This is a genomic window from Parabacteroides sp. PM6-13, assembly GCF_029892605.1.
Taxonomy (GTDB): domain Bacteria; phylum Bacteroidota; class Bacteroidia; order Bacteroidales; family Tannerellaceae; genus QVMG01.
The window spans coordinates 1-57671 of the sequence record NZ_JARXWF010000001.1 but is presented as its reverse complement, the minus strand read 5'-3'; the positions used below and the strand labels follow the sequence as shown (position 1 = coordinate 57671).

The following is a 57671-nucleotide window of genomic DNA, read 5'->3' as shown; positions in this document are numbered from 1 at the left end:
TGTTTCTCCGGGTCGACGGTGTAATCGTCTGAATAGATGCCCTCGGCATGTTGTGCCTGTACAGAGAAAACAGCAGACAAAAAGAGAAGGAAGCCCACCGTAAGTAGCCTTATTCCTATGCACCGTTCCCTTGTGATGAAATACATTTTTCTCTTATGATTTGTTTACAAACGTAGCGAAAAACCGTTTATAATAAAAATAGGGAGATAGATAAAATCCATCTCCCCATTATAAAAACCAATATCTTCTTAGCCGAGGCTATAGAGATTAGCCTCTTGGAGTTGCTTCTTTTACTACCATCTGACGACCTTCGTATTCAGCTCCGTCCAATTCTTTGATCATGTTTCTTGCTTCGTCATCATTAGGCATTTCAGCAAAAGCGAAACCTTTAGAACGACGTGTGTCACGATCAATGATTAACTTAACAGAATCAACTGTTCCATACTCTTCAAGAATCTGTTGCAAATCTTGTTCTCTAACGCGGTAATTTAAATTACCAATGTAAATGTTCATAAAAAATAAATAATAAATAATTAATAAGAAACAAAGATCGCTTTGTGGAAAGAACAATCGTTTGTTTTGTCGTAGCAAAGAAACGCAATAAAGTTGATATACAAACATTTTTCGGCTTTTATTTTCTCCAAATGCTCTTTTTTCTCCCGATATCCCATGAAGATCAAGCGATGGCCTTAAAATAAGAAAGACAGACCTTTAGGGCCTGTCTCTCCTTTTCTTATCGCGATTTGCTTAGTTCAATGTGCCGGCTTGTGCCTCTTCGATCATTTTTTCGTTGGCAACGATCAGGATTTCCACCCGGCGGTTCAGTGAACGGCCTTCTGCTGTCGCATTGCTGGCAACCGGTTCATGGATTCCTTTTCCTTCGTAGGCCATACGGCTGGGAGCTACTCCCTGCAGCTTCAGGTAGTCGTCTACGCTCTTGGCACGTTTCTCAGACAGGGTCTGATTATAGTCCACATTACCGGTATTGTCGGTATGTCCTATAATGCGAATATAGGTGTCCGGATTGTTTTTCAACGTAGTACCAAAATTAGCCAATGCGTCTCTGGAGGCATCGCTCAAGGTGCTTGAATTGGTAGCAAACAGGATACCGGAGTCAAAGGTCACCTTCAGGGCTTCGCCATCGTTTACCTTTTCTACCGTTGCATCGGGAACAGCCTCTTCGATCTGTTTCTTCTGCTTGTCCATGTTTTTACCGATCAGGGCACCGGCTGTTCCGCCTACGGCAGCACCAATGATGCTACCCAATGCCGTATTACCGGCTATCGCACCTACACCTGCCCCTACGGCAGCTCCTCCACCTACACCAATGGCTGTGCCTTTGGCTGTATTACTCCATGTTCCACAACTTGTAAAAACTAAGGCTGAACTCAACAGCACAACTGATAATAACTTTACGCTTTTCATTTTTTTATACATTTAAATTACTCGTTTAATTCTATAACAGAAAAACGCTTCAACTTGTTTACCCCCCGGTATTTTACGTTATTCAAACATATCGATCGAATCGCAATAAGCCAATTCGCCCTGAACAATAAAGGTGATTTCCTCCGATCCGAATTTGCCTACGCCGTCTTTCTTCGCGTTTTTTATCACATATTCGATCAGTTCGTCTTCATCGATCTCGATATCATCTTCCGCTTCGCTTTCATCATCAGTAAGGAAACCTTTTGAATCATAAAAGTCATAAACCAGATCCACGATATAGTTGATATCGTCGTCGCTGAACTTGCCTTTCATCTCTTGTGGAAGATAATTCTGGATAAAACGTACGGAATCGTCTTCGTCGTAAAGGAATTCGTCATTTTCGTTCATAACATACTGTTTTATTAGTTATACATGAGCAAAGATAGCGATTCTTCGCATCGAAGCGTCAGTTCAACTTAAATTTCCCTCTTTTTTCTTTTAGAATCCGAAGTCGTCGATTTCGAATTCTTTGATTTCTTCTTCTGCCGGTTTCTCTACCTGCTGGTGGATGGGGTTGGCTTTGACGATAATGGCTCTGTTGGGGCGTACCGGACAGATCGATTCGCAACCACCGCAGCCAATACAGAGATGTGGCTCCACCTTTGGCACGGTGAGGGTAGAACCCTCTTTATAAAGTTCCATATGCACGGCCTGTGTGGGGCAGTGTTCGGAACAAGCGCCACAGTCGGTGTTCTCTGTCTCCACAATACAACGGTTGAGGAAGAACTCTGCAATACCCACCTGCGTCGTCAGCTTCTCTTCTTTGGAGTCGAGATGGATCGCATGGTTGGGGCAAACATCGGCACAAATGGTACATTCGTAATTGCAATAGCTGTCGATATACGCCATATGGGGCTTCAACATATAACCTACTCCAAACTCCAGTCCGGCCGGCCGAAGCACATGGCTTGGGCATTGCACCACGCAAAGATGACATCCGGTACATTTATCTTTGAAGCGCTCCAGGCTGATCGATCCTGGTGGGGTGATCGGGGCGGGGTGATCGCTCTTTTGTTGCTTTTGCGCCCAGGCAGAGGCTATAGGCAGGGTGGCGGCCACCGTGGCACTGGTAGCCAGGAAATGGCGACGGGTGTTTGTGGTCGGGGTAGCCGTTTCGTTTACCGATTCTACGCTGGCTTCCGTTGTTTTCTCCTTTTTATTTGCCCAGGGCGGATTAAAGCTGTAGCTGATACTATCTTTTTTGCAGGAGGAGATACAGTTGAAGCAATCTACACAGCGGGAATTGTCGACTGTCATATTCTTCGTGTCGATGGCTTCTGCTTTGCAGCTCTTTTCACAAAGACCACAGCTGATGCATTTTTCTTTGTTGATATGCACATTGAACAAAGAAAAGCGTGAGAAGAGACTCAATAGCCCACCAACCGGGCAAAGGGTGTTGCAGAAGATGCGTCCCCGCCAGGAAACCAATACAACAAACAGGATTAGCGCCACCAAGGAGGCGATTACGCTGAATGTGGTTACCGTACTGATGGTAATGTGGTAAAGCGTATAATTGTCGAAACGGGATAACCCGGAAGCTAACGGATTATTGATCCAAATAAGCACCGGTCGGAACAGATTGGCTACGATACGCCCGAAATTACTATATGGGTCTAAAAGCAGCGCCAGACCGGCGAACCCGGAAAGCAGGAGGATGAAAGTGGCGCCGGTCAGTCCGTATCGCAGGATATTATTAGCCTTGTGATACTTGAACCGTTGCACTCCTTTCTTTTTCTTCTTTTTCTTTCCGATGCAATAGATGCGGTTGATAATATCCTGGAGGACTCCCGCCGGACATATCGTGGAGCAATAGATGCGTCCAAACAGCAGGACCAATGCGAGCTGCAACAGGATAATAAGCGCCGTCCCGGCCAGAATAGCCGGAATGATCTGTATGTGCGGGAATATCTTGAACCACGCCGGTAGCTCATAACGAATATCCAGAAAATAGAGAAGTATGGGTACGAAAAGAAGGATTGCCAGTGTCACCCGCAATCCTTTCAGGTAATTATTTTTTTTCATTATAAGCGAATACGTTGAATGTTTTTCTTTTTCAGATCGGTGGTCCCGAGCTTGAGCGCTTCACCGTTTGCCAGGTGACCCACAGCTTCCATATCCAACTTCTTTACCTGGTTGAACATACCGAGCGCGGCGGTGTCGATAGCCACAATGTCTGTCGAAGCGATCAGCGATTTCAGGGTGGCCACATCGGCTAATGTCTTACCCTGCGGTCCGTTCTGATGCATCATACGGTAGGCATCTACAATATGCAGTGCGGGTTTCTTCTCCCAGGTACATATATCGGCAATACATTGATGGAGGTCGTTCTGATGGAAGAAGCGGCGATCCCATACGATACCCATCATATTCTTCATGGCGCAACTGAACTTAGCTCCCCCGTGGTTCTTCAGGATGGGCACATTAAACCAAGCATCACATTCGATAAGCGATTCATGTATCTTGGCGCTTTTCAGTTTAACACCTTTCGGAAGTGCTACCTCTTTGAAGTAACGCTCTTCGTTCCCCGGCATAACAACGGCGCCGGCTTCGCGGGCAGCAGCCGCTATACCACTGTTGTCGTAGCATTTCTGCCAGTTATCGCAGGTATGGTCGAATACCGTCACTTTGGAAGCGCCGGCATCCAGGCATCTTTTTACCAAAGCTTTGATAAGATCCGGGTTGGTATTTCCCGCCATCTCGGGTGAACGGTCCCAGCCGATATTGGGCTTTATAACGATTTTGTCTCCTTTTTTTACGAAATTCTTTATGCCCCCTAAGGTTTCCAATGCTTTGTCTAACATGGCTTCCGGTTCGCCTCCCATGATAGCGACCATGTCGGGTGCAGCCTGTACAGCCATGGTGTTGGAAGATAATGCTGCCTGAAGGCCTTCAAAATTCAGGGAAAGGGCTGCGCCAGCCACTACACTGGACTTAATAAAATCACGTCTTTTCATCTTTGTTTTTACTTCTTTATGTATTCATGGATAATTCGAGAGGATATTTTCTTTAGCAAATATAGTGAATGTCTGCAAAATAGTGTAAGTTTGACATGAATTAAACATTTATTAGGGAAACAGCTGGCTTTTTATAAAATATTTCCTTGAATCGGTATGGCAAATATATTATTGGTTGAAGATGAAGCGAATATATCCTCTTTCATTGAGCGGGGATTGGGTGAGTTCGGGTATGCTGTTTGTGTGGCAAATAATGGCCTTTCCGGTTGGGAGTTGCTTCAGAAAGAGTCTTTCCAATTGCTTATTTTGGATATTGTTATGCCGGGCATGACCGGTATCGGACTGTGTCGGCGTTTCCGGCAGGCATATGGCTTTCAGACACCGGTGATTATGTTGACCGCCTTGGGCACCACGGAGGATATCGTGGCCGGATTGGAGGCGGGAGCCGATGATTACCTGGTGAAGCCCTTTAGCTTTCAGGAGTTGGTGGCTCGGGTGAATGCTATGTTGCGCCGGGCAGGCATGGATATCACCGCCCCATTGAATTATGCTGATCTTTCACTCAATCGAGAGACCCGTCGGGCTACCCGTGCCGGGCAAGTAATAGATCTGACTGTGCGGGAGTATCGTCTGTTGGAATATTTACTGCTTCATGCCGGAGAGGCGGTCAGCCGCGAAGCACTTATCCGGGAGGTGTGGGACAAAGAGCCGGATCGGAATATGAATGTGGTCGATGTGTATGTGAATTACCTGCGTGGCAAGGTGGATAAAGGCTTTCGCAACAAGCTGATCCATACGGTGTCGGGCGTAGGCTACAGGTTGGAAGCATGACGACGGAAAACAAAATAGCACTTACCTACACCGGGCTTATCGGGGGAAGTATGGCGTTGTTGGCTATTGTCTTTCTTTTATTTGCTTATTTCTTTATGCCGAAGGAAGCGGGGGCGGGGGCTTTCTCTTCCCTGTTTGGCTTTTTGGTGGCTGTGTTGACTGCCTTTGTTTTGGTTAGTTCGTTATTGGTCTACCTGATCAGTCGTCGTTATTCCGCACGCATGATCGAACGTATCGACACCGCATACCAGGGCGAGAAAGCCTTTGTGCGTAATGCGTCTCATGAGCTGAATAACCCGTTGACCGCTATTCAGGGGGAATGTGAGATTACGTTATTAAAGGAGCGCACCCCGGAAGAGTACCAGGCGGCTGTCAGGCGAATCCTGCATGAGACAAAACGCATTATTCACCTGACGAAGCAGCTCCTTTTTCTCTCCCGAGGTAATGAGGAGATACTGCGAAGCTTTACCGAATCTGTCCAGATCGCGGAGTTTATGATGACGTTTGTCAGCGGAAGAGTGCACTTCTCGCCCGATACTTTTGCCTATAGCGTGCAGGCAAATCCGCATCTTTTGAAGATCGCCATAGAGAATATCTTACATAATGCGTTGAAATATTCCGACCCTCGTCCGGTCGATGTGCGGCTTCGTGTGAACGAATTGGAGATTGAAGATTATGGCATTGGCATTCCTCCGGAGGAATTGAAAAACATTTTTCAACCTTTTTTTCGAGCCAGTAACACACAAGGCTTTGCCGGGTATGGTGTCGGCTTGTCTTTGTCAATCAGGGTCTTGCAGGCTTACGGGGCGAAGGTGACCGTCTCTTCCGACTTGGGAAAAGGCACCCGGGTGAAAATTTTTTTTCCTTGACACCGAACATTTTCCATGCCTTGATAGTTATATAGGTGTTTGAAAGGGATAGTAATGAGAAAAAGTAATTTTACGTATAACCGTGTATGGAGTTTCAAGGCTTTTTATTTTCAAGTTACATAGTAGATTTCAAAAGGTACAGGTTTAATAAAAAATAAGTTAGACCCGTGTCATTCTTTTGGGTGCTTTTGAAGTTCGGTTTTTGAAGATACAGGTTGTATGTAAAGACATTAAGATATAATTGACCCTTATTTATCGCTGATTTATTATATTTTTGTAGCCATTGTTCGATGTGAATCGAGCAATGGTTTTTTTGTGTACAAACGAAAACAGTGAAAAGGATATGCTTATAGACAATAAAACAGGATTGGTATTGGAGGGTGGAGGCATGCGGGCTACTTTTACGGCCGGCGTGTTGGACTGGCTGATGGATAAGGAGATATGGTTTCCCTATACGATCGGTGTTTCGGCAGGTGCCAGCAATGGCATTTCGTATGCTTCGCGTCAGCGGGGGCGTTCGCGCTTCAGTAATATCGATCTATTGGAGAAGCGAAACTATATCGGCTTGTCTTATTTCCTGAAAGGGAGGGGGTATATCGACATGAATTTTCTTTTTTATGAATACCCCGATGCCTATTATCCCTTGGATTATGATACCTGCTTTCGTTCGCCCGGCCGCTTTGTGATGGTCACGAGTAATTGTCTGACAGGGCGTGCCGAGTATTTTGAAGAGCGGCAGGATCGCGACCGTCTGGTGGATATCTGTTGTGCCTCCTGTAGCATTCCGGTGATGTGTCCTGTGAAATATGTCGATGGCATTCCGATGGTCGATGGCGGGGTGTGCGACGCTATCCCGATTCGTCAATCGATCCGGGAGGGATTCGTAAAAAATGTGGTGGTCATGACCCGCAATAAAGGCTATCGGAAGGAGGAGAAAGAGGTGCGTCTGCCCGGCTTTATTTACCGGAAATACCCGGCGCTGCGTGAACAGCTGCGTAGTCGTCACCGTCGTTACAATGAATTGTTGGATTTTGTGGATGCCGAAGAGGCGGCGGGGAGAGCTTTGGTGATACGCCCTGAGAAGCCGCTCGAAGTAGGGCGCACCGAACGGGATAGCCGTAAGCTGCAAGCCTTGTATGACGAAGGGTATGCCTCGGCCGAAAAGGCTTTTCGCTCGGCTACTCTTTCTCTTTGATCTTGTTTTTGTAGGCGAGAAGCGCTTTCTCGGGGTCGATGGCCAGGTGGCAAAAGTCCTTATAGCGTTGCTCAATACGCGCTTTGCTCAAGGCGTTGTCGCGCGCCTGTGCTCCCGGATGCCCTTTGGCGACATCTGCTGCGTGTGCTGCGATCTTATGTGTATGGATGGCTGTTCGGTATTCTTCTTTATTAATCGCGGGGAGGTCATGACAGGTGGGCATGACGCAGCCGATCAGCGAGGCACCCAGTGAAGCCATTTGAGCTGCACCTATGGCAGAGGCTATGTGGTCGTATCCGTAGCTGATGTCGGTAGTCAGTGGGCCATAAATGAAATAGGGCGCTTGGCGGCAGGTGTACTGCTGCTCTTTCATCTCTTCCTCCATTTTGTTCATCGGCAGGCAATCCGGTCCTTCGACAATTGTCTGTATCAGATTCTCCCGGGCTATATCAGTCAGCTTCCCTTTTGTTTTCAATTCCGCATAATAGGCACTGTCGCCGGCGTCATAGATGGAACCGGCTCCCAGGCTGTTGCCAATCACCAGGGTCACGTCGTATTGACGAAGGATATCGCATAGCTCTTCGAAGTGTGTGTACAGGAAATTCTCTTTTTGGTGATGGTGTATCCATTCAGCCATCAATAGGCCGGCCGGTGAGGCGATGCCGGTCAGCCGCGGCAGGGTTTTATCGATATGCGCTTGCAGAAGCGCCGCATGAACCACCACAAAATCAATCCCTCGCTCAGCCTGTTCGATTAAGGTGTTTCGGTAGACCTCCCAGTTTAATGCGGCCACCTCTTCACCCGCCTGTTGAAAGGCCTCGTAAAGCGGGATGCTTCCGATGGGTACCGGGCAGTTCTTCAGGTAGCTATTCTGTGCTGTTGCGATATCGCCGGATCTGGATAGGTCGATAAATGAATCGGCACCCCATTTGCAGTTGCGGATCATCTTCTCCAGCTCCCCTTCGATGGGAGAGGCCGATGAGGTGGTGTACATCGGTACGTTGACTTTTACCAGGAACTTACTACCAATAATCATTGGCTCGAGCTCCGGGTGGTTGATGTTTGCCGGGATCACAGCGCGTCCGGCGGCAATCTCCTTGCGAACAAAATCGGGGGTGATATAGGATTTCAGTCCCAGGGACTCGATGTGCTGGCTCTCACGAATGGCTACATATTCCATTTCGGGGGTGATGATGCGTCGTTTGGCATAGGAGAGTTGTGTGATGTTTTTCCCCTCTTTCGCCTTGTAAACGAGAGGTGTTATAGGGACGATGTCTTTGCGACGTTTGCACCATTCTTCGCGAATACGTGGGATGCCTGTTTGCAAAAGAGATGATATCTTGGGGTCGGAATAGGGGCCGGAAGTGTCATAGACGATAAGAGGCGTGTTGGGTTTATATGACACGGTGCCGGCATTGTCTACCGTCTGGGTGTCGTTCAGCGTAATTTGTCGCATGCCTACCCGCACCTTGTTGATGGCCCCGTTTATATAGATCTTTTCAGAGGCGGGAAAGGTTACACGGATACTCTTATTGATTGTCATTCTCTTTTAGCATTAGACTGTAAACATACATAAAACTCCCCATACATAAAAGCGTCGGAAGAATCTCTTCCAACGCTTTCTGAAGGTGTGACCGCGACAGGATTCAAACCTGTAACCGGCTGATCCGTAGTCAGCTACTCTATTCAGTTGAGCTACGCGGCCATTCCATGATGTGTTTTGCTATTCTTTCTCTGATAGTGACCGCGACAGGATTCAAACCTGTAACCGGCTGATCCGTAGTCAGCTACTCTATTCAGTTGAGCTACGCGGCCATTATTCTTTCAGAATGCGAGTGCAAAGGTAGCGGTTTTCTTTAAATAGGCAAATAATTTTTCTTTTTATTTGGTCTGCATACGCAAAAGAAATAAATCACCTTCCACTTTCCCTTTTATTCGAAGGCTTCGCTTCTCCTCGAAATCTCAAAATACAAAATGTAAGCAAAAATGGCATTTTGCTTTACAATATGATACGTTAAAAAGTGTTACTCGCGGGACTAATTTTAAATACCCCTACGTTTTTGGAAAAATAGTCGGGCGTTTTTGACAATTTGGTCAAATTGGGAATCTTTGAAGGAGAAGGGAGAAAGGAGAAAGGGGCGTCTTCAGATATAGTAAGATGTGAAGATGGGCAAGGTGCACTGAAATGAAGTCCGGAAGGACTTATAGTTGGATAACCCCGTGCAAGCCGCTAAGGCGCAGCTCGGGGTTGATAGTGTCGTAGGAACGAGCTCCGTAGGGGCTCAACAGTTGACCTCCTACGGAGCTCATTATATATGTATTACGTCGACCCCGAGCTGCACCTACGGTTTGCACGGGGTTATCCAGGTTGAAGCCCTTCCGGGCTTGCTGAATTCATAGTATCTATCGTTCTTTCAGAACTTGACTAATTGTATTGTCATGATCCCCAGGGTGGCGCAGACCTTCGGCCTGCTTACCCGTGGGCTAAGTCTTCGTCCCGCTGGGACTCAGCCCTTCAGGCCTCGTGACCTTCAGTCTTATAAATAAAGTCAAACACAGTGTTATCTGTGCTATCTGTGCCAATATCTCCTATTTGCTCTGCGCTTTCGGCTAAGCGATCTTCGATTCCTATCCCCCTTCCCCCTTCTCCCTTCTCCCTTCTCCTTTCTCCTTTCTCCTTTCTCCTTTATATCTCTTTCTCCTCAGCATGTAAATAAAAATATTCTCTCTTTTTATTTTTTTCGTACCTTTGCCATTTAAAAGGAAAAACAGATGGACAGAATATGTCTGAAAGATAAAGAATTTGAACTATTTATCCCGGAGCAGCAGATCCGGGAGGCCATCGAGGGGATGGCTGTGGAGATCAGAAAGGATATTGAAGGAGAGAATCCATTGTTTGTAAGCATTCTGAATGGGGCATTTATGTTTACGGCAGAGCTGATGCGTCAGCTGGATGGCCCTTATGAGATGACTTTTGCCCGTTACTCCTCTTACCGGGGTACCTCTACGACAGGGAGGGTGAATGAAATCTTACCGGTGACGGTCGATGTTCGTGGCCGCCTGGTGATCCTTCTGGAAGATATTGTTGATACCGGAACCACTATGCAATATGTGATGGAAAAACTAAAATCGCAGGGTGCCTCGGATGTTAAACTGGCTACGATGCTGTTTAAGCCGGATGCGATGCGATGTGATTTGACTCCTGATTATATTGGTTTACGCATTCCGACGGATTTTATTGTCGGATATGGCTTGGATTACGATGAGTTAGGCCGCACTTACAAAGACATTTATAAATTGGTAGGGGAATAGCGGCGAACGGTGATACCTAATTAAACTTATTATATCATGTTGAATGTAGTAATATTTGGTGCTCCCGGATCAGGAAAGGGAACACAAAGCGAAAAGATTATCAGCGAATTTGGGCTGGATCATATTTCGACCGGTGACGTGCTGAGGGCAGAAATTAAAAAGGGGACTGAACTGGGGAAGATAGCGGATAGCTATATTAGTAAGGGACAACTGGTGCCCGATGAGCTGATTGTAGACATCCTGGCGAAGGTGCTGGATGAAAAAAAGAATGAAAAAGGGGTGATCTTCGATGGTTTCCCCCGTACGATCCCACAGGCCGAAGCGTTGAAAAAGATGCTGAATGAACGCGGAACGGATGTGAGTGTCATGTTAAACCTGCAGGTGAAGGAATCGGAACTGATCGAACGCCTGTTGAAAAGAGGTCAATCGTCGGGCCGTTCGGACGACAACCTGGAGACGATCCAATCGCGCTTACAGGTGTATCACAACCAAACAGCTCCCCTGGCCGACTATTATATAAAGGAAGGGAAGCATGTCGCCATCGAAGGCGTCGGCACGATCGATGATATTTTTGAAAAGATAAAAAACGCGCTAAAACAATTATGAATGATGAATGATGAATTATGAGGCATACGTGTCCTCTTCAATTCATCATTCATCATTCATAATTCATAATTCAAAAGATATGGCTGAATCAAATTTTGTAGATTATGTAAAGATTTACTGCCGCTCCGGAAAGGGCGGGAGAGGATCGACTCATTTCCGTCGTGAGAAATACATCCCCAAAGGAGGGCCTGACGGAGGGAATGGTGGACAGGGTGGCCATATTTACCTGCGAGGTAACCGCAACTACTGGACGCTGCTTCACCTGAAGTTCGAACGCCATATCATGGCAACCAATGGCGAGGGTGGAAGTGCCAAGCGAAGCACCGGGAAAGATGGCGAAGACCGGATCATCGAGGTGCCTTGCGGTACGGTGGTGTATGACGCGGAGACCGGTGAGTTTATCTGCGACGTAACGGAAGATGGTCAGCAGGTGATGCTTCTCAAAGGAGGACGCGGAGGTCTGGGTAACTGGAACTTCAAGACATCAACCAACCAGGCGCCTCGCTATGCCCAACCGGGTGAGCCGGCTGAGGAGCGTACGGTTATTATGCAATTGAAACTGTTGGCCGATGTTGGGTTGGTCGGTTTTCCGAATGCCGGGAAGTCGACGCTTTTGTCGGTGATTACCGCCGCCAAACCGAAGATCGCCAATTATCCGTTTACCACGCTGGAGCCTAACCTGGGAATCGTCAGCTATCGCGACAACCGCTCTTTTGTGATGGCGGATATACCGGGTATTATCGAAGGAGCCAGCGAAGGGAAAGGGCTTGGATTGCGCTTCTTGCGTCATATCGAGCGTAACTCGTTGCTTCTTTTTATGATTCCGGCCGATTCGGATGATATCCGGAAGGAGTATGAGATATTACACAACGAGTTGGTGAAGTATAACCCGGATCTCTTGGATAAGCGGCGGGTGTTGGCTATTACCAAAAGCGATATGCTCGACGAGGAACTGATCGAGGCGTTGACCGAAGAGCTGCCCGAAGATATTCCGTACGTGTTTATCTCCTCTGTAGCGCAGATGGGGTTGACCGAACTCAAAGATATCCTCTGGAGAGAGCTCAATAAAGAGACATTCCATGAGGTGGAACAGATTATTCGTAAGAGCATCGATGTGAGCTCCCTGGTATTCGATGAGGATTTAATTATCCCGGAGATGGAAGAGGACGATGATGATGACTGGGACGAAGATATCGAAGAGTATGACTGGGATGACGAAGAATAACCGCTTGGACTTCCCGATAGAGATGTTGCAATTCGACCTGTTGAAGGGGAATTGCAACATTTCTCATTTTGTGACCACCCGTCAGGGTGGAGTAGGGCGGGGGACGTACGCGTCGCTTAATCTGGGCTATTATTGTGGCGACAAGCAGGAGGCGGTCGACGAAAACCGAATCCGATTGTGCGATCAGTTGGGTATTTCGCCCGCTTCGTTAATTGTTCCACATCAGACACATGGTCTGGAGGCGTTGGTTGTCGACAAGGCATTTCTCTCTCTCCCGCCGGAGGAGCAGCAAAAGCGGCTATATGGCATCGATGCGTTGATCACCGAGGAGCAGCAAGTCTGCATTGCTGTGACGACAGCCGATTGCGTGCCGGTGGTGTTGTATGCGCCCGATCGCGGGATGGTGGCGGCTATACATGCCGGTTGGAAAGGAACGGCGGGGCGGATCGTGGAGCGCACGGTTGCTCTGTTGAGGGATCGGTTTGATTGTGATCCGGCTCTTTTGTTTGCGGGCATCGGACCCTCTATCAGCCCGGAGGCTTTTGAGGTGGGCGAAGAGGTGGTCGATGTGTTTCGGGCTGAGGGCGATGAAGAGCTGGTCTATTATTTCGATGGTGACCGAAAGCCACATATCGATCTGTGGCAGGCGAACCGAAAGCAGCTGTTGCGACAGGGTTTGCAGGAAGCACGGATCGAGGTAAGCGGCGAATGTACCTACCGGCAGCCGGAATTGTTCTTTTCCGCTCGTCGGGACGGGGTGAAGAGCGGCCGGATGCTGACGGGCATTATGATAAAAGAATAAAAATAGAAAGCGATGATACGAATAACGATTTCAGAAACGATATGGGATGCCTGTCCGGAGTTGGAAGTGATAGCCCTCGTAGCTAAGGTAGAAAACCGGGAGCCGGACGCACGGTTGTGGGAAGAGATCGACCGGGTGACGGCTGAGATGCGTGCTTCGATGCGTTTGGAAGAGATCAATGCCTTTCTTCCGATCCGGGCAACCCGGCAGGCTTATAAACGGCTGGGGAAAGATCCGAACCGCTACCGCCCTTCTGCGGAGGCGTTGCGGCGTAGGGTGCTCCGGGACTTACCTTTGTATCGCATCGACACCTTGGTGGATGTTATCAACCTGGTGTCGCTGGAGAGCGGCTTTTCGATCGGTGGCTTTGATGCGGATAAGATAGATGGCGACCTGGAGCTGGGCGTAGGCCGGGCGGGTGAACCCTACGAAGCCATTGGACGTGGGCTGTTGAATATCGAAGGATTGCCGGTTTATAGAGACCGCCAGGGAGGCATTGGCACCCCGACCAGTGATGAGGAGCGTACCAAGATCGACCTGAATACCTCCCGTTTGTTAATGATCATTAATGGCTATTCCGGTCGGGAAGGGATGGAGGAGGCAGTGCGCTCGGCGGCCAAACTCTTGAGAGCATACGCATTAGCAGCTGATTTTGAGGCGGAGAAAATAACCGCTTCCGATCGCGTTAATATAATTATTTGATTTGTTAAAATACGGCAACAAATAAAAAATAATCTGTATTTCATGCTAAAAAACATGATTTTCTTTGCCTGTCTATATGTAAATCTTTAATTTTGCTGCCGTTAAACATAATTTACAACCAAAAATGATTGAATTGATTGGAACAAATGCCGGCCTCGTATGGAATGTATTGAACGAAGGTGGCAAACAGAATGTAAAAGCAGTAAAGAAAGCAACCAAAATCAAAGCTGACAAAGATTTGTATGCTGCTTTAGGCTGGTTAGCCAAAGAAGGTAAATTGTCTTTCGAAGAGGTTGAAGGTGAAGTATTCGTAGCGTTGGTGTAACCGACCCCTGCGAAGGAAGAGATTGAAAAGGCTGTTCAATATGGATTGGACGGCCTTTATTGTTCTCTGCCGGATCATTGCTTTTCTATTTTTCTTTACTTCTTCATTATTAACTCCTCCTTTGTTGTTTATTTCATTTCTTAGTGCTACTTTTGTGTAAGATTTGGCGTGAAATGACCGAAGATCATAAAAGATTGTTAGCAGTAATAGAGGTTAGAGTTCGTGATTTGATGGCATTATGTGACAAACAAAAGCAACGGATCGACGAGCTCTCTGGTATTATAAGCCAGAAAGAGACGGAAATACAGCTGGCGAAAGAGAAGATCAATGAGTTGAATGCCAAGTGCGACAATATGTTGACGGCGCGTGTCGTATCGGTGAACGATGGCGATCTGAAGAGTGCCCGAACACGGTTGTCGAAGTTAGTGCGGGAAGTGGATAAGTGCATTGCCCTATTAAACGAATAGTGATGTGATGGACGAAAAATTTCTTATACACGTAGAAATAGCCGATAAGACGTATGGTCTTTGGATTCGTAGAGACGATGAGCAGCTTGTGCGCGAAGCCGCGAAGCAACTGCGCAAGAAGATCAATGAATACAGGCAAAATTATACGAAATCCGAATTGGATATGAAAGATTTGTTAGCCATGGTTGCTTTGCAGCTGTCTGTTTACAGCTCGCAATTGGAAGAGAAGAACGATACCGCTCCGTTTACGGAGAAGATAGAGCAACTGACCAGCGAATTAGAAATGTATTTAGAGGGTAAGTAATTTATTTCTCTTGTTAAGATAAGACACAGTTTTTCCGCACTGCTTTACATGGAATAGCCATGCAAAGGAGTGCTTTTTTTATAACTATATATGAACTTAATTAATTGTTAAAATGGAAATGTATATAATCATATCAATCATCACCTTTATTGTAGGCGGTGTACTGACATGGATAGCGATGCGTTACCTCCTGAAGTCCAAGTATGCCGGTATCCTGGCCGAGGCGGAGAAAGAGGCGGAAGTAATCAAGAAGAATAAACTCTTGGAAGTAAAAGAGAAGTTTCTTAACCTGAAGACAGACCTGGAAAAACAGGTGTCCCAACGGAATGCTAAGATCCAGTCGACTGAAGCGAAACTGAAACAACGTGAGATGACGCTCAACCAGCGTCAGGAAGATTTACAACGCAAGAACAGCGAGGTAGAGGCTGTCAAAGACAACCTGCAGGCGCAGCTCGAGGTTATTGAGAAAAAGAAGGTGGAACTGGATAAGATCCACCAACGCGAAATAGAACATCTGGAAGCGATCTCCGGCCTTTCTGCCGAAGACGCGAAGAATCGCCTGATCGAATCACTGAAAGACGTAGCGAAAACCGATGCGGCTTCGTATGTGAACGAGATCATCGAAGAGGCCAAGATGACGGCCAATAAGGAGGCGAAGAAGATTGTTATTCAGTCGATCCAGCGGGTAGCCACCGAGACGGCTATCGAGAACTCCATCACGGTGTTCCATATCGATTCGGATGAAATAAAAGGACGTATCATCGGACGCGAAGGACGTAATATCCGGGCACTCGAAGCAGCTACCGGTATCGAGATCGTGGTTGACGATACGCCGGAAGCGATTGTGCTCTCAGGCTTCGACCCGGTTCGCCGTGAAATAGCGCGTCTGGCATTGCATCAACTGGTGCAGGACGGACGTATTCACCCGGCACGTATCGAAGAGGTGGTAAGCAAAGTGCGCAAGCAGGTGGAAGAAGAGGTGATCGAAACCGGGAAACGTACGGCTATCGACTTGGGTATCCACGGCCTGCATCCGGAACTGATCCGCTTGATTGGTAAAATGAAATATCGTTCGTCTTACGGACAGAACCTGTTGCAACATGCGCGCGAAACAGCCAATCTCTGTGCTGTGATGGCGTCTGAACTGGGCTTGAACCCAAAGAAAGCAAAACGTGCCGGTCTGTTGCATGACATCGGTAAGGTGCCTGACGATGAACCGGAATTGCCACATGCCGTATTGGGTATGAAGCTGTGTGAGCGATACAAAGAGAAACCCGATATCTGCAATGCCGTAGGTGCTCACCACGATGAGACCGAGATGCAGACCCTGTTGGCACCTATCGTACAGGTGTGTGATGCTATCTCCGGAGCCCGTCCGGGTGCACGCCGCGAGATTGTGGAGGCCTATATCAAACGTCTGAACGACCTTGAGCAATTGGCACTCTCTTATCCGGGCGTTGTGAAGACCTACGCTATCCAGGCAGGTCGTGAACTGCGCGTGATCGTAGGAGCCGATAAGATCGACGATAAGGATACGGAGAACCTCTCTACTGAAATCGCCAAGAAGATCCAGGACGAAATGACCTATCCGGGTCAGGTGAAGATCACGGTAATCCGTGAAACCCGCGCGGTAAGCTATGCGAAGTAATGGATAATTGAAAATGCGGATAGCGCAAAAGCTATTGAAACGATAAGAAAAAAGACCATTCAGGGTAGCCTGGATGGTCTTTTTATGCCTTCTTGCTTAGGGTATTTTTACTTGTATTTGCAAATAATTTATGTAAAACATAAAATAATATTTGTTTTATTGAAATTTGTTGTTTACGTTTGTGTTGTAAAAAACAAAGTCATTAACAAATAAGAAGTAAAAGTATGGAAGCAAGATCTGAAAAAATGCTTAAAGTAGTTCGGGGTGCGCTGAGTGTCGTATGGTATCTATTAATAATATTACTATTCGGTCTCTCCGTGTACTGGATTGTGGAGAATCGTAGAAAAGGACATGTCTCATTTGATGTGCCTTTTGATTATTATTTAACTGAAGTTGTAAGTAGTGAGCGCTTTGCGAACGAAAATATCTTATCAGTGAAGATTTATGACAATCAGGCTCGTATCAAACTAGATATAAAAGAGTCCTTCGTTTCTTATGCTCTGTTTTTCTTTAATCTTTTGGTTGAGGCTTTTTTTGTTCTAATGATTTTGTGGCAGTTGCGAAAGATTTTCAATTCTATAAATCTACAGGAGCCCTTTATCTATGATAATGTGAAACGTATCAAGAAAATTGCCTTGTTATTTATCTTGTATTATCCAGTAGAATGGCTGTTGAAGGGGATAAATCACTTGATTATTTTGAAATATGTGCATCTATCCTCTTCTGTGTTGTCCTTTTCAATTGACTTTACTTTAATTTTGGTAGGGCTTATGTTATATGTTATAGCCGATGTCTTCAAATACGGTTATGAGTTACAACAAGAAAATAAGGAGTTTGTGTAATGGCGATCATCGTAAATTTAGATGTAGAGATGGCAAAGAATAAGATATCCCTCAAGGACTTGTCTGCCCGGTTGGATATTAGCATGACCAATCTCTCTTTATTAAAAACCGGAAAGGTGAAAGGGGTCCGCTTCGATACTCTGAATGCCATTTGCCGCGAGTTGAGATGTAAACCGGGAGATATCTTAGACTATACAGAGGACTAAGGAAAACAGTCCTCACCTCTCCTGAAGATCTTTGTAGAGTGTTTGCAAGATGGCTTGGCCGTTATGCAGGCGCTCTTCTTTGTGTTCGGCAGGTTCGTTCTGTAGGATGCTTTCGCTGTCGTTGTCGTAGATGGTTGTGCCGGTATGATCTATAAAGGCTAAGCCGTTCTTAAAGGTATAAAAGGCATAGTGAGGATGATGGGGGTTCATAATGTCTTTCCCGAAGAGGAAATCATCATTCGGAAGATCTAACTGACGAAGCAGGGTGGTAGCAAAATCATTTTGGTTGGCGATGGTCGATATGATCTCCGGCTTGCGGATGGCTCCGCCGCTCCAGACCATCGGGATATGATTGCGCCGGCTATCGTATTCGGGCACGCCCTCCATATAGCGGTATCCATGATCCGCCATCATAATAATCAACAGATCATCCCAAGCGGGCGTCTCCTTTATCCGGTTGATAAAATGGCCCAGACAGCTGTCGGTATAAGCCACCGAATTCATGTAGGGATCGGATAGCTTCCGGTAGGGCACGTCGAAAGGAATATGGCTGCTCAGCGTAAGGAAGGTGCAGAACCAGGGAGAATCATACGCCGTGCGCTCCTCCATCGATTGGTAAAGCCATTCGAATGTCGTTTCATCATTCACACCCCATTTGCTCAAACGGCTATTCAGCGGGAAGTCCTTGTCGGAGGTGATCCGCCGGTAGCCCGAGCTATGGAAATAGCTGCCCATATTGGCAAAGTTTACATCACCGCCATATAAGAAATCGGTCACATATCCCACCTTGCTCAGGCTTTTAGCCAGCGAAGGGAGATGGGCAGACTTGGTCGGATACTTCAGGATAGAGGTGGTCGGGGGCGCCGGATAACCGCTCAGTATGGCCGGCAACGCTCTGTCGGTACGGAATGAGTTGGCATAATAACGATCGAATAGTATGCCCTCTGCCGCTAGCTGGTTCAGGTTTGGCGTCACGCCTGGCTCTCCTCCAAGCGCTTCTATGGCGTTGTATGAAAAGCTTTCCAAAAGGATAAGTAAGATATTCGGACGCTCCTGATTGATCAATTTAGTCTCCTCCGGCAGTTCTTCTGTTTCATCCTTTTGCGGCACCAATTGGCTAAACAATGCTTTTCTTTCCTCTTCCGGAAAGAAATTGAACTGAGAAGCAAAATCCTGTTCGGATGAAATGGAATAGAAGAGACTGAAACAGGGATTCACTGCCGCATGGTTTAGAAATTGATTCTGGCTGAAATAGACCATCCCGACATTAGCCGTGGCTGTAGTCAGGCCACCTCGTATGGGAATAAACATAACGCCTCCCGCCAATAATAGGGTGATAGTTGTTGATATACGCCTTTGGGGCTTTTTCTGTGGTGTCCGTGAAAGGAGAAACCGGTTGAATAGCCAATAGATGAAACCACCGTAGAGCAAAGCAAACAATAAAAGTATAACCCCTTCCACGACCGGAACGCTTGCCATCGCATCTTTGAAGGAGGATTGCAGGTAGAACAATACCGTCGAATCGAGCTTAAACCCCCAGAAACCATAGAGCCCTAGGTCTGCCGCAAAGATAGAAGCCATCGTCAGGGAGGCGATCAGGTAATAAATTTTCAGTGTCTTTTTTAGCCAGGCACCGGGTAGCCATACAGATATCATCACAAGCAACAGCGGAATGAAGCTTAAATAACCCGCCACTGTCATGTCGAGCTTCAATCCATGCCACATCACCTGCAGCCACTCCATCCCGGTTACCCCCTCTGTTAAATCCGGATGGTACAACATAAACCCCGGCTTCTGAATCAGAAAAACAGGTAACCACATCAGGAATAGCCCTACAATATATAAAAGGCGCTTTGTTGTCTTGTCCTTGTAGTCTGTTTTCATTTAAGAGGCAAAAATACGAAAAAGTTTACCTGGCCTAACAGGAGACCTTAAAGTCCTTAAGGACCTTAAAGTCTTTAAATCCCTTCGGCTTATTTATTTATAAAGCTTTTCCCTCAATTCAGCTACGCCCGGGTCGGTGATGTAGTCGTCGTAGTCCATCATTTTGTCGATGATGCCGTTGGGCGTCAGTTCGATGATGCGGTTGGCGACGGTTTGGATCATTTCGTGGTCATGGCTGGCGAAGATGATATTGCCGCGGAATGTCTTCAAGGTGTTGTTGAACGCCTGGATCGATTCCAGGTCCAGGTGGTTGGTCGGCGTATCCAGGATCAACACATTGGCATCGGTCAGCATCATGCGCGAGATCATGCAACGTTGCTTTTCACCTCCGGAGAGTACGCTCACCTTTTTCAACAACTCTTCGCCCGAGAAGAGCATTCTGCCCAGGAATCCTTTCAGGAACACTTCGTTGGTGTCGGGTGAGAATTGAGTCAGCCAGTCGATCAGGTTGTAATCAGAATTGAAGAAGTCCGAGTTGTCGAGTGGGAGGTAGGAGGTGGTGATGGTCTGTCCCCACTGGTAGGTGCCTTCGTCGGGCGTCTCCTCGCCGTTGATAATCTGGAAAAGAGCTGTCATGGCACGCGGGTCGCGGCTGAGGAATACTACCTTATCCTCTTTCTCGATATTGAGATTCAGGTCCTTAAACAAGACCTTTCCTTCGACAGTTTTTGTAAGTCCTTTGATTTCCAGTATCTGGTTGCCTGGTTCGCGGTTGGGAGTAAACAGAATACCCGGATAACGGCGCGAAGAGGGTTTGATCTCTTCGATATTGAGTTTTTCCAACATCTTCTTGCGGCTGGTGGTCTGCTTTGATTTGGCCACGTTGGCGCTGAAGCGGCGGATAAACTCTTCCAGCTCTTTCTTCTTTTCTTCCGCTTTCTTATTTTGATTTTGTTGCTGGCGAAGCGCTAACTGGCTCGATTCGTACCAGAAGCTGTAGTTGCCGGCAAACATTTGCAGTTTACCGAAGTCGATATCGACCGTATGGGTGCTGACAGAGTCCAGGAAGTGACGGTCGTGGCTCACGACCAATACGGTGTTTTCAAAGTTCGACAGGTAGTTCTCCAGCCAGTTCACCGTTTCCAGGTCGAGGTCGTTGGTCGGCTCATCGAGCAGTAGGTTGTCGGGCTTGCCAAACAACGCTCGTGCCAGCAATACGCGCACCTTCTGCTTCCCGCTCAGGTCTTTCATCAGGCTGTAATGGATCTCTTCCGAGACTCCCAGGCCACTCAACAAACTGGCGGCATCGCTCTCGGCGTTCCACCCTTCCATCTCAGCGAATTTATCCTCCAACTCAGAAACACGGATCCCATCGGCATCCGAAAAATCCTCTTTCATATACAACGCGTTCTTCTCGCTCATCACCTCCCAGAGCGTGGTGTGCCCCATAAGTACCGTATCCAATACGGTGTACTCATCGAAGGCGAAGTGATCCTGGCTTAATACCGAGAGGCGTTCGCCCGGTCCCAGCGATACGGTTCCGCGGGTAGGGTCGAGTTGTTTGCTGATCACCCGGAGGAACGTGGATTTGCCGGCGCCATTCGCTCCGATAATGCCATAGCAGTTGCCCGGCGTAAATTTCATATTTACGTCCTGAAATAAGGCTCTTTTCCCAAATTGTACGTCCAGATTGTTGACTGTAATCATTTTTATATATGCCTGTTAAATAGTTTTTAAGGCGGCAAAGGTACGAAAAAAATGGCAAACTCTCTCTTTCTGCCTCTGCTGCGATTATCATTATTTTTTAGGCGACTCGCTTATAAATCGCATATTTTTATATAAGTTTGTCGAACAACTAAAAAAAACAAGTAAGATGGCTAAGAGAAGAACATTGAAACGGGACATCAGCTATATCGCAGGCGAACTCTTCACCGAGGTGTTGGTGGCAAAGATGCTGGTATCGAAAATAGACCAGGGAGCGGCTGATATTGTACTGACCCGTATCCTTGATATGCAGGATGAATATATCAAACGAGTATCTCATCCGGGCGGCAAAGACAATAAAAAGGTGGTGAAAGCCTATTATAAAAAATTGGTAACCGACCTGCAAGCGGAAATCGAAGCCATCCTGTTAGCCATCGAAGAGCTGAGTAAAGATAAGATCGCATGAGTAAATGGTTAAGCAGAACCATCCTCCGATTGGCTGGTTGGAAAGTAGGCCCGGCGGAAGGAACGGAACTGCCGAAATGTGTGATTTGTGTAGCGCCCCATACGAGTAACTGGGATTTCCCGATCGGAAAACTCTTTTATTCGGCTATTGGTACCACCGCTCATTTTCTGATTAAAAAAGAGTGGTTCTTTTTCCCTTTCAACCTGTTGTTTCGCTCGATCGGAGGCGTGCCGATAAATCGGGACAGGCGCACATCGGTGACCGAGCAGATGGTGGCTGAGTTCAATCGCCGCGATCGTTTCCAGTTGGCTATCACCCCGGAGGGCACCCGCAAACCGGTGGAAGAGTGGAAAAAAGGCTTTTATTATATTGCCTTGGAGGCGAAAGTGCCTATCTTGTTGGCCTATATCGACTACGGAAAGAAGGAGGCCGGTGTCAAAACCATTTTCTATCCCACCGGGAATGTTGAGGAGGATATCTATACGATCCGCACCCATTACCGTGGTATAAGAGGAGGGAAACCGGATAACTTTATCAGTGTATAGACAGAAATAACGACTAAAGAACTTTAAACAAATACTGTTATGGCAGACACATTGCGCATCAGCATGATACAATCCCACATTATTTGGGAAGACCGAGATGAGAACCTGGGTTACTATGGCGAACTATTGCGCCGGGTAAGTGGAAGAACCGATCTGGCGGTGTTGCCGGAGACCTTTTCGACCGGGTTCAGCATGAATGTAGAGAAACTGGCCGACACGATGGATGGGGTGACTATCCCGACCATCAAAGGGTGGGCAGTGAAATACAAACTTGCCGTGACCGGTAGCTTCATCGTGAAAGAGGCGGGCAAATACTACAACCGTGCGTTCTTTATCACTCCGGAAGGCGATGAATATTACTACGACAAACGCCATTTGTTCCGGATGGCAGGCGAGGATGCTCATTATACCGCAGGCACGAAGCGCACGATTGTTCCCTATAAAGGCTGGAATATCTGCTTGCAGGTGTGCTACGACTTGCGCTTCCCGGTGTGGAGCCGTAATGTGAATAACGAATACGATCTGTTGATCTACGTAGCCAACTGGCCGGAAGCCCGCAAGCGGGTATGGAAATCCCTGCTGCAGGCGCGTGCTTTGGAGAATATGGCGTTTGTATGCGGCGTGAACCGTGTGGGTATCGACGGCAAAGGCTTTGTATATAAAGGCGACTCCATGGTGTTCAGCCCGAAAGGAAAGAAGCTGGCCGATGCGGGCAAGCGAGAAGAGATCACGCGCACCTGCACGATTGAAAAGGAAGATCTTATCAAGATACGCGAGAAGTTCCCGGCTTGGAAAGATGCGGATCGGTTTGAGGTTATCGAGTGATTAGTGGTTAGTGATTAGTTGTTCGTGTGCAAGTGAAAAAGAAGTCTCCTTGGGCGTGGGTGCCGTCGCTCTATTTTGCGGAAGGACTGCCTTGTGTGGTGGTCATGACGCTGTCGGTGGTCATGTATAAAAACCTGCAGGTCTCTAATGCGGAGATCGCATTTTATACAAGCTGGCTCTATTTCCCTTGGGTGATCAAACCGCTCTGGAGTCCTTTTGTCGATCTGATCAAGACAAAGCGCTGGTGGATCTACGCCATGCAGCTATTGATTGGTGGCGGTATGGCCGGTGTGGCTTTTATGATTCCGTTGGACTTCTTTCTGCAGGCGACCCTCGCCTTTTTCTGGCTGATGGCCTTTAGTTCGGCTACGCACGATATCGCGGCCGACGGCTTCTATATGCTGGCGCTCGACGAGAAAGACCAGGCGTTCTTTATCGGCATCCGCAGCACCTTCTATCGGGTTGCTATGCTCACGGGACAGGGGCTGTTGGTGATGCTTGCCGGCTTGTTGGAGAAAGCGACCGGAAGAGTTCCTTTTGCCTGGAGTATCATCTTCTTTATTATCGCCGGGCTCATGATTGCCCTGGCGCTATGGCACCGTTATATTTTCCCTTACCCGGCTTCCGACAAGCAGCGAACGCAACAAACGCCCCGGGAGATTCTGCGGGAGTTCGGACGCACCTTTACCAGTTTCTTTCAGAAAAAAGGGATTGTGGCAGCGTTATTGTTTATGCTTACTTACCGCTTGGGCGAGGCTCAATTGGTGAAGATGGCGTCGCCATTCCTCTTAGATAATCCGGAGGCGGGAGGATTGGGACTTTCGACGGCGGATGTTGGTATAGCCTATGGGGTGATTGGGGTGATTGCCCTTTTGTTGGGAGGTGTTCTGGGCGGTATTGTCATTGCCCGCTTCGGGCTGAAGAAAAGCATCTGGCCGATGGCACTGGCGCTATCCCTGCCCAATCTGGTTTATCTCTATATGGCTTATGCCCTGCCGACCAACTTTGTTGTGGTCAATCTCTGTGTGGGATTGGAACAGTTGGGCTATGGTTTTGGCTTCACCGCCTACACCATGTACCTGATGCTCTTTGCAGAAGGCGAGTATAAGACCTCTCATTATGCCATATCCACCGGTATTATGGCCTTGGGTATGATGCTCCCCGGCATGGCCTCCGGCTGGATTCAGGAGCAAATCGGCTACCAACACTTCTTCTTCTGGGTGATCCTTTGCTGTATCCCTGTATTTCTTGTCATACCTTTTCTGCGGATACAGGAGAAGTGATTCCCTTTTTGGGGTCAGATCAGCTGAACAGCTTGCTTTATTTTCTCCATGAAACGTTCTGCTTCCATCAGGTCAGTCTTGGCCATGTGGAGGAACTCACGCTGAGCACCCGCCAAATCCTCTTCAGGTAATTGTTTGATAGCCTCCCGAAAACGTCTCTCAAACGCGGTGCTTTCTTCCGCCGTTTCAAGCGCCATCCATTCTTCTTTCCATTTCTTTAGATCCATAATCATCGATTTAATTTTACGTTTATAAAAACTCTTTACGCAAGGGACTTCGATTAATCCTCCGTTTTTAATAGTTCTATCAGCATATCTAAATGTTGATTTATTTGTTTTTCCAGCTCTTCGGGCGATTGCTCCTTTAACAAGTCATGCCAGAACAGAGCATAAAACTGAAGATTTCTCTTTGTCCATTCTATACGAGCTCGTAACTCTTCTTTATTAATCATAATAGAAAAGGGTTTGGTTGTCTTACAAAGATAATAACCACTTGGTTATTATACAAGCATTTATGTGTCTTTGTTTCTATATTTATCTCTCCCAAACCACAACAAACTCTTCGCTAACTTCGTAATTCAACAGGTACGTTCGTTTGTGCGGGCTGCGGCTTTCGGAGATGGTAAGGAGGCCGGTAGTGGAGTAGGGGAAGGGAGCTATGTGGAGGTGTTCGCGGAAGTCGATCTCCTCTTCGGGCATTAATTTGAACAAGGCCTCTTTGGCACACCAGCAGATTAAGAGGTGTTCGCTTGTGTGTGCCGGGTCGATGGCGGCGTTCTCTGCCTCACTTAGGAAACGTTCACGGATTTTCTGGATACGGTCGCTTCGGTATTCCATGTCGATACCGGCGGGTTTGTTCTCTTGCAGCAATACCGCCGCGTAGCCATTCGTATGGGAGACACTGACCGACAAGGGATGATCGGGCAGAAAAGGGGCGCCGTTGGGGTGATAGGCGATGACTGTCTCTTCGCCTAAAAGTTCTTTCAACAGAAGGCGTACGGCCAGCCATTCGGTACGTCGTTTCTCTGTTTTTATCTTTTCCAGGGCAGGCAGAATCTTCTCTTTTTCGGCAAAACAGGCGAACAACTCCTCGCTACTCTCCGTGATCTGCCAGATGGCACGGCGCGGACTCTCGTATGTGGCAAATAAAGGCATCAGTCGTTCCAGCTAAATGATTGTATGATCTCCTGAATATCCTCCTGGAGGTAGCGGGTCACCGGTGCCAGTGAGTCGGCGTTCAGGCGAGCCTCATAGAACAAGCTACCCCGAAAGAAATGTGAACTGCTATCGGTCAGCGTAAACTGTATAGGCGAAGCTGCTTCGCCATCCAAGAGAAAGAGCGAACCGTAGACTCGCTTTTCCGGATCGGTATAGGCTTTTTCGGAAATCCGTTCGGCATGGCGTGCCTGACGAACCACCAGTTCGCGGCTATCCGCCTCCGCTTCGGGAAGGGTTGATGGGGTAACAGGCAGGTAGCTGCCGTAGATCTTAGCGCCCAGCGACGGGTAGGCGATATTGATCCATCCTTCGTTGGCGTTTTCCGGTGGCAGCTCGATCTCCGCCAGGTGGGAGATGTGAAAGCTATAGGGAAGATTCTCTAACGTAAACAATCTGTAATGGGGCGCGGGAGGTTCCAGGCGCATATAACCGCGCGGCTTGGGCGTGTAGTGTTGCGTACAGGCCACACAGCAAAGACTTATCCATACCAGGAGAAAGCGTTTCATGATTCCCGTAATTTATTTCATGATTCCTGCAAACTCTCTTCGGTTACCGGATCAGTGACCAGATTGAATTTGACCTTCAGTATGCGACGATTGTCGATCTCCAGTATCTGGAAACGATATTTATCGTAGGTGATCACCTCTTTGCGGTGCGGGAAATCGCCTTTCAGTTCCAATAACAAGCCGCCTAAGGTCTCGACCTCTTCGGTTAGTTTGCCGAAATCCTCTTCGGGTACATCGATGGTGCGGAAGAAATCGGTCAGCATAATCTTGGCTTCGAATATATAACTTCCATCCGCCAGCTTGATATACTGCCGCTCGTCTTCATCGTACTCATCGGAGATATCGCCTACGATCTCTTCCAGGATATCCTCCATGGTGACGATGCCCGACGTACCGCCATATTCATCGACCACAATGGCCATATGTATCTTGTTCGTGCGAAACTCTTCGAGCAGATCGTCGATCTTTTTTGTCTCGGGCACAAAGTAGGCCGGACGTATCAGGCTTTGCCAGCGGAAACTGTCGGGTTTGTCGATATAGGGTAGGAGGTCTTTGATGTACAGGATGCCTTTGATATGGTCCTCCGTATCGGAATAGACCGGAATGCGGGAATAGCCCGATTGAATAACGAAGTCGATCACTCCCCGGTAGTTTGTTTTGATATCGATATCCTCCATATCGAGGCGCGAGGTCATGATCTCATCCGCCGTCTTGTCATAGAACTTGATAATCTCCGCCAACATCTCTTTCTCATCCTGTATCTCGGCGGAAGTCAGCTCTAATGCTTTGGATAGCTTTTCGGCTGATAGGTCGTATTTGCGACGCCCCTTCCCTTTGGTGATAAACGAGGTCGAGCCAACCAATAGCTTTGCCAGTGGGCGGCAAAACGCCTCTGCTCCGCTCAATACGGGAGCGGAAAACCGAACAAAGCGTAGTGGGTTGAGCTGCGCGTATATCTTAGGCATGATCTCTCCGAAGAGAAGCAACAGGAAGGTCAACAGGATCGTTTCCAGAATGAAACCGAACAAAGGCGCGGCGGTGAAGTCTATCCACAAGTGAATACCAAAGGTGAAAAGCATTACCACCGCCACATTTACGAAGTTGTTGACAATAAGAATCGTGGCCAATAGGTATTCAGAGCGATTTAATAACCTTTGAATAATGCTGTCGGAGGCATGCCTGCCTTCGTTGATATCATCCCGATCACCGGGTGATAAGGAGAAGAAGGCCACTTCGGAAGCGGATACATAAGCGGAAATACACAAGAGCAGCGCTGCTACAGAAAAGGCAATGATAGAGCTTGCTGTAAACTCGTTAATGACAACGTTACTGAAAATACTCGAAAAATAGTCTGAGTCCAAGGATCCGGGGGATTAGTTAAACAATATCAGAACGGGAGATCGTCGTCTGCGCCATTCGTGTCTAAAGAAGGAGAAGCCGGACTGGCCGGTTGCTGGATAGAGGTAGTCGGCGGTTGTTGCGTCACCGGCTGTTGAACAGGTTGCTGAGCGGGCTGAGTTGTTTGAGCCGTTTGCGTCGAGGTGGTCGCATTGTCGGAGCGTCCTCCTGAATTGAAGAATTCAATACGATCGGCGTAGATCTCCGTTACATAGCGCTTGATGCCCGCGGCATCTTCGTAGCTGCGCGAACGGATCTTTCCTTCTACATACAGGGAAGAGCCTTTTTTTACCCATTTCTCTACGAACTGTACCCGTTCGCGGTACACCACAATGTTATGCCATTCGGTACGCTCCGGAACCACCGTTCCGTTTGCCAGCGTATACCCTCGTTCGGATGTTGCCAGTGGGAAATTAGCTACAGCCACGTTGTTGTCGAAATAGCGGATATCCGGGTCTTTCCCGACATTGCCTATTAGAATTACCTTATTTAATGACATAAAATTCTTTTTTTATTGTGTATATGCAAAGGAAAACAATTTCAGCCATTCTGCAAAGTTTCCATTTTAAATTATGCATAAAACATTTTAGGCACTTTGACATTTATGTTCTTAAACACAAGTGCCCGGGTTGCTTATTCCCTTAACATTCTATAATTTGCGGGCTCGTGAAAATTCACGTGCAGATTTTATTGTTAAACCCAAATAAATCCCTGATATCATGAAAGTATATCAAACAAATGAAATTAAGAACATCGCCGTCTTGGGAAGTTCTGGCTCTGGGAAAACCACTCTCGCTGAAGCAATGCTTTTCGAGGGTGGAGTTATAAAACGTCGTGGATCTGTAGACAGTGGAAACACCGTGTCCGATTATTTTCCGGTTGAGAAAGAGTATGGTTACTCCGTTTTCTCAACCGTTTTCAGTGTAGAATGGCAGAATAAAAAGCTCAACTTTGTGGACTGCCCGGGTTCTGATGACTTCATCGGAGGTACTGTTTCGGCATTGAATGTGACGGACACCGCTCTTATGGTGCTGAACGCGCAATATGGAGTAGAAGTGGGAACAATCAATCAGTTCCGTTATATCGACCAGTTCAAGAAGCCGGTTATTTTTGTCATAAACCAATTGGATAACGACAAGGCGGATTTTGATAATACAATCAATCAGCTGAAAGAACGCTGGGGCAGTAAAGCGGTTCAGATTCAGTATCCCGTAAGCACGGGTACCAGCTTCAATGCTGTGGTGGACGTGTTGAAAATGAAGATGTATCAATGGAAACCCGAAGGAGGCGTTCCGGATGTATTGGACATCCCCGCCGACCAGATGGATAAAGCCATGGAATTGCATCAGGCATTGGTAGAAGCAGCCGCTGAACACGACGACGCGTTGATGGAGAAATTCTTCGACGAAGGCAGTCTCTCGGAAGACGAAATGCGTTCGGGTATCCGCGCCGGTTTGTTGGCTCGCGGTATGTTCCCGATATTCTGCGTATGCGCCAAATTAGATATGTGTGTGCGTCGTACGATGGAATTCTTAGGTAATGTAGTTCCTTCGCCCGACCAGATGCCGGGTTATGGCAATATAGCCGGCGAGATGGTGAAGCCGGATACCGCCGGACCGACCAGCCTGTTCTTCTATAAGACCACCATTGAACCGCATATCGGACAGGTTTCTTACTTCAAAGTGATATCAGGAAAGGTAAAAGAGGGAGATGACCTGTTGAATGCCGATCGTGGCTCTAAAGAGCGTATTGCCCAGTTGTTTGTAACGGCCGGACAAACCCGCTCGCAGGTGCCTGAAATGATGGCCGGCGATATCGGTGCGACCGTGAAGCTGAAAGATGTGCGTCGCGGTAATACCCTTAACGGCAAGGGAGCGGACAATAAGTTCGACTTTATCAAATACCCGGATCCGAAATACCGTCGTGCGGTGAAGGCTGCCAACGAATCCGATTCGGAAAAGATGATGGAGATCCTGATTCGTATGCACGAAGAAGATCCGACCTGGATGATAGAGCAGTCCAAAGAACTGAAGCAAACCATCATCTCCGGGCAGGGTGAATTCCATCTCCGTACGTTGAAATGGCGTATTGAAAACAACGATAAGATCGCGATCGAATACCTGGAACCGAAGATTCCGTATCGTGAAACGATCACCAAGCAGGCGCGTGCCGACTATCGTCATAAGAAACAATCGGGTGGTGCCGGCCAGTTTGGTGAGGTGCATCTAATCGTAGAGCCTTATACCGAAGGAATGCCTACGCCGGAAATGTACAAATTCAACGGACAGGAGTTCAAGATCAGTGTGCGCGATACACAAGTCGTTGAGCTCGACTGGGGTGGTAAGCTGGTATTTATCAACAGTATCGTTGGTGGTTCCATTGACACACGCTTCCTGCCCGCTATCCTCAAAGGGATCATGGGACGTATGGAGCAGGGACCGTTGACCGGTTCGTATGCCCGCGACGTGCGCATCATCGTGTACGATGGAAAGATGCACCCGGTAGACAGTAATGAAATCTCCTTTATGCTCGCCGGACGTAACGCGTTCAGCACCGCCTTTAAGAACGCGGGGCCGAAGATCCTCGAACCGGTATACGATGTGGAAGTATCCGTACCGGCCGATTACCTGGGTGACGTGATGAGCGACATGCAGGGACGCCGTGCGATCATTATGGGTATGGACAGCGAAGGCGGTTTCGAAAAGCTGAAAGCGAAAGTGCCTTTGAAAGAGATGTCGAACTATTCCACTTCGTTGAGCTCTATCACCGGAGGTCGTGGCTCGTTTATCATGAAATACGCCAGCTACGAATTGGTTCCGACCGATGTTCAGGACAAACTGTTGAAGGAATACGAAGCTTCTCAGGAAGAAGATTAATGGAGTTATTTTCGTTAGATATAAAAAGGCAACCTCGATGGGGTTGCCTTTTTTTATGGGGTAAACAGCCTCGTTTTTGCAACGATATAAAGCCGATAGGCTTTCCTATTCGTAACCGTGGGTGTAGCGAAGCAAACCCGCGGCGAAAAGACTGACACTCCTCTCTCTCCTCACTTCCAAAGAGGTTGAATGCCATTCAACCTCTTTGGAAGTGAGGCTATTCAAGCTAAAAAATCTTCATTGAAAAGAATGCCTTCTTCCCGAAATATGCGTATAATCTCATCTCTGAAACTCTCTTTTCGATGGTGTTCCTGTTGATTTATAATATACTTTATCAGTTGATTCTTATCTCTGTTCTGGCAAGTGAAAGCCGCATAGCCATCTCCCCAACCATTAAACTGTTTAAAATCGTCATGTGCTTTCATCCAATGACTGGTAGCTACTTTTATTGTTTTAACAAAATCAGATATAGCAATTGTTGGATGGAGTGACACGAATAGATGGATATGATCCTCTATTCCATTGATTCGGTATAGCTTGCTTTTTTTTATTCTTGATAATCCCCCAAATGTATTTGTAAAGTTCGGAGATGTTGTGTTGTTGAATAGATTTTTTACTATTTTTCGTTCGCAATACAATGTGACAATAGATTTGAGTATAAGACATAATCGTACGTTTTGGTTATGTGTAAAGATAATAGTTTTTTTGTAAAAACAAACCGATTTTATATCAATTCAACCCTTTTCGGGTTGAGGTGAGTTGTGAGATTTTTGCACGGTCACGGTCACGACCATGACCATGACCATGACTACGATCGTGACTACGACCACGACCACGGGTTTGCTTCGCTACACCCGCGGTTACGAATAGGAAAGCCTGCGGCTTTATGTTTAATACGGTATTTTTTCTTTCCTTTCTTTTCTTTTTTTCTTTCTTTTCTCTCCCTCCCCCCTCTTCCTCTTCGAAAGATGGCATGGTTTTTGATCTTTCAATAGAAACCACTCCAATCTATACGAAATGGACAACACCCGCAAATACTTCGACCTGAACAAGGAAGATGCCCGCCAGCGAATCGATGACGAATCGTGTTATGACCTGAATCTGGACGAACTCTTTACCTTTATCAATCACACCCATTCGTCGATCGGCAAGCAATACCTATACAATCTGTTGCGCCACATCCCGCAGACAAACAGGATCCAGCCGTATGAATCGTGGCTCGATCGCTACCGCACGGATGAGAGCTTACGCAAAAAGCTACCTCTTCTCTTAAAGAAATTGGATCACCGCGACGCGTACGACGTCTATTCGTTGATCGAACAGGACTATATCCCTTACTCAAAAAACAAGGTCTATCTGTTGCGTGTGTTGCAACTCTTGCCGACTCTTCTGTTGGGAAGCTATTTTATTTTCCGTTCCCCTGTCATTCTTCTATTGGCGATTGCTCTCTTTTTTGTCAATGCCATCATTCATTACCGGGCGAAAACGATCTCTTTTGTCTATTCCGGCTCTATGCCACAGATGTATAATATGATTGTTCTGGCAGAGAAACTGGCGGCAATGCCTGCGGTCAAGGAGGTGAACCCCGAAATAGAAAAAGAGATAAAGAGGGTAAACCCGCTCAGGCGGAAACTCTCTGTCTTCAAACTGGATGTGAAGCTGGAGTCCGATATGGCCATTATTGTATGGACTTTGCGCGAACTGGTGAAAATATTCTTCCTGCAAGACCCGTTGACACTGAACAAATCTTTTGCCCTTCTCCGGCAGGAAAAAGAGTCGCTGCAAGCGATCTTCTCTTTTGTCGGCCTGGTCGATACGTTACAGTCAATCGCCACCCTGCGCGAAGTGATGCCCTACTACTGCCTGCCGCAGTTTGAAGAGGGGCCGTTGTTGGCCGAAAAGCTCTATCATCCGCTTATACCCGACTGTGTTTCCAACTCGTTTACCGCGGATCACCATTCGTTTCTGGTATTGGGTTCGAATATGTCGGGTAAAACCTCTTTTGTGCGCACCGTAGGGGTCAACGTATTGTTGGCGCAAACCATCCACACCGCCTTTGCCCACAGCCTGCAATTGGCTCCTCAAAAGGTCTACACCTCTATCTCTATGGACGACAGTCTGTTGGAAGGAAAAAGCTACTATCTGAGTGAGGTGTTGCGTATGAAATATATCCTGACTGAAACCAGCAGTGGCAATAACCTCATCCTGCTTGATGAACTCTTTAAAGGCACCAATACGATTGAACGCATTGCCGGTGCCAAAGCTATCCTGGATTATCTCGCCTCCAACCCGAAGAACCTGATCCTTGTGGCTACCCACGATGTGGAACTGATCGAACTGCTTCGCGAACGCTTCATCCCTATCTACTTCACGGAGAATATCGAAGAGGGAAAACTCTCCTTCAACTATAAGATCAACTACGAACGCAGCGTGCAGAAAAACGCGATCCGCATCCTGGAACTCTATGGTTTCCCTTCAGAAGTAGTTGAAAACGCCCTCGCGACCGCCGGACATGATACCCGACAAGGTGAATAAGTTATTTTCTTCTTTCTTTATTGTAATGTTTTCGCTCCTGAGGTGTCTTACTTATAAATGACAGAAATGAACGCGGAATTATTCAGGCACACCTATTATCCCTATTACCGGAAACTATACCGGATAGCATTTCGTATGCTGGAGAGCTCTCAGGATGCGGAAGATATGGTGCAGGAAGTCTATCTAAAGCTTTGGAACAGGCGAAACGAATTAGACGCTATCCAGGTGCCGGAAGCCTATATTGTGGAGGTAACGCGAAACCTCTGCCTGAACTCGATCCGCCGGGCGGAACACAAACGTACAGTAGCCTATGATTCCGATATGCAGGAGCCCGAGTCTCTATATACACAGATGGAAGTGAAAGATGAGGTCGAATTGTTGATGGATCGGATAAACCTACTGCAAGACAGACCGAAAAAAATAGTCTTATTGAAAGATTATGAGGGTTACTCATACGAAGAGATCAGCGACATGCTTGGAATGAATATAAATCATATACGTGTCATACTGTCGCGTACACGGAAAACGTTGCGTGACTATTTTAACCAAAAAAGATAGAAGATGGAAACAGAAAAAATAAAAATACTGATCGACAGGTTTTACCAGGGTGAAACCTCCCATGAAGAAGAGCAGTTCCTATTCGATTACTTTGCCTCCGATGATGTCGCTTCGGAATTGATCGAAGAAAAGCCATACTTTGTGCGTATGAGGAACATGTCTGTCCCCGTCACCTTGCGTCCGAGAATAGAACAGCTGTTCGAGGATATGGAAAAAGAGGAAAAGGAAAACAGGAAGCAACGAAAACCCCTATGGTGGCAGATCGCTACGGTGGCAGCCACCCTTGCCATAGCCTTCCTTATCGTCTTTCACGCCATGGAAAGAAATGATACGGATAATACCACCGCTACTATCACGAAAGAAGAACAGCAAGCATTGGTGGAAGCGCTTGAATTACTTTCCATGAATTGGGAGAAAGGCTTACAGCAGTTGGAAGAGATTCCACGCAGCTTGGATCAGGTGAATGAAATAATAACTCAACAATAAACAGATCGATTATGAAAACAAAAATGATTAGTATTTTACTGGGAATCCTATTATGTGCGACTTCACTTTATGCACAGGAAACCCCTTTTAGCAGCTTTCAAAAGCATCCTTATCTAAAAACGACATTCATCACAAAACCGATGTTTGATCTGGTGCCGGATTTGAAAGTCGGAAACACGACTATCAAAGAGATGAAGAACAAATTGGAGCAGGTGGAGATTTACAATAATGAATCGAAAGGCAGTACCGGACATTTAGGGAATGTCATGAAGAAGAATACTGTTTCGATTATCGAAAGAGACTATGACCTAATACTATCTCTGCAGGAAGGTGACACGGAAATTATGTTTTATACACGCAAAGGGGTGCAACGCTCCGTAGATGAAGCAAGGGCGGAGGCGAATGATAATCTAATTACCGATTTAGTGATGATCAATTATGATTCAAAGAAAAACTCTAACTATGGCGGAGATTGTACAGTCATCCGCATCGTCGGAAAGCTGACGGCTGAAGATATCCGAAAATTCGCAAACGTAAAAAAGTAATCATGTAGCTGCCATAATAGAAAATTCTCACATTTTTTTACCTCTGAGAATTTTTTCTCAGCTCTTTAAAAAGCGTGAGAAAAAATTCTCACCGGCGTGAGAAAAAAGTTTCAGGGGGCAAAAAAACGTGAGAAAAAAGCCTCCTTGAAAAATACCTCCCTGTATACACATATATACACACACACACACACACAATATTGTTGGTATAACTACCCAGGAGCGCTGCAAGCGCGATTTAACCCAGCCCATGGGTGACCGAAGGGAACCCTGGGTTTAGATAGCATAATAATAATGGAGTTCTGAATCGAAGATCGGCCTTAGCCAAAGAACGACTAATAGAGATATTTTTTATCTTTGTTAGAACAACCATAACTATAGAAATTATGTCTCAGTCATTATCAAAGCTTTACGTTCATATTATTTTTCATATAAGTCCTCGGCATGTACCAATCCGTACAGTAGAAACTCCACGGTTATACTCCTATCTCGGGACACTGCTTCAAGAAGAGAAATCTTCTCCAATTCTTATTAACGGGACAGAGGATCATGTTCATATATTCTGTATTACCTAAGAATGTGGCGTTGTCTCAATTGATTCAACATATTAAAAGTAGAAGCAGTCAATGGATAAAATCATTAGATCCCTATTATCGAAAATTTGCATGGCAAAAAGGATATGCCGTTTTTCTGTTAGTCCGTCTATTTGCGAGAGAACAAAAAAGTATATTGAAAATCAACAAATTCATCACAAAAAGATAGATGCTCATGAGGAGTATTTGATGTTTTTAAAAGAGTATAACATCGAATATGACGAGAAATATTTGTGGGATGATTAGTCGTTCTTTGGCTAAGGCCGATCTTCGATTCAGAACTCCATTATTGTTAGACTTTGATACCCAGGGTTCCCTTCGGTCACCCATGGGCTGGGTTGAATCGCGCTTGCAGCGCTCCTTGGGAATCTTCAAACTTACACAAACTAAAGATTTTTCTTTTCCCTCACTAATCACTAATCATTCCTCACTAACCACTAATCATTCCTCACTAACCACTAACCACTTCCTCATCTACCCACTACAACAATATCCTCTTCCGCAAAAACCGGAACCAGATGAAGGAGACGATTCCTTTCAGGATGCTGCTGATGCTGACGGCCCACCAAACGCCTTCGATGCCGAATCCTAACGCGGCCAGTCCAATAGCCATCGGAATACGCAGTGTGTTGAAGGTGATGCTGATGATAGCAGGCGGAACCGTGCGGCCGGTTCCGTAAAAGAGTCCCTGCATGGTGATCTCCAACATCATGAACATCATGGAATAGCCATCGATGCGAAGGTATATGCCACCGGCTTCGTAGGCCTCGCGCTCGGGCACGATCAATGAAAAGATCTCACTGCCCCAGAAGATAAACAAGAGGGTGCAAAGGAAACCGAAGAAGATGGTCATCTTCAGGGTGGTATGATAGGCGCTGATGACCCGTTCGTTTTTACGGGCAGCATAGTTCTGGGCAACAAAGGCGCTGAGTGCTGTGCTGAATCCCTGCGAGGTGTTCCAGGCAATGGCTTCGATCTGTCCGCCGGCTGTCAGAGTCATCAGTCCGATATGCCCGCCGTAGGTCGATGCCGTTCGTCCCATGAATAGGTTGATAATGGCAAAAAAAGTATTCAGGAGAGCCACGGGGAGCCCCAGTTGAAGGATGCGCCGCGTGTAGACTCCCTTCAGACGTGTAAAAAAGGAGAAGCCACCAAACAGGCGGTTCCGGTATCTCACCTGGTAGATGAAACAGAGACATACCACCGCTTCGGCCGTCCACGTAGCCCAGGCCGCACCGGCTGTGCCCCAGTCGAACACGAATATAAAGAGGGGATCCAGAAGCATATTCAACACCAACCCGGTGCCGCTGATATAAAACGGTATCTTGCTCATGCCGGCGCCATTGTGTATGCCGGTATAGGCAGAGGCAATGAATATAAAGGGGAAAGCCGTAGATACAATGCGCAGATATTCCACCGCCTTTTCGGCAATGGGAGGCTCCAGTTTGAAAAGGCTGATCAGCGGATGAGCCAGGCTAAACAATAAGACACCCCAAACAACGGAGAGCACCAGGGCAATCGTCAGGTTGTGCGACGCATACTGGCGGGCTCCTTCATGGTCTTGCGCACCGATCGACTGCCCCACGCTGACTTCCGACCCCACCTTGCTCAATAGGGAGATGGAGTTGGTCATCCAGGTCAGGATGCCGACGGCTCCGATCGCGGCCACCGCTTCGCTGCCCAAGCGTCCTACCCAGGCCATATCGGTCAGGCTATATGCCATCTGGATAAAAGAGGTGCCCATAATGGGCATGGCCAGATTGAAGAGTTGGCGGGTGATTGGCCCTTGTGTCAGATTCTTTGCGCCTTGCATTCCTTGTAGATTTGGTGGGGCAAAAGTAGGAAATTAATTTCTACCTTTGAGGCCGTTAGATAGAAATAAAGATGAGAAGAATAGAATTAAATTGGATATACAGGGTCTTGATGATCCTTATGATAGGTGGACTGATAGCCTGTTCGCCCGAAGAAAATGGGGGAGAGGTGCCACCACCGGATAAGGTCGATGAAGGCTATTTTATAGAGGTAACCAAAACCGAAACATTGAACAAAGCCTCGTTGGCTGGCAAATTGGGTTTGGAAAGTACGAACCCCCTCCTGTTGATCCTCCCGGAAAAGCAGGTGAAAACGGAGGCTATCCGTTATGTGAGCAAGGATCCCGCAGGCAAACCATTGGAGGTGTCCGGCCTTATCACCTATCCCGCGGAGGGAGCATGCAGAGGCGTGGTGATCGGACCGCATTTCACGATTGGCGCCGACCGCGAATCGCCTTCGGCGGTTATGGCAACGGTGGAGTCGATGTTGGCGCTTTATGGCTATGCCGTGGCTGTTCCTGATTATATCGGATTCGGGGCGACAGTCGATCTGCCGCAGACCTATATCCATGCCGAATCGGCCGGGCAGGTGAGTTGTGATCTCTTCTTTGCCACACGCGAATACCTCTCGCTTATCAAGCGTCCCGTAGAACGGGATGCCTATGTGGTTGGTTATTCGCAAGGAGGCTATGCCGCCCTGGCTTTTCAGCAGATGGCGGAACAGCAATATGCGGATAAGATAAAGATACTTCGCGCCTTTGCCGGAGGAGGCCCCTACCTGCCGGAATCGATCTTCGACCATTTTATGCAACAAGACGAGGTGGCCAATCCGGCCACTATCCTGCTTACGATTGTTGGAGCGGATTATGCCGATAGATTGAACCTGGATTACACAAAGATATTCCTGGAACCTGTCCTTTCGAGCTACCGGGAATGGTGTGTCAGTAAGAAATATACGTTGGGGGAAATCAACCATCTATTGCCGTCGAACCGGTTGAGCGATTGGCTTCACCCCGACTTCTTTACAGACAATCACAACGAGGAGATTCGCAAACTCAAAGGTTCTTTGACCAAAAACAACCTGATCGACTGGGTGCCCCGCGCGCCTATCCTTTTGGCACATGGCACGAAGGATGAAACCGTTCCTTTTAGCAATACGCAGGCGGCTTATGATGCTTTCCAACAAGCAGGGGCTTCTGTGGAACTACACACCAGCAAGTTTGATCATACCAGTGCGGCTATTCCGTTTTATCTATTGGTTCTGCAGGCGTTGAAGTAGCCTGCAGGCGCGACTGAAGGTATTCGATGCGTTTGGCAGACTTCTCGCACTCGTCGGTCATGCGGATAATATCCTTCAAGACAAGCCCGAAACGGTAGGCAGCGGCAATGGCTTTTTTGTCGTTATCTAATAGATACATCACGTATGGGCTGCCACCGGTGTACTCGGCACGGATACGTTCCTTCTCGTGTTCGGCGATGAACTGCAACGCGTCCAACCCCAATTCGTTGGTGTAGGTAACGACTTCCGTCGTAAAGCCCAGGTTCTCGAAACGGTAATTCACGCCCCCGTCGTAAGCGATCGAGGCGGTTTTCACAAAGGTGCCGTCGTTGAGGCTTAGGGTAAGACCTGTATGATTGATTGGCTTGGCACCATAATAAACACTGGCGATGTAGATATCTCCCTTCTCATTCACGCCGCTACGGATGTAAGAACGCTCTAGGTTGCGCTCGACGGTCTGCTGGCGGTAGATGAAATTGCCCACCTCGTCGTAAGCGGAATCCTTTTCAAATACAAAATCTTTCTGCAATTCGGCAAGCAACTCCCGGCGCAAAGGAAGCACACTGTCGCAAAAGGCTATATTTCTTTCCGCCTCTTTGATCTCCACCAGGCGCATCAGGGTGAGCCCTTCCCGCTGCACTTTCAGCTCTTTCGGGTAGAGAGCGCGCAGGCTGTCGATCTCTATTTTGGCGGCAGCAAATTCATTTTGTTCGTAATAGGCGCGCGCCGCCTCAAGCCGTGCCTCAGCCTCTTTTGTTTTCTTGTTGCAAGCGCTTAACGCCAGGCAGAGGAGTAAGGCATAAAAAGCAAGTCGTTTCATTATTCTTTCCTTTTTCAGATTATTCGTAGGGTAACTGTTTGGTGATTTCAGTTACTGCGTAGGCAAAAGTAGTTAAACATTGTGAATCACCCCTATTGCATGCAACAAAAAGCACTATTTTTTGTTCTCTATATAAAGGCAATTATAGGTTAGTTTTTAGTGATTAGTGTTTAGTGTTAAGTTAGTTATTAGTTTTTAAGGCAAAGAGATGAAAAGGTTATCTGTTTATATTGTTGTATTGTTTTTCATGACTGTGAACAGGGCATGGGGTGATGGATCGGAAGCGAAGAATGCGTTCGTGAAAGAGATGACACCGGTCGTGATCGAGTCGGTTACTGCGGCAGACGATAGCACCCGCGTCGCCGTCGAAGAGGTGTTTCTGAAAGTGTACAGCATGAACAGCCTTTTGATGATTGAGACCAATCGGATACAAACCATTTACATTTATGACGCTACCAGTGCCTTGCATCTCGAGCATACGCCGACCAGCACATTTAGCGCCATTCCGATTTCCCGGGGCGAGTACACCGTCAAAACGGAACGCCTCAGTCGGGAGGTGGTCGTGAAATAAACAGACAAGCGTGCGGCTATTGCGGATTGCTTTGTTATTTTTGCAGATAAATAGCATGTCTGATTATGAAAATAGTTGCCGATAATACAATCCCTTTTCTTCAAACGATCATCGACCCCTTGGGCGATATCACCTATCTTCCTGCCGGACAGTTTACCCGTGAAGCTATCCGTGATGCCGACGCATTGATTGTGCGCAGCATTGACCGATGCACCCGCGAGATACTCGAAGGCAGCCGCGTGAAGCTGATCACCACCGCGACCATCGGTTTCGACCATATCGATACGGCTTACTGCGATGAGGTCGGCATTGTGTGGAAGAACGCGCCGGGCAGTAATGCGGAGTCCGTAGCTGAATATGTGGTCGCCTCGTTGATGCTTCAGGCTCTTCAAACCGGCAAACCCATACAGAATCAGACTATAGGTATCGTAGGCGTCGGACATGTCGGCAGCCGTGTGCAAAGGCATTGCGAGGCGTTAGGTATGCGGGTAATCCTGTGTGACCCGCCTCGGGCGGAGAAAGAGGGCGATGCCGGATTTGTCTCGTTGGCGGATATTGCCCGGGAGGCCGATATCATCACCTTTCATACACCGCTGGAAAAGGGAGGTGCACACCCCTCCTGGCACCTGGCCGATCGCGCTTTCATCGAATCCTTGCAGCGCAAACCGACGCTGATTAATAGCAGTCGCGGAGCCGTATGTGACACTTCCGCCCTGTTATGGGGAAAGAAACAGGGGAAAATAGGTGCCCTTATCCTGGATTGCTGGGAAAACGAACCGCATATTTCACTCGATTTATTGCAACAAACAGCCATTGCTACGCCCCATATTGCCGGATTTTCCGCCGACGGAAAGGCGAATGCCACCCGTATGTGCCTGGAAGAGATCGCCCGTTTCTTCCGCCTGGAGATCCCTTTCCTCGATAAGGTGAAGCCGGAAGCGCCTGTCCAGCCGGTGATCGACCTGGATACCTTCACTGAGAACCGGATTGAAAACGTCCTTTTCACCTCTTTCAATCCCCTGGTGGTGGATGCCCGTCTCCGGGAGATGCCCGACAAGTTCGAATGGTTCCGGAATCACTATGATCATCCCCGGGAGTTTCATGCCTATTCTTTTCTGCATGCAAATAAAGAAGAAGCCGCCTTATTGGAATCCTTGGGTTTCCGTAGGGTTGTCGTTTAACCATAAGAAACAGCTCGTATGAAAAATAACGGTTTTACCTTCCGCCGCCGCATCGCCGGGTTTAAGTATGCTTTTCAAGGGATTAAGCGCTTGTTTACCCAGGAAGCCAATAGCTGGATACATGCTTTTGTGGCTGTGTGCGTGATCGTTGCCGGATTTCTTTTTCGTATAGCCGTCTGGGAGTGGGTAGCCGTTGTCGCCGCCATCGGATTTGTCCTGGCCGCCGAAGCCTTCAACTCCGCTATCGAGAGCCTGGGGGATGCGATCACCGAAAAGCCAAACAACCATATCAAACACGCCAAAGATCTGGCAGCCGCTGCCGTGCTGATCGCCGCTATCACCGCCGCTGTCATAGGCTGTATTATCTTTCTTCCCAAGCTTTTTATGTAGTTGAAGGAGCGCTATAAATGAATAAAACGGATAGAAACAGCTGAAACGTTCTATTTATTGATTCTAAAATGCTATTTTATATTTCCGAATCGACTTATCTTTGTTCGTATTGAAAAACACAAGACTGATCGCGGTAGAGCCCTTGACAGGGTTATGGGTAGTGCATGGCAGCGCATCGGAATAAAGAGATGAAGTTATGAAACAAATAATCACACGATTTTTCTTTGGATTATGCCTCCTGGCGGTGTTGCCGTCGTATGCAAAGGATGCTGTTCACTACTATTTCAGGACAATGGACATCCGCGACGGACTCTCCCAGAATACGGTCTATCAGATTTTGCAGGATAAGAAAGGCTTTATGTGGTTTGGAACGAAAGATGGGCTGAACCGCTACGACGGCTTGTCTTTCCGGGTCTATAAGAAAGAGAATTCCGATTTGGGGAAAAACTTTATCACAGCGCTTTATGAAGACCATGCAGGGAACATCTGGATAGGAACCGACGGGGGCGTTTTTATCTATGATCCGGTATTAGACTCTTTTGAAGCCTTCGATCTGTTGAGCGATAAAGAGACTGTCATTCGTGATTTCGTGACGATGATAGGCGGCGACGAAGATAAAAACATCTGGATATCGGTCGAAAACCAGGGGATGTTCTGTTATAAACACGAGGAGAAAAAGCTATTGAATCATCTCTCTGATTCTTCCATCGGCAACATCACCCGTTTCTGGTTTACCGGCAATACATGCTGGCTGGCTTCGTATGCCGATAATCTGTACTATACAGAGGATGACTTTAAGACACCTTTACAGCCTTTCAGGGATGCCGGTGGGAATGAGATATTCAAAGGGGATGTGATCAACTGGCAGGTCAATGGCTCGCACAACTGTGTGTATGTTGCTTCGCTCCATGGCTTGACAGAGATCAACCAGACCACCGGGAAGACACGTCGGCTATTGAATGTGTATGCACGGGCGTTGCAGTTTCGCTCGGACGACGAATTGTGGGTGGGCACGGAGTCCGGAGTCTATATTTATAACCTTGCGAATGATAAAGTGACGCATCTGGCGGTGCCCGATCAGGATGATTCCTACGCTTTGTCGGATAATGCTATTTACGCGCTTTACCGCGATACGGAAAATGGGATGTGGATCGGTTCTTATTTCGGAGGGGTGAATTATCATCCGTATCAATGGACCTATTTTGAGAAATTCTATCCCCGCGATGACCTTCCGGGATTCGGCCGACGGGTACGTGAGATATGTGAGAGCAACGACGGTACGTTGTGGATAGGAACCGAAGACAAGGGTTTATTCAATTTTAATCCGAAAACTGGCAATATCATACCCTTTGGGCATCCTGCCATCCACCAGAATGTGCATGGCCTTTGCCTGGACGGAGACGATCTCTGGGTGGGTACGTTCTCCGGCGGGTTGTGCCGCGTTAATCTGCGTACCAGGCAGGTGCGTTCTTATTCCAAAGGAGAGACTGAAAACTCGATGATTGCCAATGATGCTTTTACGATTTGCCGGACCACCACCGGTGATGTGTGGATCGGAACTACCTCGGGTTTGTTGAAGTATAATCGGGCTACGGACGACTTTTCCCGTGTCTCTCAACTGAGGAATATGTTTGTCTATAAAATATTGGAAGACTTCCATGGAAATTTGTGGTTTGCCACCTTTTCCAACGGAGTGTTCTGCTATAATGTGCGCACGCAGCAATGGAAGAATTATCTCTCCGACGAGCAGGATCCTACTTCGCTTCCCTACAACAAAGTGATCAGTATATACGAAGACAGTAAAAAGCGTTTGTGGTTTATGACGCTGGGAGAAGGATTCTGTCGCTACAATCCGACGACAGACAATTTCACTCATTACGATATGTCGGATGGCTTTCCGAATAATATCATTTATAAAATGGTAGAAGACAAGCAGGGAAACCTGTGGATAACGACTAACTACGGACTGGTATGTTTCAACCCGGAGACTGAAAATAAACGTGTGTATACCACCGCCAACGGGCTTTTGAGTAATCAGTTCAATTTCCAGTCGGGATATCGCGATAAGGAGGGGCGTATTTACCTGGGGAGCATCAATGGTTTTATCGTTTTCGATCCGGAGACCTTTGTGGAAAATGCTTTTATGCCTCCGGTCGTTATTACCGATTTTTATCTGTTCAATAAGCGTCTTTCGGTAAACAGCCCAGATTCGCCCCTGAAGAAAAGCATCACCTACTCGGATGAGATAGAATTGGATGCCAACCAAAACTCCTTCTCATTGAATGTGGCGGCGTTGAGTTATCAGGCGCCCGAAATGAATGAGCTGGAGTATAAATTGGAAGGATTCGACCGCGAATGGTATACGGTCGGAAAAAGTTCCGCTATCAACTATTCCAACCTGCCGTATGGGAGCTATAAACTGCGCATCAAAGGCTCAAACAGCGATGGTAAGTGGAACGAGGCGGAGCGCCTGCTTCATATACGCATCAATCCGCCTTTTTATCTGTCCGCCTGGGCGTATACGGTCTATGTCGTATTGGTTTTATGTCTATTGGTCGGTCTTTTCTTCTATTTCAGAAAGAAAACACAGCGAAAGCAGCAGCAGACCATGGAGAACTTTGAACGGACGAAAGAGCGGGAGCTATATACCGCCAAAATAGATTTCTTCACGAATGTGGCTCATGAAATACGCACTCCGCTGACGCTGATAAAGAGCCCGCTCGAGAATGTATTGGCATCCAGGTCGGTCTCCGACGAGATCAAAGACGATCTGGAGATAATGGATTTGAATACCAACCGGCTGCTCGACCTGGTTAATCAGTTGCTCGACTTCCGCAAAACCGAGACACAGGGGTTTCAGTTGGATTTCACCGAATGTGATGTGGCGGATATATTGCATAAAACATACAAACGATTCAAACATCTGGCACGCCAGAAGGAGTTGAAGGTCACTATCGAGGCACCTGAATCACTGTGTGTCTCGGTTGATAAAGAGGGGTTGACGAAGATTCTCAGCAATCTGTTGACGAATGCTATCAAGTATTCGAAGAGCTATATCCATATCAAACTCTCTGTGGAAGAGGAGCGGTTGTTGCTCTCGATGTGCAACGATGGCTTGATTATCCCGGCAGATATGCGTGAGGAGATATTCAAACCATTCATACAGTATAAAGCAGGCAGGCTGAGCTCCGTTTCGGGTACGGGGATTGGACTGGCATTGGCTCGTTCGCTTGCCGAACTACATGAGGGCACCCTCTGTATGGATGATTCCATGGAAGAGAATTGCTTCCTGTTGTCGCTCCCGGTGGGGCATGCCACGTTGCCAGCGGCTGTTGCGGAGCAAAACGAACCGGCGATAGAAGAGCCCGTGGAAGAGGAGGAGGCGGAAACGGCATCAGGAGCCAATCGCTATACCATCCTGGTGGTAGAAGACAGTCTGGAAATGCAAGCTTTTGTGGTAAAGCAGCTGGCTATGGAGTATCAGGTTCTGACAGCCATGAATGGGGTAGAGGCACTGAAGGTCTTGGACAAACATACGGTAGATCTGGTTATTTCGGATATTATGATGCCCGAGATGGATGGACTGGAATTGTGTGAGCGCCTGAAGTCGGAGCTCGATTACAGCCATATACCCATTATCCTATTGACGGCCAAAACCACCCTACAGGCAAAAATTGAAGGGATGAAGATCGGGGCGGATGTGTATATCGAAAAACCTTTCTCTGTGGAATACCTGAAGGTGTGTGTGTCCAGCCAGTTGAATAACCGTGAAAAGCTCCGGGTCTCTTTTGCCCATTCTCCTTTTGTGCCGACAAACAGCATCGCCATGACGAAAGCGGATGAAAGTTTCCTGAAGAAATTGAATGAATTGGTCATGGAGAATATGCAGAACCCAGACTTTAATCTGGACGATATGGCGGGGTCGTTGCATATGAGCCGCTCGAGCCTGAACCGGAAAATAAAAGGGATATTAGACATGACGCCGAACGATTATATTCGCCTGGAACGCTTGAAGAAAGCAGCCTTTTTGTTGAAAGAGGGCGAATGTAAGATTAACGAGGTGTGTTACATGACCGGCTTCAATACTCCTTCCTATTTTACGAAATGTTTCCAGAAACAATTTGGCGTCCTGCCGAAAGATTTTGTGAAATAATAGACCAAACGAATACGAAAATAGAACAATCCAGCCAAGGCGGGTGCTTTGGATTTATAATTGCATAGATTGAAAAAAAAGTTGCATCCCGTTCTCTTTTATACGAATATATTTGCCTCAGGAATTAACCTAAAAATCTAATAATAGTATAAACTTAGAGCCTATGATATAACGCAATCAAATGAGTTTTCTATGCATGGCAAAAGGCATGTATTTTTGCCAAATGTAACCCCAAGACGAATGTGTGTTTTCGTCATATAGTTTTAAAATCTAATTCTATCAAAGATGATCAAGAAAATTTTAGTATTATTTTTTGTTGTGTTTGCAACTACCACCTATGCCCAGCAAATGGCCATAACCGGAACGGTAACAGATGCAAATAACGAACCTTTAACAGGTGTGAACGTCGTAGTGAAAGGTACGACAATGGGAGCCGTGACCGATATCGACGGTCGCTTCTCGGTGCAGGGAGATAACGGGAGTACACTCGTTTTTTCTTATATCGGTATGATCCCTCAGGAGGTGGTCTTCAGAGGCGCTCCTCTGTTTGTCGTTCTGATAGATGATTCGAAAGCATTGGAAGAGGTGGTGGTGATCGGTTATCAGACCGTAAAGAAATCAGACCTGACCGGTGCGGTTGCCGTAGTCGATACGAAAGAGATGAAGAAGAGCTCGGCAGGAACGCTGGTGAGCCAGATGCAGGGATTAGCAACCGGTGTGAATGTGCGCAGCACGGGTAGAGCCGGTGCCGACGCTTCCATTCAGATCCGTGGTGTCGGCTCTCTGAGCAATAACTCTCCGCTCTGGGTGGTCGATGGTATGATTACCGATCCGGGTGTTGACTTTAATCCCTCTGATGCGGAGTCGATCCAGATCCTGAAAGATGCTTCGGCAGCGGCTATCTATGGTTCGCGCGCGGCTAACGGGGTGATTATCGTGACGACCAAGAAGGGAGCGAAAGGCCCGATGAAGGTAAATGTAAGCGTAAAAGAAACGTTGGAATGGAGTCCGAAGTATGATCTGATGAACGCGGCGGAGTATATTAAATACAATGATATCGCCTATAACGAAGCGATCAAGAACGGTGTCGCTTCTATCACCTCTACGCAACAACACTCCTCTTATGACACCAACTGGCAGGACGAAGTCTTGAAGACCGCTTTGGTGCAAGACTATAACGTATCGCTTTCCGGTGGTGGCGACTCAGGTAACTTCTTTTTATCGGCTGGTTATTATAAAAACGATGGTGTATCGTATGGTAATACGTTCGATCGTTACAGCTTCCGTGTGAATACACAAGGCAAGAAGGGCTGGTTCTCTTTTGGTGAAAACCTGGCTTTCTCACACACCAATACGGATCCGAACCAGACCAATACTTACAATGACTTCCTGCGTATGATGCCTACCATTCCTATCTACGACGAAAATAATCCGGGTGGGTATGGTTATGGTGACCAGGCGAAATACAATACCTTCGGTGTGAACCCGATTGCTCGCGAAGACCTGGAATACCGTCATTTCCGCCAAAATCGTTTGAACGGCTCGTTGTGGTTGGAGTTCAAACCTTTTGAGTTCCTTTCTTATAAGTTCAATGGTGGGATCGATCTCTATTTCTATGAGAACTCCTGGTTCCGTGGCGAAGGCAACTGGACGCAAAACCAGGAACACCGTGATCCGGAAAGTTCAAAAGCGCGCGATAATACCTATAATATGTTGATCGAACATACGCTGAACTTCAATAAGGACTTTGGTAAACATCATGTGGATGCCGTGGTCGGTACCACGTATCAGCACCACGAATGGGAAGGTCTTGCCGGTTCTCGTTTGAACTTCCCCTATTTAGGCAATGGCGAATACCTGACCGTGTTGAATGCCGGACAGAGTAACCAGCAGAATACGAACAATATCAGTGAGAACGCCATGATCTCTTACCTGGGACGTGCTAACTATATTTATGATAACAAATACTACCTGACGGCTACTTTCCGTCGCGACGGTACTTCCCGTTTGTCGAAGGAAAACCGTTGGGGTAACTTCCCTTCTATCTCGGGTGCCTGGAGAATTTCGAATGAAGAGTTCTTTCAAGCTCCATGGCTCAATGACTTAAAGATCCGTGCGAACTGGGGACGCCTGGGGAATGCCTCTATCGGCGATTGGGATTACATCGGAACGATCAACCAGAGTATTGTGACCGTATTTGGCGGATCTATCTACTCAGGGGGTACGCAGGTGAAATTGGTAAATACCGGTTTGATTTGGGAAACAAAAGAAACGGTGAACGTTGGTTTCGACGCTTCCTTCCTGGACCAGCGCTTGACACTGAGTGCCGAATATTATAACTCGGAAACAAGAGACGTGTTGACGGATATGCCGATTGCTGTCTCTACCGGTAACCAGGGTGGTTCGCCCAAGGCCAATGCCGCCAGCTTGCGTAACCGCGGATTTGAAATGACGCTGGGCTGGAGAGATCAGGTATCTGATTTCAAGTATAGCGCTTTGTTGAATGTGACAACATTAAATAATAAGGTGTTGGAATTAGGATATGGCAAAGAAAGCATCGACTCGGGTCAGGCAAGAACCATTCTTGGTCACTCATTAGCTGAGTTCTACCTGTTGAAGACAGATGGAATCTTCAAAACACAAGAACAGATCGACAACTATCTGACCGAGGATGGCCGTCCTATTATGATCAACGGAAAACGTCCGCAGTTGGGTGATGTGAAGTATATCGATATGCCCGACAAAGACGGAAAGCAAGATGCCGATATCACAGCCGACGACCGTGTCTTCTGCGGCAGCCCCTGGGCAAAGATGCAATTGTCGTTTATCTTCAACGCGGAATGGAAAAACTTCGATTTCAGCATGATGTGGAACGGACAGTTTGGCAATAAGGTGTACAACGTAGCACAATGGCAGGGACGTATGTTTGCAGATAACTCTAACTACATCCGTTTCAAGAAAGGCGACGAGCCTTATCAGGTAAATCCCGACTCCAATTCTCCGCGTATCATTTATGGTGACGCGCGAAATGTGAAGGATGCCGATCGTTTCCTGGAAGATGGTTCTTACCTGCGTTTGAAGAATATCTCTGTCGGATATAATTTCAAGCAGCAGTGGCTGACCAATCTGGGTATCGAAAACCTGCGCTTGTTTGCTACCGGTAGTAACCTGATTACCATTACAGGCTATTCAGGTCTTGATCCCGACTTTGTGAATACAAACATCTGGAACAGCGGAACAGATAGCTTTGCCTATCCCAATACCCGTTCTGTTATGTTTGGTTTGGATGTGACCTTTTAATTTATAAATCAGTAGAATAATAAACGTATGAAAAAGATATATGGATTATTGTTAACCGGTATGTTATTTCTCTTTGCCGGATGTAGTGCCGACTTATTGGATATCGACAACCCCAATGAAGTGACCAATACGACCTATTGGCAGTCGGGAGAGGATGCGGAAGCGGGAGTGAATGCCTGTTATAGCTTCTTCTACAAAGAAGGAACCTGGATGCGCTGGCTCTCTTTCCGTTATGACCTGTCATCGGACGAAGGATGGAGCTCTTCTCCCTGGATTGAACTGGGTGACTGGACTCGCTTCCTGTATAATAATTATAATTTCTATGAAGGCAATAAGGTACATTGGGAACATTTCTATGTGGGTATCTTCCGTTGCAATCAGGTATTGACCAACGTGCCTGCCATTGAAATGAACGAAACTCAGAAAAACCAGGTACTGGCGCAAGCCTCTTTCCTGCGGGCTTTGTGGTATTTCCAGATCAATCTGTTGTGGGGCAAAGGTACCTTGGTGTTGGAACCTCAGGACGCGAACTATATTCCTCAGGATGCTTCCGAGCAGGAAATTTGGGATCAGATAGAGATAGATCTTACCTATGCCATGAATAATCTGCCGGAATCGTGGGATGCCGCCAACCTGGGACGCGCTACCAAAGGAGCCGCCAAGGCGCTATTGGGCAAAGCCTATATGCAACAACGCAAATTTGATAAGGCGAAGGAACAACTGCAATGGCTGATCGATAAGGAGGGTTCTTTGTACGGATTGATTGATAACCGGGAAGACAATTACCGATTTGAACGAGAACAACAAAGAGGGTATCTTCGAAATCCAGTTCGACGATAAGAACAAAGGCGGCACAGGCAACGACGCCAGCATGGCCTTTGGCTTCCAACGTACACAGTTCTACGCGCCCGGCGGTATTGGTTGGGGCGATGGTAAAGCGCGCCGTTGGATGGTAGAGGAATACCTGAAAGAAAAGAGAGTAGACGGTACGAATGACCTGCGTTTATATAACAGTATTATTTATAAAGGCTTCGCTAACGATTTTCCCGATCAGCCGACGAAATACTACCATGTGGCGGATGCTTCCGCATGGAGCGATGCTTGGGGACAAGACCCGGAAGATTGCTACATCCGTAAGTATAACACCTCGTATTTCCGTGAACGCGAAGACTACTTCGCACGCAACAATTACCGCATCATGCGTTATGCGGATATATTGATGAACTATGCGGAATGTCTGGTTGAAACAGGCACTACTCCTGCCGATGCCGCTGTTCATGTGGATAAGGTACGAGAACGTGCCGGTATGGCGAAGTTGAAAGAGAGCCAATGGAAAGACTGCCTGAACTCGAAAGAGGCTTTTATCAAGCGTCTTCAGATGGAACGTACGTTGGAGCTTTGCTTCGAAGGCTGGCGATGGGCCGACCTGAAACGCTGGGGACTGCTCGATTCGCAATCGGGTATCGATGAACTGAAAGCGCGCGACAAGGACTTTAATAACTTTACGATCGGTAAACATGTGCGTCTGCCTATACCGACCAGTGAGGTGGATATAAGCAAAGTGGATGATGTGCCGCAACTGACACAGAATCCGGGTTATTAGTTCTAATAAGGTTATGTGGGGGTGCCCTTTACGATTCGGGGCACCTCTGGCATAACTTTTTCCTTTAAATCTTATACCATGATGTTTGTCTATAGAAAATTATTAATGCCTTTTCTTTTTGTTTGTTGCCATACCCTTGTGGCGCAAAACATCCAGAATCCGGTGCTTCCCGGAGTGGCAGATGCCGGTGTGATGAAATACAACGGCAAATACTATATCGGCGGCGTGTATACGAACGGCGACTTCTATGTCTCTGAGGATCTGCTCGAATGGGGCGCCCCTGTTCATGTTGTCTCTATAGACAATGAATGGATAAAGGGCAGCGGAGTGGCAGACGACCAGATCCATGCGAATGACATGCGCTATCTGAATGGTGATTTCCATTTGTATTGGTCGGTCAACTACTGGGGAAGGGATAGGCATGCCGTTCATGTGGTGCATGCTCAAAGCCAGGATGTGTTAGGCCCTTACAGCGAACCGGACAGAAAGAGCTGGATGGATAACCGTATCGACCCGATGGTGTTTCGCGATGACGACGGACAACTCTATATGTATATGGTACGCTTTACGGATGGCAACACCATCTGGGCGCGTAAAATGAAGAACCCGGCCGAGTTTGCCGGCGAACCGGTTTGCCTGTTCGCCTCCTTGCCGGATACCTGGGAGACCATGGACAACCGGGTGGCGGAAGGCCCTTGGGTCATCAAATACAGAGACCGCTACTATATGATGTATAACGCCAATCATACCTCTACCGGGTGGGGTAATTATCAGTTGGGAGTGGCTGAGGCCGACTCTCCTTTAGGTTTTCAACATGGGAATAAATATAGCTATCCGCTTGTCGGAAGCAATCAAACGCAACTGGAAGAACAGTATGTTGACCTGTTGCGTTATAGCCACAACCGATACGAACCACTGTTTAACTATACAGAAAACAAACCGGCTACCGGCTGGACAACCATAACCTATGACGCTTCCGCCTGGCAGCAGGGCGAATCGGGATTTGCCTCCCAGAAGGTGGAAGGCTCTACCACCCGCCATCAGGGCACCGTATGGAATTCGTCCGACCTATGGCTGCGCAAAACATTTGTTGCCGGCAACCAGGTGGGCAACCTGGCCTTACGCGTGGCTCACGACGGCGACACCCGTATTTATCTAAACGAAACACTTATATACGAGAAACAGGGGCGCGATTATGGCATCTTGAACCTGGATAAGAAACTGCGTTCCGCGCTGAAAAACGGAACGAACCTATTGGCTGTCGAAACAAAGAAAGGACGTTCCTGCTTCTTTGATGTCTCGCTATTCGATATGAAAGGAGAGGTAGCCGATGATATCCTGATGACACCGGGGCAGCCCAACATACTGAGAGGACCCAATGGTTTTGAATGGTGGCTTATCTATATGGCCAATAAGAACAACGAACGCCGGGGGCAATACATTGACCGCGTTCAGTTCTTTGATAAAACCATGTATGTCGATGGCATAACCGGTCCTCGTACGCCGGGTTATCATCCGGAGCCGGCTTTGCCGACCTTCTCTCAGAAAGAAGAAACTCCCTCTTTTGGGGCTTTGCAACATGTACAGGCATCGACCACTTACCTGTTTGAAGCCGCTGTAAAAACGAAACAGGAGGCCGGTGTGATTGCCTGGTGGAAAGATTCTGAAAACTATGCTCATATAGGGTTGGATGCCGGGACTCAGTCCTGGTATCTATATACCCGCTTACAAGGAAAAGAGACCAAAGAAACATACGCTTTACCAGCCGATTTCCGTTGGGGCGTATATCACCATCTGCGCGTAGAGCGTCAGGCCGGTTGCTTGCAGATCTGGCTGGATGAAATGCCTGCTCCCGGAAAATCTGTCTTTCATGAGGTGGTGCCGGAAGAAGCAGGTCTCCCCGGTGTCTTTGATAAGTCAGACGATGCCCTGTTTGAAGGCGTGACCTATACCATCGGTTTTGATAATATAGATGTGCAACTGCCGGAGCGTTCGGAAGCGTTGAAAGGGGATTGGCTTAACGATTATGAGTTTAGCTTTCAGTTATCCAGTTTGCCCGACCAGGGCGTAGCAGGCTGCTATCCGGTCTATGTAGACGAGAAAAACTATGTGAAAGCACAGTTCAATGCCGTGACCGGCAAGCTCGAAGTGATTGCTATGAAGAAAGGCAAACAGGCCTGGCGGGAGGATTTCTCTTTAGCCCATCGGCAAACCATCTATCCGGATGTGAAATATACCGACTTTATCGAGAAGACCTATCGCTTTGCCACGCCTACCCGCCTGGATGCTCTTTACCTGAGCCGGCATGAAGCGGGCGACAAATCCGCGTTTGTGGAGGATATGTTCAGTAAGTTCACCATCGACTACCTGCGTAATGGCGAATGGCATCCGATAGACAACCAGGGAGCGGCGGTGGCCGAGCACCCGGCTTACAACCGTCTGGCCTTTGCACCCGTGAAAGCGGAGGCGATCCGTTTTACCAATAAAGAGGCTGAAGATTTGCAGCGTCACATCTATACCATCGGTATCCATGAGTTGTTGAAAGAATCCTATCACTTCCGTGCCGTACGCCGGGGAGAAAAGCTGTATCTTTTTGTCGACGGCAGGGAACTGGAACTACCGGAGATCCAATACCCCGCGTCCCGCGTCGGGTTCTGTTCGGATAATTATAATCCGGTTTATAAGGGTATATTGTATTATCACATAAGAAATAAATAAGATGAAAAAAGGATTAGTTTGTAGTTGCGTATGTTTAGTATTACTGGCATTCACCTCCTGCCAGTCGTGTTCTCCGGAGTATAAGAATGTGGACGAGATTATCGTGGACGAAGTGGAGATGCCGGTTCCTTTTGGTGATCCGTTTATCATGCTCTACGACGGTACTTATTACGCCTATGGCACACATGCTGCCGATGGTATTGAAGTGTATACTTCCGACGACCTGTTGACCTGGAAGTATGAGCGCCTGGCATTGGACAAGAAAGACTCCTGGGCGGATCGCTGGTTCTGGGCACCTGAGGTATATGCCCTGAATGGCCGCTTCTATATGTATTATTCGGCGGATGAGCATATCTGCGCGGCTGTCGCCGATTCTCCTCTGGGTCCCTTTGTGCAAGAGAAGAAAGAACCGATGATTGCCGACGAAAAATGCATCGATAACTCGCTGTTTATCGACGACGACGGCACGCCTTACCTGCTTTTCGACCGTTTCAACGACGGATTGAATATCTGGGTAGCCGAATTGGAAAAGGATCTTCTCACGATTAAAACAGAGACCATGCATCCCTGTATCCATGTCTCTCAGGCATGGGAAGAGGTATGGCCGCGGGTGAATGAAGGCTCCTTCGTGATCAAACGCAACGGTATCTACTATATGATCTATTCGGCCAATAGCTATGAGAGTCCTTCTTATGGCGTGGGCTGTGCCACGGCTACTGATCTGATGGGCGAATGGACCAAATACGATGAAAACCCTTTGTTGCAGTTCCCGGGCGATCTGGTTGGCGTAGGCCACGGTGCTCTGTTTACCGACAAAGCGGGTAAATTGCGTCATGTGTTCCATGCCCATAAAGACAAAAGCAATATCCATCCGCGCGCGATGCATATCGGTGAGGTCTCTTTCGAGAAGGTAAACGGGGTGGATCGTATGCGGATGAGTAAAGAATATATAACACCCAAGTTGACAAAATGAAAAAGCAATTACTTCTGTTCGCATGTTTCTCCCTTCTCTCGTGCTCCTCTTCGCCCGCCCAGGAGGATATACCCGATGATGACGGGATGTATTACCGCAATCCGGTGATAAGCTACAGCTTGCCGGATCCTACCGTGATGAAGGCCGATGATGGATATTTCTACCTGTATGCCACGGAGGATATCCGCAACCTGCCGATCCATCGTTCCCGCAATCTGCTCGATTGGGAATATGTAGGCACCGCCTTTACCGACCGGACCCGTCCGGACTTCGAAGCGAAAGGGGGCTTATGGGCACCTGATATTAATAAGATTGGCGATAAGTATGTGCTCTACTATTCCATGTCGGTATGGGGAGGCGAATGGACTTGCGGTATCGGTTGCGCGACTGCCGAGAAACCCGAAGGGCCTTTCACAGATCAGGGCAAGTTGTTTCGCAGCAATGAAATCAATGTGCAAAACTCCATCGACCCCTTCTATATCGAGGAAGATGGAAAGAAGTATCTCTTCTGGGGCAGTTTCCGCGGCCTCTACGTTATCGAACTCTCGGACGATGGCCTTTCCCTGAAAGAGGGTGCCACTCCGCGGCAGGTAGCAGGCACGGCATACGAAGGAGCCTATATCCATAAGAAGGATGGCTATTATTACTTCTTTGCCTCTATCGGCACCTGTTGTGAGGGGCTGAACAGCACCTATACGACCGTTGTTGCTCGCTCGGAGAGTCTTTTCGGCCCCTATGTCGACAAGCAGGGGGGAAGTATGTCCGATAACAAACACGAAGTATTGATTCGTAAGAATAACTCCTTTGTCGGACCCGGGCATAATTCGGAGATCGTAACGGATAAGGCGGGTAATGACTGGTTTTTCTATCACGCTGTGAACACAAAAGATCCCAGCGGGCGTGTGTTGATGATGGATAAAATAGACTGGCAGAACGGATGGCCGTCGGTAAAGGAGGCCTCTCCTTCGATCAAGTCCGAGAAACCGGTGTTTTAAGTATAAAAATCGAATGAAGAAAAATAGTATGAGGAAGAAAAGTGTATTGGCTATAAGGCCTAAAAGATTGTTTTTAGTGATAGCGCTTTTAGCTGCTATTACACAGGTAGGTGCGATGAATCAGGGTCAGGAAGATATTTCAGCATCCATCTCTCTGAAAGTACCGGGGAATGACGCTCAACATTATCCGTTGACGTTTCATGCCCTGTCCAACGGTATGTATAACGCCCAACCGGGCGAAGAGTTACCGCTGCGTATTACCCGGCAGGTAACGGAGCAGGAGGGTAAGCAGCGCATTACCGTCGTTCTCAAAGCGTTGGAAGATATCTATTTCAATTATGGCGAACAGGTAAAAACGGCTTACAAACATGCCGATTGCCAGTTCTATATGCCCGGATTCTGGTATCATCGTAACCTGCGTTCGCCTGCTGAAGCGCCTTCGTTCCATACGTCGGATAGCTGGCTGGTGCGCGAAGACCGCCTGAGTACCCCGCTGACAGCTGCCTATAGCGCCGCGGAGAAGAAATCCATGTCGGTTATCCGTATCGACGCGTTCGATAAGGAGGCTTTAAGCACACATAAAGAGGGAGAGGTGATTCTCTCCGGAGAGACCTCGATCGGTTATACAGGGTTTGAAAATGTAGGAGGCATGACTGTGCTTGCCTATGGCTTCCCCTACAAAGAGGCGCCGAAAACCTATATCCGCAAACTGACACTGGCTCCTGCTGTCGAGGCTTATCAGTTGCTTCGCGAAGGTGAGAGCATCACCCTTGTCTGGGAATTGTCGGAACGCGCCGCTGCCGATTATTCGGACTGTGTAGAGCGTACCTGGGAATATAGCTATGACACCAACCGTCCGCAACCGGTGGAGACTCCTTACTCGATAGACCGGATGAAAGCGGTGATGAGCAACTTCTTTGTGGAGAGCTATGTCGATAAGACACCAACCCATTATTACTCCGGTGTAGAGCTGGAAACGGCGACCTGCGCCAGTACGGATGTGGCGGAAGTCGGTTTTGTGGGACGTACGTTGCTCAATGCGTTCAATGCCTTGGAATATGGAGCACAACAGAATCGCCCGGAATTGACCCGTGATGCCAACCATATTTTTGATACCTATTTGCAATACGGGTTTTCGCCCGCCGGTTTTTTCAATGAAGTGGTTCATTATGACCGGGGTTTCAAAGAATCCAGACATAGCATCCGCCGGCAGTCGGAAGGTGTATATGCCGTGTTGCATTACCTGAATTATGAAAAACAACAAAAGCGCAAACACCCTGAATGGGAAAAACGCATTAAGAATATGCTCGACAGCTTCCTTCGCCTGCAGAACGAGGACGGCAGCTTTCCGCGTAAGTTCAAAGACGACTACTCAATCGTCGACGCGAGCGGCGGCAGCACACCTTCGGCAACCTTGTCACTGGTGTTGGGCTATAAATATTTCAACGACAAACGCTATCTGGCAAGCGCTAAGCGCACGGTCGATTACCTGGAGAAGGAACTGATCTCGAAAGCCGACTATTTCTCTTCTACCTTGGATTCCAATTGCGAAGATAAAGAGGCCTCTTTGTATGGCGCGACGGCTGCCTATTACCTGGCGTTGGTCACAAAAGGCGAGGAACGAGCGCATTACGCCCGCCTGGCGAAGAAAGCAGCCTATTTTGCCTTGTCATGGTATTACACCTGGGACGTTCCTTTTGCCCCCGGACAAATGTTGGGCGATATCGGTCTGAAAACCCGTGGCTGGGGAAATGTATCGGTGGAGAATAACCATATCGATGTGTTTATCTTTGAATTTGCCGATGTATTGCATTGGCTGTCTACCCAGTACAACGAACCTCGTTTCGCTGATTTTGCCGAAGTGATCTCCACCTCCATGCGCCAACTGTTGCCCTATGAAGGCCATATGTGCGGCGTTGCCAAGGTGGGCTATTACCCCGAAGTGGTGCAACACACCAATTGGGATTACGGGCGCAATGGGAAAGGTTATTACAATAATATCTTCGCCCCGGGTTGGACCGTTGCCTCCCTCTGGGAACTTTTCACGCCCGGCCGCGCCGAACAATTCCTGTTGAAGAAGTAAAATATAAGGCGCTGATTCGCCGGATATGAAAATATCAAAATGATAGCAAAATCGCCATTTTGCTATACAATATGATACGTTAAAAAGTGTTACTCGCCTGACTAATTTTAAATACCCCTACGTTTTTGGGAAATTAGTCGGGCGATTTTGACAAAATGTCAATTCTCAAAAAGTGATTTATCTGATGGGTGCGGATCTTCAAATTGGAGGATATTGGATTGGGGGAAAGCACGCCGCAGGCGTGAGATTATGCATAACCGTATGCTAGCGCAGCGCAGCTTACGGTAGTGAATCATCTATATAAAATGCCCCGCATGGGGCGGGATTATGGCAGATCTCGCACCTGCGGCGCTTGATTGATAAGGAGTCGCTATACCGTAAGCTGCGCTGCGCTTGCATACGGTTATGCATAATCTCGCGCTTGCAGCGCGATCCCCACCTTCCCATCTTACTTAATCTGAAGATAAAGACATACTAAACATAGTGACAAAATTTCTCCTCCTTAGCAAAGGAGGAGTACGGCGAGGTACGAGCCGGGAGGTGGTTGGATCCTTTTTCTATTTATTGACATCCAATGACATATAATATACCAACCACCTCCCC

The 57671-nt window shown here is 47.6% G+C and carries 54 protein-coding genes and 2 tRNA genes (1 of these 56 running past the window's edge); 35 read left to right on the top strand and 21 right to left on the bottom strand.

The window, feature by feature from the left end; translation table 11 throughout:
- From M2134_RS00280 to M2134_RS00255, 6 genes are all read right to left on the bottom strand, one after another.
- On the bottom strand, nucleotides 1-146 hold the beginning of the coding sequence (locus M2134_RS00280; protein WP_280749784.1) for a hypothetical protein. The gene continues 1108 nt to the left of window position 1, outside the view; only the first 146 of its 1254 coding nucleotides appear in the window; it begins with the start codon at nucleotides 144-146; its stop codon lies beyond the left edge, outside the window.
- 121 nt (nucleotides 147-267) lie between these two features.
- Nucleotides 268-513, bottom strand: a complete 246-nt coding sequence (locus tag M2134_RS00275; protein WP_280749954.1) for an RNA-binding protein — start codon at nucleotides 511-513, stop codon at nucleotides 268-270.
- A 234-nt stretch (nucleotides 514-747) separates the two neighbouring features.
- Nucleotides 748-1425, bottom strand: coding sequence for an OmpA family protein (locus M2134_RS00270; RefSeq protein ID WP_280749783.1), 678 nt, complete (start codon nucleotides 1423-1425; stop codon nucleotides 748-750).
- Between the two features lie 78 nt (nucleotides 1426-1503).
- A complete protein-coding gene (locus M2134_RS00265) occupies nucleotides 1504-1833 on the bottom strand; it encodes a hypothetical protein (protein ID WP_280749782.1) in 330 nt (109 codons plus the stop codon).
- A 90-nt stretch (nucleotides 1834-1923) separates the two neighbouring features.
- The gene (locus M2134_RS00260) at nucleotides 1924-3507 is read right to left on the bottom strand and encodes a 4Fe-4S binding protein (protein ID WP_280749781.1); all 1584 of its coding nucleotides are present in this window, start codon (nucleotides 3505-3507) and stop codon (nucleotides 1924-1926) included.
- A complete protein-coding gene (locus M2134_RS00255) occupies nucleotides 3507-4439 on the bottom strand; it encodes a DUF362 domain-containing protein (protein ID WP_280749780.1) in 933 nt (310 codons plus the stop codon). Before M2134_RS00255 ends, M2134_RS00260 begins: the two co-directional genes overlap by 1 nt.
- Nucleotides 4440-4595: 156 nt before the next feature.
- Here M2134_RS00255 and M2134_RS00250 point away from each other — a divergent pair, with 156 nt between their 5' ends.
- From M2134_RS00250 to M2134_RS00240, 3 genes are all read left to right on the top strand, one after another.
- The gene (locus tag M2134_RS00250) at nucleotides 4596-5270 is read left to right on the top strand and encodes a response regulator transcription factor (RefSeq protein WP_280749779.1); all 675 of its coding nucleotides are present in this window, start codon (nucleotides 4596-4598) and stop codon (nucleotides 5268-5270) included.
- Entirely contained in the window at nucleotides 5267-6139 is an 873-nt protein-coding gene (locus M2134_RS00245) for a HAMP domain-containing sensor histidine kinase (RefSeq protein ID WP_280749778.1), read from the top strand. The genes M2134_RS00250 and M2134_RS00245 overlap by 4 nt, the downstream gene beginning before the upstream one ends.
- Before the next feature lie 343 nt (nucleotides 6140-6482).
- Complete coding sequence (locus tag M2134_RS00240; RefSeq protein WP_280749777.1) at nucleotides 6483-7334, top strand: patatin family protein; 852 nt, start codon at nucleotides 6483-6485, stop codon at nucleotides 7332-7334.
- On the opposite strand, the gene M2134_RS00235 is transcribed toward M2134_RS00240, so the two are convergent.
- From M2134_RS00235 to M2134_RS00225, 3 genes are all read right to left on the bottom strand, one after another.
- Nucleotides 7318-8877, bottom strand: coding sequence for a phosphomethylpyrimidine synthase ThiC (locus tag M2134_RS00235; RefSeq protein WP_280749776.1), 1560 nt, complete (start codon nucleotides 8875-8877; stop codon nucleotides 7318-7320). The genes M2134_RS00240 and M2134_RS00235 overlap by 17 nt on opposite strands.
- A gap of 88 nt (nucleotides 8878-8965) precedes the next feature.
- Nucleotides 8966-9039, bottom strand: a tRNA-Arg gene (locus M2134_RS00230).
- Between the two features lie 36 nt (nucleotides 9040-9075).
- Nucleotides 9076-9149, bottom strand: a tRNA-Arg gene (locus tag M2134_RS00225).
- Nucleotides 9150-10106: 957 nt separating this feature from the next.
- Here M2134_RS00225 and M2134_RS00220 point away from each other — a divergent pair.
- The 11 genes from M2134_RS00220 to M2134_RS00170 all read left to right on the top strand — a co-directional run bounded on the left by M2134_RS00220 (nucleotide 10107) and on the right by M2134_RS00170 (nucleotide 17773).
- A complete protein-coding gene (locus M2134_RS00220) occupies nucleotides 10107-10646 on the top strand; it encodes a phosphoribosyltransferase family protein (protein WP_280749775.1) in 540 nt (179 codons plus the stop codon).
- Between the two features lie 36 nt (nucleotides 10647-10682).
- The gene (locus tag M2134_RS00215) at nucleotides 10683-11252 is read left to right on the top strand and encodes an adenylate kinase (RefSeq protein WP_280749774.1); all 570 of its coding nucleotides are present in this window, start codon (nucleotides 10683-10685) and stop codon (nucleotides 11250-11252) included.
- 79 nt (nucleotides 11253-11331) lie between these two features.
- The gene (gene obgE / locus M2134_RS00210) at nucleotides 11332-12477 is read left to right on the top strand and encodes a GTPase ObgE (RefSeq protein ID WP_280749773.1); all 1146 of its coding nucleotides are present in this window, start codon (nucleotides 11332-11334) and stop codon (nucleotides 12475-12477) included.
- The gene (pgeF, locus tag M2134_RS00205) at nucleotides 12464-13279 is read left to right on the top strand and encodes a peptidoglycan editing factor PgeF (protein ID WP_280749772.1); all 816 of its coding nucleotides are present in this window, start codon (nucleotides 12464-12466) and stop codon (nucleotides 13277-13279) included. The genes obgE and pgeF overlap by 14 nt, the downstream gene beginning before the upstream one ends.
- Nucleotides 13280-13291: 12 nt before the next feature.
- A complete protein-coding gene (locus tag M2134_RS00200) occupies nucleotides 13292-13981 on the top strand; it encodes a phenylalanine--tRNA ligase beta subunit-related protein (protein WP_280749771.1) in 690 nt (229 codons plus the stop codon).
- 124 nt (nucleotides 13982-14105) lie between these two features.
- Nucleotides 14106-14306 (top strand): winged helix-turn-helix domain-containing protein, encoded by a 201-nt coding sequence (locus M2134_RS00195; RefSeq protein ID WP_280749770.1) that lies wholly within the window; start codon nucleotides 14106-14108, stop codon nucleotides 14304-14306.
- Nucleotides 14307-14536: 230 nt separating this feature from the next.
- Nucleotides 14537-14773, top strand: coding sequence for a hypothetical protein (locus M2134_RS00190; RefSeq protein ID WP_280758099.1), 237 nt, complete (start codon nucleotides 14537-14539; stop codon nucleotides 14771-14773).
- A 7-nt stretch (nucleotides 14774-14780) separates the two neighbouring features.
- Nucleotides 14781-15077 (top strand): cell division protein ZapA, encoded by a 297-nt coding sequence (locus tag M2134_RS00185; RefSeq protein WP_280749768.1) that lies wholly within the window; start codon nucleotides 14781-14783, stop codon nucleotides 15075-15077.
- Nucleotides 15078-15189: 112 nt separating this feature from the next.
- Complete coding sequence (gene rny, locus M2134_RS00180) at nucleotides 15190-16725, top strand: ribonuclease Y (protein WP_280749767.1); 1536 nt, start codon at nucleotides 15190-15192, stop codon at nucleotides 16723-16725.
- A gap of 224 nt (nucleotides 16726-16949) precedes the next feature.
- The gene (locus M2134_RS00175) at nucleotides 16950-17567 is read left to right on the top strand and encodes a DUF2975 domain-containing protein (protein WP_280749766.1); all 618 of its coding nucleotides are present in this window, start codon (nucleotides 16950-16952) and stop codon (nucleotides 17565-17567) included.
- Entirely contained in the window at nucleotides 17567-17773 is a 207-nt protein-coding gene (locus tag M2134_RS00170; protein ID WP_280749765.1) for a helix-turn-helix transcriptional regulator, read from the top strand. The genes M2134_RS00175 and M2134_RS00170 overlap by 1 nt, the downstream gene beginning before the upstream one ends.
- A gap of 12 nt (nucleotides 17774-17785) precedes the next feature.
- On the opposite strand, the gene M2134_RS00165 is transcribed toward M2134_RS00170, so the two are convergent.
- Nucleotides 17786-19594: a sulfatase-like hydrolase/transferase gene (locus M2134_RS00165; RefSeq protein ID WP_280749953.1), complete on the bottom strand. Its 1809-nt coding sequence runs from the start codon at nucleotides 19592-19594 to the stop codon at nucleotides 17786-17788.
- A 156-nt stretch (nucleotides 19595-19750) separates the two neighbouring features.
- On the bottom strand, nucleotides 19751-21364 hold the full coding sequence (locus tag M2134_RS00160; RefSeq protein ID WP_280749764.1) for an ATP-binding cassette domain-containing protein: 1614 nt from the start codon (nucleotides 21362-21364) through the stop codon (nucleotides 19751-19753).
- 166 nt (nucleotides 21365-21530) lie between these two features.
- On the opposite strand from M2134_RS00160, the gene M2134_RS00155 reads away from it, so the two are divergent.
- Genes M2134_RS00155 through M2134_RS00140 form a run of 4 tightly spaced genes read left to right on the top strand, consistent with a single transcriptional unit; the run spans nucleotide 21531 to nucleotide 24480 of the window.
- Complete coding sequence (locus M2134_RS00155; RefSeq protein ID WP_280749763.1) at nucleotides 21531-21827, top strand: hypothetical protein; 297 nt, start codon at nucleotides 21531-21533, stop codon at nucleotides 21825-21827.
- On the top strand, nucleotides 21824-22372 hold the full coding sequence (locus M2134_RS00150) for a lysophospholipid acyltransferase family protein (RefSeq protein ID WP_280749762.1): 549 nt from the start codon (nucleotides 21824-21826) through the stop codon (nucleotides 22370-22372). The genes M2134_RS00155 and M2134_RS00150 overlap by 4 nt, the downstream gene beginning before the upstream one ends.
- Nucleotides 22373-22411: 39 nt before the next feature.
- A complete protein-coding gene (locus tag M2134_RS00145; protein ID WP_280749761.1) occupies nucleotides 22412-23197 on the top strand; it encodes an amidohydrolase in 786 nt (261 codons plus the stop codon).
- Between the two features lie 32 nt (nucleotides 23198-23229).
- Complete coding sequence (locus tag M2134_RS00140; RefSeq protein ID WP_280749760.1) at nucleotides 23230-24480, top strand: MFS transporter; 1251 nt, start codon at nucleotides 23230-23232, stop codon at nucleotides 24478-24480.
- A 14-nt stretch (nucleotides 24481-24494) separates the two neighbouring features.
- Here the strand turns inward: M2134_RS00140 and M2134_RS00135 are convergent, their stop codons facing one another.
- From M2134_RS00135 to ssb, 6 genes are all read right to left on the bottom strand, one after another.
- Nucleotides 24495-24707 carry a hypothetical protein gene (locus M2134_RS00135; RefSeq protein ID WP_280749759.1) on the bottom strand — a complete coding sequence of 71 codons (213 nt, stop codon included), beginning with the start codon at nucleotides 24705-24707 and terminating at the stop codon, nucleotides 24495-24497.
- Nucleotides 24708-24760: 53 nt separating this feature from the next.
- Complete coding sequence (locus M2134_RS00130) at nucleotides 24761-24931, bottom strand: diguanylate cyclase (RefSeq protein ID WP_280749758.1); 171 nt, start codon at nucleotides 24929-24931, stop codon at nucleotides 24761-24763.
- Between the two features lie 82 nt (nucleotides 24932-25013).
- Nucleotides 25014-25634, bottom strand: a complete 621-nt coding sequence (locus M2134_RS00125) for a 4'-phosphopantetheinyl transferase superfamily protein (protein WP_280749757.1) — start codon at nucleotides 25632-25634, stop codon at nucleotides 25014-25016.
- Nucleotides 25634-26203: a gliding motility protein GldD gene (locus M2134_RS00120; RefSeq protein ID WP_280749756.1), complete on the bottom strand. Its 570-nt coding sequence runs from the start codon at nucleotides 26201-26203 to the stop codon at nucleotides 25634-25636. Before M2134_RS00120 ends, M2134_RS00125 begins: the two co-directional genes overlap by 1 nt.
- Before the next feature lie 17 nt (nucleotides 26204-26220).
- A complete protein-coding gene (gene gldE / locus M2134_RS00115) occupies nucleotides 26221-27564 on the bottom strand; it encodes a gliding motility-associated protein GldE (protein WP_280749755.1) in 1344 nt (447 codons plus the stop codon).
- 26 nt (nucleotides 27565-27590) lie between these two features.
- Nucleotides 27591-28100 (bottom strand): single-stranded DNA-binding protein, encoded by a 510-nt coding sequence (ssb, locus tag M2134_RS00110; RefSeq protein WP_280749754.1) that lies wholly within the window; start codon nucleotides 28098-28100, stop codon nucleotides 27591-27593.
- Between the two features lie 220 nt (nucleotides 28101-28320).
- Between ssb and M2134_RS00105 the strand changes: the two genes are divergently transcribed.
- Entirely contained in the window at nucleotides 28321-30477 is a 2157-nt protein-coding gene (locus M2134_RS00105) for an elongation factor G (protein WP_280749753.1), read from the top strand.
- Nucleotides 30478-30698: 221 nt separating this feature from the next.
- On the opposite strand, the gene tnpA is transcribed toward M2134_RS00105, so the two are convergent.
- Together tnpA and M2134_RS00095 are read right to left on the bottom strand one after the other, a co-directional pair.
- Nucleotides 30699-31115: an IS200/IS605 family transposase gene (tnpA, locus tag M2134_RS00100; protein WP_280749752.1), complete on the bottom strand. Its 417-nt coding sequence runs from the start codon at nucleotides 31113-31115 to the stop codon at nucleotides 30699-30701.
- Nucleotides 31116-31206: 91 nt separating this feature from the next.
- On the bottom strand, nucleotides 31207-31452 hold the full coding sequence (locus tag M2134_RS00095; protein ID WP_280749751.1) for a hypothetical protein: 246 nt from the start codon (nucleotides 31450-31452) through the stop codon (nucleotides 31207-31209).
- 42 nt (nucleotides 31453-31494) lie between these two features.
- Between M2134_RS00095 and M2134_RS00090 the strand changes: the two genes are divergently transcribed.
- The 4 genes from M2134_RS00090 to M2134_RS00075 all read left to right on the top strand — a co-directional run bounded on the left by M2134_RS00090 (nucleotide 31495) and on the right by M2134_RS00075 (nucleotide 34601).
- Entirely contained in the window at nucleotides 31495-33012 is a 1518-nt protein-coding gene (locus tag M2134_RS00090) for a hypothetical protein (protein WP_280749750.1), read from the top strand.
- Nucleotides 33013-33078: 66 nt separating this feature from the next.
- Entirely contained in the window at nucleotides 33079-33570 is a 492-nt protein-coding gene (locus tag M2134_RS00085) for an RNA polymerase sigma factor (protein ID WP_280749749.1), read from the top strand.
- Between the two features lie 3 nt (nucleotides 33571-33573).
- Nucleotides 33574-34056 carry a hypothetical protein gene (locus tag M2134_RS00080; RefSeq protein ID WP_280749748.1) on the top strand — a complete coding sequence of 161 codons (483 nt, stop codon included), beginning with the start codon at nucleotides 33574-33576 and terminating at the stop codon, nucleotides 34054-34056.
- Between the two features lie 11 nt (nucleotides 34057-34067).
- Nucleotides 34068-34601 carry a DUF4252 domain-containing protein gene (locus tag M2134_RS00075; protein WP_280749747.1) on the top strand — a complete coding sequence of 178 codons (534 nt, stop codon included), beginning with the start codon at nucleotides 34068-34070 and terminating at the stop codon, nucleotides 34599-34601.
- 1071 nt (nucleotides 34602-35672) lie between these two features.
- On the opposite strand, the gene M2134_RS00070 is transcribed toward M2134_RS00075, so the two are convergent.
- Nucleotides 35673-37004 (bottom strand): MATE family efflux transporter, encoded by a 1332-nt coding sequence (locus M2134_RS00070; RefSeq protein WP_280749746.1) that lies wholly within the window; start codon nucleotides 37002-37004, stop codon nucleotides 35673-35675.
- A gap of 71 nt (nucleotides 37005-37075) precedes the next feature.
- Here M2134_RS00070 and M2134_RS00065 point away from each other — a divergent pair, with 71 nt between their 5' ends.
- Nucleotides 37076-38281 carry a lipase family protein gene (locus M2134_RS00065; protein WP_280749745.1) on the top strand — a complete coding sequence of 402 codons (1206 nt, stop codon included), beginning with the start codon at nucleotides 37076-37078 and terminating at the stop codon, nucleotides 38279-38281.
- On the opposite strand, the gene M2134_RS00060 is transcribed toward M2134_RS00065, so the two are convergent.
- A complete protein-coding gene (locus M2134_RS00060; protein ID WP_280749744.1) occupies nucleotides 38241-39101 on the bottom strand; it encodes a hypothetical protein in 861 nt (286 codons plus the stop codon). The genes M2134_RS00065 and M2134_RS00060 overlap by 41 nt on opposite strands.
- Before the next feature lie 208 nt (nucleotides 39102-39309).
- On the opposite strand from M2134_RS00060, the gene M2134_RS00055 reads away from it, so the two are divergent.
- The 11 genes from M2134_RS00055 to M2134_RS00005 all read left to right on the top strand — a co-directional run bounded on the left by M2134_RS00055 (nucleotide 39310) and on the right by M2134_RS00005 (nucleotide 57068).
- Nucleotides 39310-39672 carry a hypothetical protein gene (locus M2134_RS00055; RefSeq protein ID WP_280749743.1) on the top strand — a complete coding sequence of 121 codons (363 nt, stop codon included), beginning with the start codon at nucleotides 39310-39312 and terminating at the stop codon, nucleotides 39670-39672.
- 65 nt (nucleotides 39673-39737) lie between these two features.
- A complete protein-coding gene (gene pdxB / locus M2134_RS00050) occupies nucleotides 39738-40853 on the top strand; it encodes a 4-phosphoerythronate dehydrogenase PdxB (RefSeq protein WP_280749742.1) in 1116 nt (371 codons plus the stop codon).
- Between the two features lie 18 nt (nucleotides 40854-40871).
- Nucleotides 40872-41243, top strand: a complete 372-nt coding sequence (locus M2134_RS00045) for a diacylglycerol kinase family protein (protein WP_280749741.1) — start codon at nucleotides 40872-40874, stop codon at nucleotides 41241-41243.
- A gap of 196 nt (nucleotides 41244-41439) precedes the next feature.
- Nucleotides 41440-45396, top strand: coding sequence for a hybrid sensor histidine kinase/response regulator transcription factor (locus M2134_RS00040; protein ID WP_280749740.1), 3957 nt, complete (start codon nucleotides 41440-41442; stop codon nucleotides 45394-45396).
- A 285-nt stretch (nucleotides 45397-45681) separates the two neighbouring features.
- Nucleotides 45682-48696 carry a TonB-dependent receptor gene (locus tag M2134_RS00035; RefSeq protein WP_280749739.1) on the top strand — a complete coding sequence of 1005 codons (3015 nt, stop codon included), beginning with the start codon at nucleotides 45682-45684 and terminating at the stop codon, nucleotides 48694-48696.
- 27 nt (nucleotides 48697-48723) lie between these two features.
- A complete protein-coding gene (locus tag M2134_RS00030; protein ID WP_280749738.1) occupies nucleotides 48724-49536 on the top strand; it encodes a RagB/SusD family nutrient uptake outer membrane protein in 813 nt (270 codons plus the stop codon).
- Nucleotides 49487-50299, top strand: coding sequence for a RagB/SusD family nutrient uptake outer membrane protein (locus M2134_RS00025; protein WP_280749737.1), 813 nt, complete (start codon nucleotides 49487-49489; stop codon nucleotides 50297-50299). The genes M2134_RS00030 and M2134_RS00025 overlap by 50 nt, the downstream gene beginning before the upstream one ends.
- Before the next feature lie 105 nt (nucleotides 50300-50404).
- Complete coding sequence (locus M2134_RS00020) at nucleotides 50405-53017, top strand: family 43 glycosylhydrolase (RefSeq protein ID WP_280749736.1); 2613 nt, start codon at nucleotides 50405-50407, stop codon at nucleotides 53015-53017.
- A gap of 1 nt (nucleotide 53018) precedes the next feature.
- The gene (locus tag M2134_RS00015) at nucleotides 53019-53990 is read left to right on the top strand and encodes a glycoside hydrolase family 43 protein (RefSeq protein ID WP_280749735.1); all 972 of its coding nucleotides are present in this window, start codon (nucleotides 53019-53021) and stop codon (nucleotides 53988-53990) included.
- Nucleotides 53987-54985, top strand: a complete 999-nt coding sequence (locus M2134_RS00010) for a family 43 glycosylhydrolase (protein ID WP_280749734.1) — start codon at nucleotides 53987-53989, stop codon at nucleotides 54983-54985. Before M2134_RS00015 ends, M2134_RS00010 begins: the two co-directional genes overlap by 4 nt.
- Nucleotides 54986-55013: 28 nt before the next feature.
- Nucleotides 55014-57068, top strand: a complete 2055-nt coding sequence (locus M2134_RS00005; protein WP_280749733.1) for a hypothetical protein — start codon at nucleotides 55014-55016, stop codon at nucleotides 57066-57068.
- The last annotated feature ends 603 nt before the right edge of the window (nucleotides 57069-57671 follow it).

Coding starts and splice junctions, on each gene's coding strand:
- M2134_RS00275 (WP_280749954.1), bottom strand. CDS start 513: ATGAACATTTACATTGGTAATTTAAATTACCGCGTTAGAGAACAAGAT.
- M2134_RS00270 (WP_280749783.1), bottom strand. CDS start 1,425: ATGAAAAGCGTAAAGTTATTATCAGTTGTGCTGTTGAGTTCAGCCTTA.
- M2134_RS00265 (WP_280749782.1), bottom strand. CDS start 1,833: ATGAACGAAAATGACGAATTCCTTTACGACGAAGACGATTCCGTACGT.
- M2134_RS00260 (WP_280749781.1), bottom strand. CDS start 3,507: ATGAAAAAAAATAATTACCTGAAAGGATTGCGGGTGACACTGGCAATC.
- M2134_RS00255 (WP_280749780.1), bottom strand. CDS start 4,439: ATGAAAAGACGTGATTTTATTAAGTCCAGTGTAGTGGCTGGCGCAGCC.
- M2134_RS00250 (WP_280749779.1), top strand. CDS start 4,596: ATGGCAAATATATTATTGGTTGAAGATGAAGCGAATATATCCTCTTTC.
- M2134_RS00245 (WP_280749778.1), top strand. CDS start 5,267: ATGACGACGGAAAACAAAATAGCACTTACCTACACCGGGCTTATCGGG.
- M2134_RS00240 (WP_280749777.1), top strand. CDS start 6,483: ATGCTTATAGACAATAAAACAGGATTGGTATTGGAGGGTGGAGGCATG.
- M2134_RS00235 (WP_280749776.1), bottom strand. CDS start 8,877: ATGACAATCAATAAGAGTATCCGTGTAACCTTTCCCGCCTCTGAAAAG.
- M2134_RS00220 (WP_280749775.1), top strand. CDS start 10,107: ATGGACAGAATATGTCTGAAAGATAAAGAATTTGAACTATTTATCCCG.
- M2134_RS00215 (WP_280749774.1), top strand. CDS start 10,683: ATGTTGAATGTAGTAATATTTGGTGCTCCCGGATCAGGAAAGGGAACA.
- obgE (WP_280749773.1), top strand. CDS start 11,332: ATGGCTGAATCAAATTTTGTAGATTATGTAAAGATTTACTGCCGCTCC.
- pgeF (WP_280749772.1), top strand. CDS start 12,464: ATGACGAAGAATAACCGCTTGGACTTCCCGATAGAGATGTTGCAATTC.
- M2134_RS00200 (WP_280749771.1), top strand. CDS start 13,292: ATGATACGAATAACGATTTCAGAAACGATATGGGATGCCTGTCCGGAG.
- M2134_RS00195 (WP_280749770.1), top strand. CDS start 14,106: ATGATTGAATTGATTGGAACAAATGCCGGCCTCGTATGGAATGTATTG.
- M2134_RS00190 (WP_280758099.1), top strand. CDS start 14,537: ATGGCATTATGTGACAAACAAAAGCAACGGATCGACGAGCTCTCTGGT.
- M2134_RS00185 (WP_280749768.1), top strand. CDS start 14,781: ATGGACGAAAAATTTCTTATACACGTAGAAATAGCCGATAAGACGTAT.
- rny (WP_280749767.1), top strand. CDS start 15,190: ATGGAAATGTATATAATCATATCAATCATCACCTTTATTGTAGGCGGT.
- M2134_RS00175 (WP_280749766.1), top strand. CDS start 16,950: ATGGAAGCAAGATCTGAAAAAATGCTTAAAGTAGTTCGGGGTGCGCTG.
- M2134_RS00170 (WP_280749765.1), top strand. CDS start 17,567: ATGGCGATCATCGTAAATTTAGATGTAGAGATGGCAAAGAATAAGATA.
- M2134_RS00165 (WP_280749953.1), bottom strand. CDS start 19,594: ATGTGGTTACCTGTTTTTCTGATTCAGAAGCCGGGGTTTATGTTGTAC.
- M2134_RS00160 (WP_280749764.1), bottom strand. CDS start 21,364: ATGATTACAGTCAACAATCTGGACGTACAATTTGGGAAAAGAGCCTTA.
- M2134_RS00155 (WP_280749763.1), top strand. CDS start 21,531: ATGGCTAAGAGAAGAACATTGAAACGGGACATCAGCTATATCGCAGGC.
- M2134_RS00150 (WP_280749762.1), top strand. CDS start 21,824: ATGAGTAAATGGTTAAGCAGAACCATCCTCCGATTGGCTGGTTGGAAA.
- M2134_RS00145 (WP_280749761.1), top strand. CDS start 22,412: ATGGCAGACACATTGCGCATCAGCATGATACAATCCCACATTATTTGG.
- M2134_RS00135 (WP_280749759.1), bottom strand. CDS start 24,707: ATGGATCTAAAGAAATGGAAAGAAGAATGGATGGCGCTTGAAACGGCG.
- M2134_RS00130 (WP_280749758.1), bottom strand. CDS start 24,931: ATGATTAATAAAGAAGAGTTACGAGCTCGTATAGAATGGACAAAGAGA.
- M2134_RS00125 (WP_280749757.1), bottom strand. CDS start 25,634: ATGCCTTTATTTGCCACATACGAGAGTCCGCGCCGTGCCATCTGGCAG.
- M2134_RS00120 (WP_280749756.1), bottom strand. CDS start 26,203: ATGAAACGCTTTCTCCTGGTATGGATAAGTCTTTGCTGTGTGGCCTGT.
- ssb (WP_280749754.1), bottom strand. CDS start 28,100: ATGTCATTAAATAAGGTAATTCTAATAGGCAATGTCGGGAAAGACCCG.
- M2134_RS00105 (WP_280749753.1), top strand. CDS start 28,321: ATGAAAGTATATCAAACAAATGAAATTAAGAACATCGCCGTCTTGGGA.
- M2134_RS00095 (WP_280749751.1), bottom strand. CDS start 31,452: ATGCCATCTTTCGAAGAGGAAGAGGGGGGAGGGAGAGAAAAGAAAGAA.
- M2134_RS00090 (WP_280749750.1), top strand. CDS start 31,495: ATGGACAACACCCGCAAATACTTCGACCTGAACAAGGAAGATGCCCGC.
- M2134_RS00085 (WP_280749749.1), top strand. CDS start 33,079: ATGAACGCGGAATTATTCAGGCACACCTATTATCCCTATTACCGGAAA.
- M2134_RS00080 (WP_280749748.1), top strand. CDS start 33,574: ATGGAAACAGAAAAAATAAAAATACTGATCGACAGGTTTTACCAGGGT.
- M2134_RS00075 (WP_280749747.1), top strand. CDS start 34,068: ATGAAAACAAAAATGATTAGTATTTTACTGGGAATCCTATTATGTGCG.
- M2134_RS00070 (WP_280749746.1), bottom strand. CDS start 37,004: ATGCAAGGCGCAAAGAATCTGACACAAGGGCCAATCACCCGCCAACTC.
- M2134_RS00065 (WP_280749745.1), top strand. CDS start 37,076: ATGAGAAGAATAGAATTAAATTGGATATACAGGGTCTTGATGATCCTT.
- M2134_RS00060 (WP_280749744.1), bottom strand. CDS start 39,101: ATGAAACGACTTGCTTTTTATGCCTTACTCCTCTGCCTGGCGTTAAGC.
- M2134_RS00055 (WP_280749743.1), top strand. CDS start 39,310: ATGAAAAGGTTATCTGTTTATATTGTTGTATTGTTTTTCATGACTGTG.
- pdxB (WP_280749742.1), top strand. CDS start 39,738: ATGAAAATAGTTGCCGATAATACAATCCCTTTTCTTCAAACGATCATC.
- M2134_RS00045 (WP_280749741.1), top strand. CDS start 40,872: ATGAAAAATAACGGTTTTACCTTCCGCCGCCGCATCGCCGGGTTTAAG.
- M2134_RS00040 (WP_280749740.1), top strand. CDS start 41,440: ATGAAACAAATAATCACACGATTTTTCTTTGGATTATGCCTCCTGGCG.
- M2134_RS00035 (WP_280749739.1), top strand. CDS start 45,682: ATGATCAAGAAAATTTTAGTATTATTTTTTGTTGTGTTTGCAACTACC.
- M2134_RS00030 (WP_280749738.1), top strand. CDS start 48,724: ATGAAAAAGATATATGGATTATTGTTAACCGGTATGTTATTTCTCTTT.
- M2134_RS00020 (WP_280749736.1), top strand. CDS start 50,405: ATGCCTTTTCTTTTTGTTTGTTGCCATACCCTTGTGGCGCAAAACATC.
- M2134_RS00015 (WP_280749735.1), top strand. CDS start 53,019: ATGAAAAAAGGATTAGTTTGTAGTTGCGTATGTTTAGTATTACTGGCA.
- M2134_RS00010 (WP_280749734.1), top strand. CDS start 53,987: ATGAAAAAGCAATTACTTCTGTTCGCATGTTTCTCCCTTCTCTCGTGC.
- M2134_RS00005 (WP_280749733.1), top strand. CDS start 55,014: ATGAGGAAGAAAAGTGTATTGGCTATAAGGCCTAAAAGATTGTTTTTA.